The organism is Massilia sp. YIM B02443 (assembly GCF_030411955.1).
GTDB lineage: Bacteria > Pseudomonadota > Gammaproteobacteria > Burkholderiales > Burkholderiaceae_D > Telluria.
Genome location: NZ_JASNRA010000025.1, coordinates 1 through 56,792, shown reverse-complemented (window position 1 = coordinate 56,792; position 56,792 = coordinate 1). Strand labels below are relative to the sequence as shown.

Annotated in this window: 52 protein-coding genes and 2 pseudogenes (1 of these 54 running past the window's edge); 21 read left to right on the top strand and 33 right to left on the bottom strand. The window is 67.7% G+C overall.

What is annotated here, in order from left to right:
• From QPK27_RS20955 to QPK27_RS20940, 4 genes are all read left to right on the top strand, one after another.
• Positions 1-170: the 3' end of a diguanylate cyclase gene (locus QPK27_RS20955; RefSeq protein ID WP_290420120.1), read on the top strand. The gene continues 757 nt to the left of window position 1, outside the view; only the last 170 of its 927 coding nucleotides appear in the window; its start codon lies off the left edge, out of view; it ends in the stop codon at positions 168-170.
• A gap of 154 nt (positions 171-324) precedes the next feature.
• On the top strand, positions 325-738 hold the full coding sequence (locus tag QPK27_RS20950; protein ID WP_290420119.1) for a hypothetical protein: 414 nt from the start codon (positions 325-327) through the stop codon (positions 736-738).
• Between the two features lie 113 nt (positions 739-851).
• The gene (locus QPK27_RS20945; protein ID WP_290420118.1) at positions 852-4,313 is read left to right on the top strand and encodes a hybrid sensor histidine kinase/response regulator; all 3,462 of its coding nucleotides are present in this window, start codon (positions 852-854) and stop codon (positions 4,311-4,313) included.
• A complete protein-coding gene (locus QPK27_RS20940) occupies positions 4,310-5,224 on the top strand; it encodes a diguanylate cyclase (RefSeq protein ID WP_290420117.1) in 915 nt (304 codons plus the stop codon). The genes QPK27_RS20945 and QPK27_RS20940 overlap by 4 nt, the downstream gene beginning before the upstream one ends.
• Before the next feature lie 10 nt (positions 5,225-5,234).
• Here the strand turns inward: QPK27_RS20940 and QPK27_RS20935 are convergent, their stop codons facing one another.
• From QPK27_RS20935 to QPK27_RS20925, 3 genes are all read right to left on the bottom strand, one after another.
• Positions 5,235-6,341 carry a hypothetical protein gene (locus QPK27_RS20935; RefSeq protein WP_290420116.1) on the bottom strand — a complete coding sequence of 369 codons (1,107 nt, stop codon included), beginning with the start codon at positions 6,339-6,341 and terminating at the stop codon, positions 5,235-5,237.
• A 134-nt stretch (positions 6,342-6,475) separates the two neighbouring features.
• Positions 6,476-7,078, bottom strand: a complete 603-nt coding sequence (locus QPK27_RS20930) for a DedA family protein (RefSeq protein ID WP_290420115.1) — start codon at positions 7,076-7,078, stop codon at positions 6,476-6,478.
• Positions 7,079-7,111: 33 nt separating this feature from the next.
• Positions 7,112-7,564: an AraC family transcriptional regulator gene (locus QPK27_RS20925; protein ID WP_290420114.1), complete on the bottom strand. Its 453-nt coding sequence runs from the start codon at positions 7,562-7,564 to the stop codon at positions 7,112-7,114.
• Positions 7,565-7,743: 179 nt separating this feature from the next.
• Here QPK27_RS20925 and QPK27_RS20920 point away from each other — a divergent pair, with 179 nt between their 5' ends.
• Both QPK27_RS20920 and QPK27_RS20915 read left to right on the top strand, forming a co-directional pair.
• Positions 7,744-8,454, top strand: coding sequence for a YjjG family noncanonical pyrimidine nucleotidase (locus QPK27_RS20920; protein WP_290420113.1), 711 nt, complete (start codon positions 7,744-7,746; stop codon positions 8,452-8,454).
• A gap of 131 nt (positions 8,455-8,585) precedes the next feature.
• Positions 8,586-9,104 (top strand): DUF6622 family protein, encoded by a 519-nt coding sequence (locus QPK27_RS20915; protein ID WP_290420112.1) that lies wholly within the window; start codon positions 8,586-8,588, stop codon positions 9,102-9,104.
• Between the two features lie 17 nt (positions 9,105-9,121).
• On the opposite strand, the gene QPK27_RS20910 is transcribed toward QPK27_RS20915, so the two are convergent.
• From QPK27_RS20910 to QPK27_RS20880, 7 genes are all read right to left on the bottom strand, one after another.
• Complete coding sequence (locus QPK27_RS20910; protein ID WP_290420111.1) at positions 9,122-9,436, bottom strand: hypothetical protein; 315 nt, start codon at positions 9,434-9,436, stop codon at positions 9,122-9,124.
• 37 nt (positions 9,437-9,473) lie between these two features.
• Positions 9,474-10,106, bottom strand: coding sequence for a response regulator transcription factor (locus tag QPK27_RS20905; RefSeq protein WP_290420110.1), 633 nt, complete (start codon positions 10,104-10,106; stop codon positions 9,474-9,476).
• Entirely contained in the window at positions 10,103-10,714 is a 612-nt protein-coding gene (locus tag QPK27_RS20900) for a TMEM175 family protein (RefSeq protein WP_290420109.1), read from the bottom strand. The genes QPK27_RS20905 and QPK27_RS20900 overlap by 4 nt, the downstream gene beginning before the upstream one ends.
• Before the next feature lie 7 nt (positions 10,715-10,721).
• Positions 10,722-11,426, bottom strand: coding sequence for a YoaK family protein (locus QPK27_RS20895; RefSeq protein WP_290420108.1), 705 nt, complete (start codon positions 11,424-11,426; stop codon positions 10,722-10,724).
• A 2-nt stretch (positions 11,427-11,428) separates the two neighbouring features.
• A complete protein-coding gene (locus tag QPK27_RS20890; RefSeq protein ID WP_290420107.1) occupies positions 11,429-13,312 on the bottom strand; it encodes an amidohydrolase in 1,884 nt (627 codons plus the stop codon).
• Positions 13,313-13,457: 145 nt separating this feature from the next.
• On the bottom strand, positions 13,458-14,144 hold the full coding sequence (locus tag QPK27_RS20885) for a hydrolase (protein ID WP_290420106.1): 687 nt from the start codon (positions 14,142-14,144) through the stop codon (positions 13,458-13,460).
• A gap of 92 nt (positions 14,145-14,236) precedes the next feature.
• Positions 14,237-14,509, bottom strand: a complete 273-nt coding sequence (locus QPK27_RS20880) for a XapX domain-containing protein (protein WP_290420105.1) — start codon at positions 14,507-14,509, stop codon at positions 14,237-14,239.
• Between the two features lie 183 nt (positions 14,510-14,692).
• On the opposite strand from QPK27_RS20880, the gene QPK27_RS20875 reads away from it, so the two are divergent.
• Positions 14,693-15,610 (top strand): LysR family transcriptional regulator, encoded by a 918-nt coding sequence (locus QPK27_RS20875; protein ID WP_290420104.1) that lies wholly within the window; start codon positions 14,693-14,695, stop codon positions 15,608-15,610.
• A 3-nt stretch (positions 15,611-15,613) separates the two neighbouring features.
• Here the strand turns inward: QPK27_RS20875 and QPK27_RS20870 are convergent, their stop codons facing one another.
• The 10 genes and pseudogenes from QPK27_RS20870 to QPK27_RS20825 all read right to left on the bottom strand — a co-directional run bounded on the left by QPK27_RS20870 (position 15,614) and on the right by QPK27_RS20825 (position 25,224).
• Positions 15,614-15,997 (bottom strand): OsmC family protein, encoded by a 384-nt coding sequence (locus QPK27_RS20870; RefSeq protein WP_290420103.1) that lies wholly within the window; start codon positions 15,995-15,997, stop codon positions 15,614-15,616.
• Positions 15,998-16,063: 66 nt separating this feature from the next.
• On the bottom strand, positions 16,064-16,765 hold the full coding sequence (locus tag QPK27_RS20865) for a pirin family protein (protein ID WP_290420102.1): 702 nt from the start codon (positions 16,763-16,765) through the stop codon (positions 16,064-16,066).
• Between the two features lie 245 nt (positions 16,766-17,010).
• Positions 17,011-19,485: a TonB-dependent siderophore receptor gene (locus QPK27_RS20860; protein ID WP_290420101.1), complete on the bottom strand. Its 2,475-nt coding sequence runs from the start codon at positions 19,483-19,485 to the stop codon at positions 17,011-17,013.
• Positions 19,486-19,563: 78 nt separating this feature from the next.
• The gene (locus tag QPK27_RS20855; RefSeq protein WP_290420100.1) at positions 19,564-20,055 is read right to left on the bottom strand and encodes a RidA family protein; all 492 of its coding nucleotides are present in this window, start codon (positions 20,053-20,055) and stop codon (positions 19,564-19,566) included.
• A 45-nt stretch (positions 20,056-20,100) separates the two neighbouring features.
• Positions 20,101-20,505, bottom strand: a complete 405-nt coding sequence (locus QPK27_RS20850; protein WP_290420099.1) for a cytochrome c — start codon at positions 20,503-20,505, stop codon at positions 20,101-20,103.
• Positions 20,502-22,088: pseudogene (locus QPK27_RS20845) on the bottom strand (flavin monoamine oxidase family protein). The gene QPK27_RS20850 and the pseudogene QPK27_RS20845 overlap by 4 nt, the downstream one beginning before the upstream one ends.
• Positions 22,089-22,452: 364 nt before the next feature.
• Positions 22,453-23,184 carry a hypothetical protein gene (locus QPK27_RS20840; protein ID WP_290420098.1) on the bottom strand — a complete coding sequence of 244 codons (732 nt, stop codon included), beginning with the start codon at positions 23,182-23,184 and terminating at the stop codon, positions 22,453-22,455.
• Positions 23,185-23,344: 160 nt separating this feature from the next.
• On the bottom strand, positions 23,345-23,653 hold the full coding sequence (locus tag QPK27_RS20835; RefSeq protein WP_290420097.1) for a c-type cytochrome: 309 nt from the start codon (positions 23,651-23,653) through the stop codon (positions 23,345-23,347).
• Positions 23,654-23,836: 183 nt separating this feature from the next.
• On the bottom strand, positions 23,837-24,235 hold the full coding sequence (locus QPK27_RS20830; RefSeq protein ID WP_290420096.1) for a Rap1a/Tai family immunity protein: 399 nt from the start codon (positions 24,233-24,235) through the stop codon (positions 23,837-23,839).
• Between the two features lie 68 nt (positions 24,236-24,303).
• Entirely contained in the window at positions 24,304-25,224 is a 921-nt protein-coding gene (locus tag QPK27_RS20825) for a LysR family transcriptional regulator (RefSeq protein ID WP_290420095.1), read from the bottom strand.
• 106 nt (positions 25,225-25,330) lie between these two features.
• On the opposite strand from QPK27_RS20825, the gene QPK27_RS20820 reads away from it, so the two are divergent.
• From QPK27_RS20820 to QPK27_RS20810, 3 genes are all read left to right on the top strand, one after another.
• Positions 25,331-26,548, top strand: a complete 1,218-nt coding sequence (locus QPK27_RS20820; protein WP_290420094.1) for an MFS transporter — start codon at positions 25,331-25,333, stop codon at positions 26,546-26,548.
• Between the two features lie 194 nt (positions 26,549-26,742).
• On the top strand, positions 26,743-27,303 hold the full coding sequence (locus QPK27_RS20815) for an ankyrin repeat domain-containing protein (RefSeq protein WP_290420093.1): 561 nt from the start codon (positions 26,743-26,745) through the stop codon (positions 27,301-27,303).
• Positions 27,304-27,459: 156 nt separating this feature from the next.
• Complete coding sequence (locus QPK27_RS20810; RefSeq protein WP_290420092.1) at positions 27,460-28,287, top strand: EAL domain-containing protein; 828 nt, start codon at positions 27,460-27,462, stop codon at positions 28,285-28,287.
• A gap of 15 nt (positions 28,288-28,302) precedes the next feature.
• On the opposite strand, the gene QPK27_RS20805 is transcribed toward QPK27_RS20810, so the two are convergent.
• From QPK27_RS20805 to QPK27_RS20790, 4 genes are all read right to left on the bottom strand, one after another.
• Positions 28,303-28,911: a PEP-CTERM sorting domain-containing protein gene (locus QPK27_RS20805; protein ID WP_290420091.1), complete on the bottom strand. Its 609-nt coding sequence runs from the start codon at positions 28,909-28,911 to the stop codon at positions 28,303-28,305.
• 140 nt (positions 28,912-29,051) lie between these two features.
• Positions 29,052-29,348, bottom strand: a complete 297-nt coding sequence (locus QPK27_RS20800; protein ID WP_290420090.1) for a putative quinol monooxygenase — start codon at positions 29,346-29,348, stop codon at positions 29,052-29,054.
• Positions 29,349-29,367: 19 nt separating this feature from the next.
• Positions 29,368-29,856 (bottom strand): GNAT family N-acetyltransferase, encoded by a 489-nt coding sequence (locus QPK27_RS20795; RefSeq protein ID WP_290420089.1) that lies wholly within the window; start codon positions 29,854-29,856, stop codon positions 29,368-29,370.
• A gap of 165 nt (positions 29,857-30,021) precedes the next feature.
• Positions 30,022-30,531: a hypothetical protein gene (locus tag QPK27_RS20790; RefSeq protein WP_290420088.1), complete on the bottom strand. Its 510-nt coding sequence runs from the start codon at positions 30,529-30,531 to the stop codon at positions 30,022-30,024.
• 352 nt (positions 30,532-30,883) lie between these two features.
• Here QPK27_RS20790 and purU point away from each other — a divergent pair, with 352 nt between their 5' ends.
• On the top strand, positions 30,884-31,774 hold the full coding sequence (gene purU / locus QPK27_RS20785) for a formyltetrahydrofolate deformylase (protein WP_290420087.1): 891 nt from the start codon (positions 30,884-30,886) through the stop codon (positions 31,772-31,774).
• A gap of 19 nt (positions 31,775-31,793) precedes the next feature.
• Here the strand turns inward: purU and QPK27_RS20780 are convergent, their stop codons facing one another.
• Positions 31,794-33,605 (bottom strand): ABC transporter ATP-binding protein/permease, encoded by a 1,812-nt coding sequence (locus QPK27_RS20780; RefSeq protein ID WP_290420086.1) that lies wholly within the window; start codon positions 33,603-33,605, stop codon positions 31,794-31,796.
• Between the two features lie 234 nt (positions 33,606-33,839).
• On the opposite strand from QPK27_RS20780, the gene QPK27_RS20775 reads away from it, so the two are divergent.
• From QPK27_RS20775 to QPK27_RS20745, 7 genes are all read left to right on the top strand, one after another.
• Entirely contained in the window at positions 33,840-34,367 is a 528-nt protein-coding gene (locus tag QPK27_RS20775; RefSeq protein ID WP_290420085.1) for a (2Fe-2S)-binding protein, read from the top strand.
• Positions 34,364-35,404, top strand: a complete 1,041-nt coding sequence (locus tag QPK27_RS20770) for a xanthine dehydrogenase family protein subunit M (RefSeq protein WP_290420084.1) — start codon at positions 34,364-34,366, stop codon at positions 35,402-35,404. Before QPK27_RS20775 ends, QPK27_RS20770 begins: the two co-directional genes overlap by 4 nt.
• On the top strand, positions 35,401-37,728 hold the full coding sequence (locus tag QPK27_RS20765; RefSeq protein WP_290420083.1) for a xanthine dehydrogenase family protein molybdopterin-binding subunit: 2,328 nt from the start codon (positions 35,401-35,403) through the stop codon (positions 37,726-37,728). The genes QPK27_RS20770 and QPK27_RS20765 overlap by 4 nt, the downstream gene beginning before the upstream one ends.
• Positions 37,729-37,988: 260 nt before the next feature.
• A complete protein-coding gene (ilvD, locus tag QPK27_RS20760; protein ID WP_290420082.1) occupies positions 37,989-39,851 on the top strand; it encodes a dihydroxy-acid dehydratase in 1,863 nt (620 codons plus the stop codon).
• Positions 39,852-40,200: 349 nt separating this feature from the next.
• Positions 40,201-41,175 carry a tripartite tricarboxylate transporter substrate binding protein BugD gene (locus QPK27_RS20755; RefSeq protein ID WP_290420081.1) on the top strand — a complete coding sequence of 325 codons (975 nt, stop codon included), beginning with the start codon at positions 40,201-40,203 and terminating at the stop codon, positions 41,173-41,175.
• Between the two features lie 166 nt (positions 41,176-41,341).
• Positions 41,342-41,806 (top strand): tripartite tricarboxylate transporter TctB family protein, encoded by a 465-nt coding sequence (locus tag QPK27_RS20750; RefSeq protein ID WP_290420080.1) that lies wholly within the window; start codon positions 41,342-41,344, stop codon positions 41,804-41,806.
• Positions 41,807-41,811: 5 nt separating this feature from the next.
• A complete protein-coding gene (locus QPK27_RS20745) occupies positions 41,812-43,314 on the top strand; it encodes a tripartite tricarboxylate transporter permease (RefSeq protein WP_290420079.1) in 1,503 nt (500 codons plus the stop codon).
• A gap of 94 nt (positions 43,315-43,408) precedes the next feature.
• Here QPK27_RS20745 and QPK27_RS20740 read toward each other — a convergent pair whose 3' ends face one another.
• Both QPK27_RS20740 and QPK27_RS20735 read right to left on the bottom strand, forming a co-directional pair.
• Complete coding sequence (locus QPK27_RS20740) at positions 43,409-44,545, bottom strand: MFS transporter (RefSeq protein WP_290420078.1); 1,137 nt, start codon at positions 44,543-44,545, stop codon at positions 43,409-43,411.
• Entirely contained in the window at positions 44,542-45,066 is a 525-nt protein-coding gene (locus tag QPK27_RS20735) for a TetR/AcrR family transcriptional regulator (protein WP_290420077.1), read from the bottom strand. The genes QPK27_RS20740 and QPK27_RS20735 overlap by 4 nt, the downstream gene beginning before the upstream one ends.
• A gap of 298 nt (positions 45,067-45,364) precedes the next feature.
• On the opposite strand from QPK27_RS20735, the gene QPK27_RS20730 reads away from it, so the two are divergent.
• Together QPK27_RS20730 and QPK27_RS20725 are read left to right on the top strand one after the other, a co-directional pair.
• On the top strand, positions 45,365-45,874 hold the full coding sequence (locus QPK27_RS20730; RefSeq protein WP_290420076.1) for a PEP-CTERM sorting domain-containing protein: 510 nt from the start codon (positions 45,365-45,367) through the stop codon (positions 45,872-45,874).
• 89 nt (positions 45,875-45,963) lie between these two features.
• Positions 45,964-46,305 carry a hypothetical protein gene (locus QPK27_RS20725; protein ID WP_290420075.1) on the top strand — a complete coding sequence of 114 codons (342 nt, stop codon included), beginning with the start codon at positions 45,964-45,966 and terminating at the stop codon, positions 46,303-46,305.
• Positions 46,306-46,342: 37 nt separating this feature from the next.
• Here QPK27_RS20725 and QPK27_RS20720 read toward each other — a convergent pair whose 3' ends face one another.
• On the bottom strand, positions 46,343-46,633 hold the full coding sequence (locus QPK27_RS20720) for an NnrU family protein (protein WP_290420074.1): 291 nt from the start codon (positions 46,631-46,633) through the stop codon (positions 46,343-46,345).
• Positions 46,634-46,695: 62 nt separating this feature from the next.
• Positions 46,696-46,851: pseudogene (locus QPK27_RS20715) on the bottom strand (NnrU family protein); the annotation flags it as partial.
• Between the two features lie 305 nt (positions 46,852-47,156).
• Between QPK27_RS20715 and QPK27_RS20710 the strand changes: the two are divergent.
• On the top strand, positions 47,157-51,494 hold the full coding sequence (locus tag QPK27_RS20710) for a hypothetical protein (RefSeq protein WP_290420073.1): 4,338 nt from the start codon (positions 47,157-47,159) through the stop codon (positions 51,492-51,494).
• A gap of 50 nt (positions 51,495-51,544) precedes the next feature.
• Here QPK27_RS20710 and QPK27_RS20705 read toward each other — a convergent pair whose 3' ends face one another.
• From QPK27_RS20705 to QPK27_RS20690, 4 genes are all read right to left on the bottom strand, one after another.
• Positions 51,545-53,002, bottom strand: coding sequence for an MFS transporter (locus QPK27_RS20705; RefSeq protein WP_290420072.1), 1,458 nt, complete (start codon positions 53,000-53,002; stop codon positions 51,545-51,547).
• Between the two features lie 11 nt (positions 53,003-53,013).
• Positions 53,014-54,186: an efflux RND transporter periplasmic adaptor subunit gene (locus tag QPK27_RS20700; protein ID WP_290420071.1), complete on the bottom strand. Its 1,173-nt coding sequence runs from the start codon at positions 54,184-54,186 to the stop codon at positions 53,014-53,016.
• Positions 54,187-54,200: 14 nt separating this feature from the next.
• A complete protein-coding gene (locus QPK27_RS20695) occupies positions 54,201-55,667 on the bottom strand; it encodes an efflux transporter outer membrane subunit (protein WP_290420070.1) in 1,467 nt (488 codons plus the stop codon).
• Positions 55,668-55,749: 82 nt separating this feature from the next.
• Complete coding sequence (locus QPK27_RS20690; protein ID WP_290420069.1) at positions 55,750-56,709, bottom strand: LysR family transcriptional regulator; 960 nt, start codon at positions 56,707-56,709, stop codon at positions 55,750-55,752.
• Positions 56,710-56,792 lie beyond the last annotated feature (83 nt).

Here is a 56,792-nt window from a genome sequence, read left to right as displayed (position 1 = left end):
CGAACGTGGCGCCGGTGCTGACGGTGAGCGTCGGCGGCGCCACCCTGCATGGCGACAGCGGCGAACAGCAATCCGAGTTGTTCGAAGCCGCCGACGCCGAGTTGTACCGCGCCAAGCAGGCCGGCCGCAACCGTATCGCATGGCGCGAGCGCGTCACGCTGCAAACCTGAAAATTCGGCACCGAGGGCATGCCACAGCCGGCTCCGACCTGCTAGACTGATGAGATGAGCGTGCAGCGCGCAGCCGCCCCCGGGGTCCAACCCGCGGCCGGCTGCGGTGAACGGGCACGCACCGCCGTTCAATCCCGTCAAGAGGATCACGACCATGTCGTCTTCGCCGCTCGATTCCCCCCCTGCGCCGCGTCCATCCCGTCCACCGCGCATTGCGCGCATCGCGCGTTCCACGCCGGGCGTGCGGCCGGCGCGCCTGGCGCGCTTCGCCATCCTGGCCGGCGTGGCGCCGGCCCTGCTGGTGCCGCTCCTGCTTGAGCGGCGAGGCTGGCTGTCCTCCACGCGTGCCGTCGCTTCGAACTGCGCCGCGCGCCCGGCGCTGCGGCATGTGGCGGCGCCGCTGCTGCCGTACGGCGTCCTGATGGTGCATGAAGCCACCCAGGGCGTGCCGGTCGAGACCCGCGCCATCGCCCTGTTCGCGACGGGCATCCCGCTGTTCTGCGCCGGCTGCGGCCTGGCGCGCTGGCATGGCGAACGCGCCGCCGCGCCGCGCGGGGAGCCGGCATGACGGTTGGCAGTCTGTTTTACCGGTTGCGGTCCTGGTGGGCGCGCTTGCCCGGGCTGTTATTGTTGTCGATATTGTGCGGCGCCTCGCCATGGTCGGCGGCGCAGGAGCCGCTGGTGCTGGGCAAGGATGTCCAGCAGGTCGATGCCTGGCGCTTCATCACCATCCTGCGCGATCCCGGGCGCACGCTCGACGCCCAGGCAGCGCTGAAGCAGCAGGCCCGCTTCGCGCGTCCGGACACGGCCACCGCCACCCTCGGCATGCAGCCGGGGACGACCTGGGTCCGGATCCCCGTCTCGGTCCCGGCTGACGCCCCGAACGCCTGGGTGATGCAGGTCGACTTCGCCCTGCTCGACGAACTCGACGTCCACATCGCCCATCCCGACGGCTTGCAGCGGGTGGCGACGGCCGGGCGCATGCAGGCGCAGACCGGCGACGCGCTCAAGGGCCGGGTGCCGACCGTGGTGCTGCGCATGGCGCCGGGTCAGGACTACACCGTGCTGCTGCGCGTGAGCGCGGTCGGCCCCAAGATCCTGCCGCTGTCGTTCATGCAGGTCGACGAAGTGCTGCCCGATTCGCTCGGCGAGCAGATGCTGCAGGGCGTGATCCTGGGCCTGGGCATCTGCCTGTTCCTGTACAGCGTCGGCCAGTGGCTGACCTTGCGCGAACCGCTGTTCGGCAAGTACGCGATCCTGGTCGGCGGCGTGACCGTGTATTCGGCCTGCTGGTTCGGCATCGCCGGCCAGTTCCTGTGGCCCGGCAACGCCTGGTTCCTGGAGCACGGCGCCGGCATCTCGTCGATCATGGCCTCGTGCGGCGCCTACCTGTTCGTCGAACAGTCGCTGGCGCGCCCCGGCGTGGACCGCATCTTCAGTCGCCTGATGCGCGGCTTCTCGGTCGCCTGCCTGGTGACCGCGGTCGGTTTCGGCGCCGGCGTCATCAGCCACCGCTACCTGGTGGCGATCGTCGGCACGCTCGGCATCATGCCGATGCTGCTCGGCCTTCCCGGCGCGTTCCGGCGCGCCCGCGCCGGCGACGCCATCGGCACCTGGTTCCTGGTCGGCTGGGCGGTGAGCTTTTCCAGCTCGCTGATCACGGCGCAGGTGATCAACGGCCGCCTGCCGGCCAACTTCTGGACCATGCACGCGCTCGAATTCGGCGCCACCTTCGACATGCTGGTGTTCATGCGCATCCTCGGCCTGCGCACCCAGGCGATGCAGACCGCGATGCTGCGCGCCGAAGCCGGCGCGCGCATGAAGTCCGAATTCCTGGCGAACATGAGCCACGAGATCCGCACCCCGATGAACGCCATCATCGGCATGAGCCGCCTGGCCCTGATGAGCGACCCGGCGCCGCGCCTGCGCAACTACCTCGGCAAGATCCTGGGCGCGAGCGAACACCTGATGGGCATCATCAACGGCATCCTCGATTTTTCCAGGATCGAGGCAGGCAAGCTGGCGCTGGAAAAGGTGGCGTTCGACCTGGACGAGATGCTCGAACACCTGTCGACCCTGACCGGGGTGAAGACCGACGCCAAGGGCATCGAACTGATCTTCCGGGTCGGGCCCGGCGTGCCGACGCGCCTGGTCGGCGACCCGCTGCGCCTGGGCCAGGTCTTGATCAACCTGACCGGCAACGCCGTCAAGTTCACCGAGCGCGGCGAGATCGTGGTCGCGGTGGAAGCGGTCAAGGTCGAAGGCCGCTCCGCTGCCGACCCGGTGCTGCTGGCGTTTTCGGTCAGCGACACCGGCATCGGCATGACCGCCGAGCAGCTGCCGCGGCTGTTCCAGTCGTTCAGCCAGGCCGACAGCTCGACCACCCGCAAGTATGGCGGCACCGGCCTCGGCCTGTCGATCTCGCGCCAGCTGGTGGAGCTGATGGGGGGAACGATCGCGGTAGAGAGCAGCCCGGGCGCCGGCACCACCTTTACCTTCACCGTCCCGCTGGGCGTGGCCGAAGGCCATGAGACGTCCGCGGCCGCCAGCGCCGCCAACGCAACCCGCCTGGCGCTCTTGACCGACGTGCGCGCGCTGGTGGTCGACGACAGCGCCACCGCGCGCACCGCCCTGGTCGAGATGCTGACTTCGTTCGGCGTGCAGGCCGACGCCGTGGCTTCGGGCGAGGAATGCCTGGCCGCGCTGGCGCGCGCCCGGGACGCCGGCCAGCCGTACCAGATCGTGCTGATGGATTACCTGATGCCGGGGATGGACGGGATGGCGACCATCCGCCGCATCCACCAGTGCGCGCACGACGCCGCGCCGCCGTCGATCCTGATGGTCTCGAGCCTGACCCGCGAGACGGTGCTCGACGAACAGGGCAAGCTGCCGGTGGATGCCTTCCTGCACAAGCCGGTCGGCCCGGCGCTCTTGTATCACAGCCTGTTGCAGGTGCTGCATCCGCAACTGGGCGCGGCCGACGGATCCGCCGCCGGCACCCTGGCGCGCAGCAGCACCATGGCCGACATCCCGCGCCTGGACGGCGCGCGCATCCTGCTGGCCGAGGACAACGACAACAACCGCGAAGTGGCGCTCGACTTCATGGCCGCCGCGCGCATGCAGGTGGACGTTGCCTTCAACGGCGTCGAGGCGCTGCGCATGGCCAGGGAAGGCGACTATGACCTGGTGCTGATGGACATCCAGATGCCCGAGATGGACGGCCTCACCGCCACGCGCGAGATCCGCGCCGCCGCCAGAGACGCACGCCTGGCGAAACTGCCGATCGTGGCCATGACCGCGCACGCGATGGCCAGCGACCGCGCGCTGAGCCGCATGGCCGGCATGAACGACCACGTGGCCAAGCCGATCGACCCCGACCTGCTGCTCTGCACCCTGCTCAAGTGGATCGATCCGGCGCGCCTGGAGGGACGCGCCGTGCCGCCGCGGCTACAGGGGGCACGCGCGCCGGCGGCGCCGGAAGCGGCCGGCGCGCTGCCGGCGGCGCCCGGCATCGACTGGCGCCTGGCGCTGGAACACGTGGATGGCCAGCGCAGTCGCCTGGAAAAGCGCGCCGGCAGCTTCGTGCGCGAGTACGCCGGCGCGCCGCGCATCCTGCGCGAAGCGCTGGGCGCGGGCGACCACGCGCGCTTGCAGGCGCTGGCGCACAACCTCAAGTCGAGCGCGGCGTATGTCGGCGCGTTCGAACTGTCGGGCGCCGCCAGCCGCCTGGAACAGGACCTGCGCGCCGGCATGCCGGACCGGGTCGGGGTGCAGGTGCCGGCCCTGTTGAGCGCACTCGAGACGGCGCTTTCCGGCCTGGCGCGCATGGCGGCCACCGCCCTGCCGCGCGCGGCCCCCGAAGAAGCGGTGGCGGCGGTCATGGCGCGCCTGCTTGACTACCTGCGCGCCGACGATGCGCGCGCCGAAGACGCCTTGTCCGAACTCGAGACGCTGCTGGCCGGCACCGCCCATGCCCCGGCGCTGGAATCCGTGCGGCGCGCCATCGACCAGATCGAGTATGCTGCGGCGCTGGCGCCGCTCGATGCGCTGGCGGCCGGTCTGGCTGCAGGGGCGGCGACGCCGCCGGCCGGCCAGGCCGACACCGATACCGCACGCTTGCGCAGCCTTGAAGGAAGCACATGAACGCAGTAGAGACGCAAAAAGTCCTGGTGGCGGATGACGACGCCATCAACCGCGAAGTGCTGGGCGACCTGCTCAAACCCGAATACACCGTCCTGCTGGCCCGCAACGGCGCCCAGACCCTGGAACGGGCCGCGCGCCACCTGCCCGACCTGATCCTGCTCGACGTGATGATGCCCGACATGGACGGCTACGAGGTGCTGCGGCGCCTGCGCGCCGATCCGCAGACGGCGCACATCTCGGTGATCTTCATCTCGGGCCTGGACCGGCCCGAGGACGAAGCCAGCGGCCTGAAAATGGGCGCCTCGGACTACATCACCAAACCATTCAATGCGACGGTGGTGATGGCGCGCGTGGCGCTGCACCTGCAGGTGGTGCGCCAGCGCAGGATGCTCGAAAGGCTCGCGAACATCGACGGCCTGACCGAACTGGCCAACCGGCGCCGCTTCGACGAGATCTTCGCCATCGAGTGGCAGCGCGCGCGGCGCAACCACACGCCGCTGTCGCTGGCGGTGCTCGACATCGACGCCTTCAAGCAGTACAACGACCGCTACGGCCACCCGGCCGGCGACCGCGCGCTGCGCTCGGTGGCGCGCGTGGCCTACGGCGCCATGCGCCGCCCGACCGACCTGGCGGCGCGCTACGGCGGCGAAGAGCTGGTGCTGCTGATGCCGGATACCGACGCGGCCAATGCGGCCACGGTGATGGAAGAACTGCGCGCCGCGGTGGTCAACCTGCAGATCGCGCACGAGGCCTCGCCCGTGGCGCCGATGCTCAGCGCCAGCATCGGCGGCGCGACCCTGGTGCCGGACGGCGCCGAGCTGCAGTACGAGCTGTTCGAAGCGGCCGACGCCGCCCTGTACCGGGCCAAGCAGGCCGGGCGCAACCGGGTGGTGTGGCGCGGGGCCGACTAGACGTTCACGTTCAACCGCGGCAGGCCAGCCCGAACCTGGTGGCGACGCAGCCGCGCCGCACGCACTGGCTGGCGTGATAGCCGGCGGCGCGGCACTGGCGCAGGGTTTCTTCTTGCGACAGCGCCGGCGCGGCGGCCGCAGCAGCGTTGGTCCCGGCCGGCGGCTTGTCGCGCGCGGCGGTCTTGCGCGCATCGGCCCTGGCAGGTGTGGGCTTGCGCACTTCGGCCTTGCGCACGTCTTGCTTAACCGGCTTCGGCTTGCGCTCGGCTTCCTTGCGCGCTACCGGCTTGGTCGGCTTTTCAGCGACCACGCGCGGCGTTTCGGCCTTCGCTTTGGGCGCCGGCGCGGCAGCCCTGGCGGCGGCTGCCGCTGCGACCACCGGCGCGGCCTTCACCGCCCTATCGACGAACTCCTCTTCCCCGCTCTCTTCCTGCGCTTGCGCGCTGTCCTGCAGACGCACATCGAGGCGGCGCGAATCGTTCATCTCCGGCGCCGGCTCGGGCGTCGACGGCCCCGGCCTGGCCAGCACCAGCGGCGGCACGGGCTCAGGCGCCGGCGGCACATAGGGAACGATCTCGGGCGCGGGAGCGGATTCGCCGGCCATCAGCGCCAGCGCATCGGCGACCTGGCGGTCGCGGTAGGCCCAGGCGCCGGCGCCGGCGACGGCCAGCGCCAGCAATGCCACGGCGCCCCAGCCCAGCACCTTGCGGCCGTTGCGTTCGAACCAGGACGGCTGCGTTGGCGTGAAGCGCAATGCCACATCGTGGGCGGGACTGGCGAAGGACGGCACGAAGAGCGGCGCGGCCTGGGCCGGGGGTATGGGTTCGGGTTCACGCGCCGCCACCGGCGGGGGCTCGGGTACGACCGGTTCGGTTGCCACCAGCGGATCGGGCGCCGAGACTACCCCGGCTTCGCGTGCACGCCACACCGGCGGCGGACTGGCGCGGCGCGCGCGCCAGACCTTGGGACCTGGCGCCGGGGCCGCGGGAGCGGCCGGTGGCGCGGGCGCAGGAGCGCTCACCGCCTGCTCGGGCGGCGCGGCGGGCCTGGTAACGGGTGGCGGGACGGCCGGCTGTGAGCGGCTATCCCCGAAATCTTCCAGCAACTGGTTCTTCATGTGCGCGGGCCTGGCATCGGACAGGGCGATTGTAGCCGGGATTGACGCCACAGCGCGGGTTGCCGGACACACTGCGCGGCGCCGGACGTTGCGTCCGCGCCGCGTCGAACTCCGCATTTGCTGCAGACTTTACATCAAGCCTTGCGCGATTTGAAGGTCGCCACGCGGTACAGGTACCAGCCGACCAGGCCGATCAGCACGGCCTTCGATACCGGGTCGACGTAGTCGGCCACGCGCTCGTACTGGCTTTCCAGCAGGTAGCCGGCGCCGGTCAGGATGCCGGTCCAGAGCAGCGAACCGACCGTCGAATACAGCAGGAACTGCGCCAGCGGCATCTTGGCCAGGCCGGCCGGCACCGAGATCAGCGTGCGGATCGCGGGGATCAGGCGCCCCAGCAGCACGACCTTCTTGCCATGCTTCTCGAACGCGTCCATCGCATGCTCGATGTCGCCGTGGGTCACGGTCAGCCAGCGCGCATGTTTGTCGGCCAGCTTTTCCAGGCGCTCCTTGCCGTACACCTTGCCGGCGTAATACCAGGGCAAGGCGCCGGCCACGGAGCCGGCGGTGCCGGCCACCAGCACGCCCGCCACGCTCAGGTCGCCGCGCGCGGCGACGAAGCCGGCGAACGGCATGATCAGTTCCGAAGGAATCGGCGGGAAGATGTTTTCCAGCGCCATCAGGGCGAACACACCGAAATAGCCGCTGTTTTGCATGAACTCGGTAATGAAATCGAACACGGCAGAAGCTCCGTCATGGGTGGTTGACAGCCTCTACGATACCAATTTTGTCGAAATTTCATTGTTTTCTCCGGGTAACGTGTTCAGCCGCCCCTTTCGCACGCACTTTTGCAGATTGCCGCAGCGCCAGGCGTGCGGCGCGAGGCCGATCGTCTCGTGGAAGGTGCGCGTGAAATGCGACTGGTCGCAAAAGCCATGGGCATGCGCGATCGCCGTCAGCGGCGCGTCCGAGGCCAGCATCGCGGCGCAGGCCGCGGCCAGGCGGCGCCGGATCACGTACACGCGCGGCGGCACCCCGACGCTGTGCTTGAAGGCGCGCGTGAAGTGGCTCACGCTCAGGCCGACCGTGGCGGCCAGGCTGGCGGTGCGCAGGGTCGCGTCCAGGTTGGCGTCGATGTAGTCGGTGACCTGCTTGACCTGCCATCCGGGCAGCCCGCCAGGGCGCACGGGAGCGAAAAAAATCGGGTTCAGGGGCGCGATGTGCACGGGGCTCTCCATGGTGGCGAACGGGATCGTTCAGGCCACGATGGTGCAGCGCGGGACGCGCCCCGCCCAGACCGGATCAGGGCGGCCTCCACCCCCACGAAAGTGTGGGTTGAGGCATTGGCTGGCGGGCTCGTGCTAACATGGGCCTTGATCAGTTTGCCCTTGCAGCCACCGTTCGCATGAAACACCGCCTCTTCCTGTTCGACCTCGACGACACCCTGCTTGATTTCCGCGCCTCCGAACGGCTCTCGTTCACGCGCACCATCGAAGCGCTCGGCCTCGATGGCGCCGCGCTCAATCCCGACGCCCTGTTCGCCGACTACCAGACCATCAACCTGGCCCTGTGGAAGGCGTTCGAGCTGGGCACCGTGACCAAGGATTTCCTGAAGGTGGAGCGCTTTCGCAAGGCGTTCGAGCAGCACGGCATCGAGCGCGACCCGCAGGCGGCGAGCGCGCTGTACCTCGACGCCCTGGCCGACACCGTGGTGCTGATCGACGGCGCCGTCGAGCTGTGCGCGGCGCTGGCCGCACGCGGCGAGGTCGGCATCGTCACCAACGGCGTGCACCAGATCCAGAGCCGGCGCATCGCCAGTTCGGGGCTGGACCGGTGCGTGTCGTTCGTCGCCACCTCCGAAGCCTGCGGCTTCGCCAAGCCCGACGTGCGCTTCTTCGAGTATGCGACCGGCATGGCGCAGCGTTTCGTGCGCGACGAAACGGTGATCGTGGGCGACCGCCTGGACGCCGACATCCTCGGCGCCAACCGCTTCGGCATCGAGAGCTGCTGGTTCAATCCGGGCCGGGCGGAGAACAACTCGCACGCGGTGCCTGACTGCGAAGCGGCCAGCCTGCAGGAAGTGATTCCGGCGCTGCAGGGGCTGGTCGCGGCCTGAGCCCGGGTTCGGCGCGGCCAAACCACGGTTGGCGCCGTCGAATCGCGGCTTCGTCGCAACGGATCCCGTCGCTGCCGTGATGACGGCATAGTGGAGGCACCTCAACCACCACCGTCCTCCGGGAGCCGACCATGCTGCAGATCCTCGCCCACACCCCTGCCTACGTCTGGGCCATCCTCTCAGCCATGATCGTGCTCGGCGTGCTCGCCATGCGCGAGCGCGAAATGGCCGTGCGCCGCCTGCTCATCCTGCCGCTGGCGATGCTGGCGCTGTCGCTGAACGATATCTCGAACAAATTCGGGTTCGGCATGCTGTCGCTGGGCGCGTGGACGGCGGGCTGCATGGTCACTGCCGTGCTGATGGCGCGCCATGCCCGTGCGCGCGTCGCTCCTTCCGCGACACCGGGACGGGTGCGGGTCGGCGGCAGCACCGCGCCGCTGGCGCTCATGTTGGCGGTGTTCTGCACCAAGTATGCGTCGGCGGTGATGCTCGCGCTGCACCCGCAACTGGCGGGCGCCATGCAGGCGATCGTCGCCGTGTGCGCCGTATCCGGGGCATTCAACGGCCTCCTGCTCGGCCGCATGGTGCGCGACCTGGCCGACTGCCGCATGGTTGGCCAGCCGGCCAGCAGCGCACGCCTCGCCGCCTGATTCCGGTCGCGACGACGCTATACGTCGGGCGCGCCACCACCAGCGCTCTGCAACCAGTCGCGGCCACGCCCATCCAGCGCGGCCGCAATCACGTCTTCAGGCAGGCTGTAGACCGTGGCCCAGGTGGCGCGGCCGTCAACGGCATTCGACGGAAAACTGCTGGTCTCGATCGGCCAGTGGTATTTGCGCTTCAGCGCGCGCACGATGGCGGCCAGGGTGACGCGGCCGCGCAGTGGTTCGGCGCCAGCCTGCTCGGCATTCGAGAGCAGGACGGCGAGGACGGCGCCGCGCGCGGTGCGCGGCCCGGGGAAGATCGGTGACTTTTTCGGCATGCGCCCATTCTAGCGGAGCGCGGCCAGGACGCCGCCCCTACAACTCGATAAACCCGCGCTCGATCCCGATCGTGACCGCGTGCGTGCGATTGCTGGCGCCAAGCTTGTCCATGATGCTGCGCAGGTGGCCTTTCACGGTGTCTTCCGACAGCCCGAGCTCGCCGCCGATCTGCTTGTTCGCCTTGCCGCGCGCGATCAGGCCCAGCACCTGCAGCTCGCGCGCGGTGAGCGATTCCTGGCCCAGGTGATTGGCCAGTTCGGCCGCCACCTGCGGTGGAAAATAGCGGTGGCCGGCGGCCAGCGTGCGGATCGCCTCGGTCAGTTCGCGCCGCAGCGCGCTTTTCAGCAGGTAGCCCTGGGCGCCGGCCTTGATCGCCTGGGTCACGCGGGCGTCGCCGCTGTAGGTGGTCAGGATCGCCAAACAGGCGGTCGGGAATTCGGCGCGGATCGCCTGCACCGCCTCGGTGCCGTTCAGGTTCGGCATCTGCAGGTCGAGCAGCGTCACGTGCGGGCGCAGCGCGCGGTATTGCGCCAGCGCTTCCAGGCCGTCGCCGGCCTCGCCCACCACCCGCATGTCGGACTGGCTGTTGACCACCGCCGCGATCCCCTCGCGCATCAGGGGATGGTCGTCGGCCACCAGGACTTCGATCGGCAGCTGCTTGATGTTCACTCGGTCTCCTCTTGTTCGTCATTACGCGGCGCCCGCGTCGCAGCCGGCCGCACTGCAAGGTCGGCCTGGGTCTGCGGCATCAGCCACAAGGCCGCCAGTACCACGTGCAGCGCCGAACCGGCCGGCGCGTACCACAACGCCAGCGCGATCGCCGCCGCATACAAGCCCACCGACAGCCGGATCTTCCCGTTCTGCCAGGAGTGCGCATGATCGACCCCGCCGAGCGTGCCCAGGCGCCAGGACAGCAGCATGAACGAGATCGAGCACATCAGCAACACCACGCCATACAGCGCCACCGGCGCCGAGTCCATCGGATGCTCGCCGGCCCAGGCTGTGACGAAGGGGATCAGCGACATCCAGAACAGCAGGTGCAGGTTGGCCCACAATGCAGCCCAGTCCACGGTGCGCACCCGTTCCAGCATCGCGTGGTGATTGACCCAGTAGATGCCGACATAGACAAAGCTGAGCGCATAGCGCAGCCAGGACGGCACCACGGCCGCCATGTCGCGCAGCGTGCCCGACTCGGGCGGACGCAGCTCGAGCACCATGATCGTGATGATGATCGCGATCACGCCGTCGCTGAAGGCTTCGAGCCTGGTTTTGTTCATGCTTTGTTCATGCCGGCGCCGATGCCGCTTTTGCCTCGCCTCCCGCGGCCGGCAGCCACAGGTGCAGGCACAGGATCGCGATCGGCGCCAGCAGCGCGACGAAGCCGAATGCGAGGAACCCGAAGGCGGCGCCGGCGCAGCCCAGCGCGAAGCCGAACACCGGCCAGAAGAACTTGCCGCAGCGCGCCGTGGTGGCCTGGTCGCCGGCCCCGCGCAGCCAGTCGACGCCGTCGATCACGAGCTGGGTGACGTTCCCGGTCATCATCGAGGTCGGCGCCAGGTTCGACAGCAGCAGCTTGCTGGCCGCGCTGTGCGCGCCCATGGCCGCCGCGCCGAGCAGCCCGGCCGCCATCGCCAGTGCGCCCATTTGCTTCGGCACCGGTTCGGCCAGCATGCCGCACACCATGAAGCCGGTCAGCAGCACCAGCTGCAGCAGGTAGGACGGTTTGTGGGCGGATGCGGCGCGCCGTTCGCACGCCACCACCAGCAGGCGCGCCGCGGCGATCCCGAGGATAAAGGCCGGGAAGGCCAGGATCTTGAGCAGCGACGGGATCTGCTGCGGGTCGGCCAGCGAGGCGCCCAGCAGCACGAAGTTGCCGGTGACGTGGGCGGTGAACAGGCCGAACAGGGCGATGAAGCCGAGCGTGTCGACGTAGCCGGCCAGGAAGCCCATGCCGGCGCCCTGCAGCCGTTGCGATTGATAAGCTGCCATGATCAGAACGCAAAGCAGCTGCAACCCAGCGCGCCCCAGAAGCCGCTGTGGTCCGACACCGGCATGTTCGAGCGCCGTGCCCGGTCATGGCCGTGGGCGTGCACGCCGCACGGACCCGAGCACTGGTGCGCGAGCGCCGCCGCCGGCTGCGCCGCCGGTGCGCTCTTGCGCCAGTGGCCCGGCACCTTCTGCACCGGCGACCATTCCGGCAGCACCGGAATCGGCGCCGGTCCGAGCGGGGTGAACTCGGCGGCGCCGTACACCACCTTGCCGCCGACCACGGTCAGCACCGATTCGATGGCCTTGATGTCCTCGGCGTCGATGCTGAAAAAGTCGCTGGACAGCACCGCCAGGTCGGCCAGCATGCCTTCGCGGATGCGGCCTTTCTTGTCCTGCTCGTTCGAGAACCAGGCGCTGCCGGCCGTCCAGAGTTCGAGGGCGGTCTCGCGCGGCAGGTGGCCGGCGCTGCCGTACAGCGGCAGGCCGCCCACGGTGCGTCCGGTCACCAGCCAGTACAGGGCCATCCACGGATTGTAGCTGGCCACGCGGGTGGCGTCGGTGCCGGCGCCGACCGGCACGCCGGTTTCCAGCATGCGTTTCACCGGCGGCGTGGCGCGCGCCGCTTCGGCGCCATAGCGTTCGACGAAGTATTCGCCCTGGAACGCCATGCGGTGCTGGATCGCGATGCCGCCGCCCAGCGCCTGCACCCGGTCGATATTGCGCTGGGTGATGGTCTCGCAGTGGTCGAACATCCAGTGCAGGCCGTCGAACGGGATGTCGCGGTTGACCTTCTCGAACACGTCCAGCATGCGCGAAATCGACTCGTCGTAGGTGGCGTGCAGGCGGAACGGCCAGCGGTTGGCGACCAGGTGGCGCACCACGCGCTCCAGCTCGTCCTCCATGCCGGGCGCCAGGTCCGGGCGCGGCTCCAGGAAGTCTTCGAAGTCGGCGGCCGAGAACACCAGCATCTCGCCGGCGCCGTTGTGGCGGTAATAATCGCTGCCCTGCCCCGGCTTGACCATGCCGGTCCAGCGCTGGAAGTCTTCCAGCTCGGCGCCCTTGTTCTGCGTGAACAGGTTGTAGGCGATGCGGATGGTCAGCTGGCCGGCCGCCTCGAGTTCTTCGATGACGGCGTAATCCTCGGGATAGTTCTGGAAGCCGCCGCCGGCGTCGATGGCGCTGGTCAGGCCCAGGCGGTTCAGTTCGCGCATGAACTGGCGGGTCGAGTTGACCTGCAGCGCGCGCGGCAGCGTCGGGCCCTCGGCCAGCGTGGCGTACAGGATCATCGCATTGGGGCGCGCGATCAGCATGCCGGTCGGGTTGCCGGCGGCGTCGCGCACGATCTCGCCGCCCGGCGGGTTCGGAGTGTCCTTGGTATAGCCGACGGCGCGCAGCGCCGCGCGGTTGAGCAGCGCGCGGTCGTACAGGTGCAGGATGAACACCGGCGTGTCGGGTGCGGCAGCGTTGATCTCGTCCAGCGTCGGCAAGCGTTTTTCGGCGAACTGGAACTCGGTCCAGCCGCCCACCACGCGCACCCATTGCGGGTTCGGGGTGCGCAGCGCCTGTTCCTTCAGCATGCGCAGGGCGTCGGCGAGCGACGGCACGCCTTCCCAGCGCAGTTCGAGGTTGTAGTTGAGGCCACCGCGGATCAGGTGCAGGTGCGAGTCGTTCAGGCCCGGGATCGCGGTGCGGCCATTCAGGTCGATCACCTGGCTGCCTTCGCTGCGCTGGCGCATCACGTGTTCGAGGTCGCCCACGGCGACGAAGCGGCCGTCGCGAATCGCCACGGCGCTGGCCTGCGGCTGTTCGCGGTCGACCGTGTGGAAGCGGCCATTGATGAGGATCAGCGCCGGGGATGGCGCCGAAGCTGGGGATGTGGTCGGCATGCTGGTCTCCGATGGTTGCCGGTGGCCGCCGATGGCGTCGATATGCGGCAGCCACCGCCGGACGCAGCACGCCCGGCGTGTTGAAACATGGCCGGCACGGCGCGCCGTACAGCGCCTGCCGGCCGGCCGAATCAGGACGGCGCGATCAGCGCGCCGGCACCGGGTCCAGCACTTCGTGCGCACCGGCGGCGCGCGCCGGCGCCTTGTGCACCATGGTGTAGGCGTAGTCCACGCCCATGCCATAGGCGCCCGAGTGCTCGGTGACGATCTTCATCACCGCGTCGTAGGTGTCGCGGTTGGCCCAGTCGCGCTGCCACTCCAGCAGCACCTGCTGCCAGGTCACCGGCACCGAACCGGCCTGCACCATGCGCAGCATGGCCATGTCGTGCGCTTCCCTGGTGGTGCCGCCCGACGCGTCGGACACCATGTAGATCTCGTACTCGCCCTCTAACATGGCGCACAGGGCGAAGGTGGTGTTGCAGACTTCGGTCCACAGGCCGGCCACGATCACCTTCTTGCGGCCGTTGGCGGCCAGCGCGTCGCGCACCTTCTGGTCGTCCCAGGAATTCATGGAGGTGCGTTCCAGGATCTGCTGGCCCGGGAACACGTCGAGCAGCTCGGGATAGGTGTTGCCAGAGAACGACTGGGTCTCGACGGTGGTGATGGTGGTCGGGATGCCGAACACCCTGGCTGCCTTGGCCAGGCCGACCACGTTGTTCTTGAGGGTCTGACGGTCGATCGACTGCACGCCGAAGGCCATCTGCGGCTGGTGGTCGATGATGATCAGCTGCGAGTTATGCGGGGTCAGGACTTCGAGTTTTGGATTGCTCATGGTGTTCTCCTTTTTGCTTGTGGTTGAAGGCGCCGCTGCTCGCGGCCGCCCGGGTTGGTCAGGTATCGGGGGTTGCGTCTTGCCGGTTGCGCTCAGCCCTGGCGGCTGGAACCGTCGGCCTGTTCGCCGGCGGCGACGTCGCGCGCCTGGACGCCGGTAATCTTCGGCTTGCACTCGCTGGCGAACCAGCTGATGGTGAGCGGCTCGCCTTCGATCACGCGCTTGGCCATTGGCACGATCTGCTCGCCGATCAGCATGCCCAGCAGGCCGATCAGGGCAATCGCCGGCGGCGCCGGCGAGCGCACGTTGAGCAGGCCGTACAGCACGCCGGCCAGTACGCCGGCGCCGAGTGAAATCAGGTACATATCGTTCTCCTTGCCCGGCGCCGGGGATGGCGCCAGCGGTTGAAGTATCGTTTGACCGCCGGCGGCGCGATAGAATCAGATTGCTGTGCCGTCAACCATGCAAAAAAGGCATCTACAGGGCCGCGACTGGAGGCAGCTCAACAAAACGGCTACCATGGCGCATCCAGCCTATAGGGAAAGCAATTGCTCAAACTCAGTCTCGACGCCCTCCAGATCATCGACACCATCGCCCGCAAGGGCTCGTTCGCCGGCGCCGCCAAGGAACTGTTCCGGGTGCCGTCGACCATTTCGTACACGGTCTCCAAACTGGAAGAAGACCTGGGCGTGCGCCTGTTCGACCGCTTCGGCCCCAGGGTCGTGCTCACCGCCGCCGGCCAGGAACTGCTCAAGGAAGGCCGCTACCTGCTGCGCGCAGCCAGCGACCTCGAGTCGCGGGTGCGGCGCGTCGCCTCGGGCTGGGAAACGGAGATTGCCCTCTGCATGGATTCGCTGCTCTCCGCTGCCGGACTGCAGCCCGACATCGAAGCCTTTTATAACGTGGCCGACCAGACCCGGTTGCGCATCGTGCGCGAGTCGCTGTCGGGCACCTGGGACGCCCTGCTCGAGCGCCGCGTCGATCTGCTGGTCGGCGCCGCCGGCGAAGGTCCGTCCGGCGGCGGTTTTACTGCGGAGCCGATCGGCGCCAGCGCCTTCGTGTTCGCGGTCGCCCCGCATCACCCGCTGGCCGCGGCCACGCACCCGCTCGACAAGAGCGACCTGCTGCCGCACCGCGCCGTCTCGGTGTCGGACTCAGCCCGGGTGCTCGGCCGGCGCACGGTCGGCCTGCTGTTCGGGCAGGACACGCTGGCGGTGCCGGACATGAGCACCAAGTACGAATTCCAGGTGCGCGGCCTCGGCTTCGGCTTCCTGCCCGAGGCCTGGGCCCGGCCCGCCATCGAGCGCGGGCTGCTGGTCGAAAAACAGGTGGTCGAGCCGAAGGCCGACGAAACCTTCTACCTGGCCTGGCGCAGCGGCGAAGACGGCGCCGCGCTGCGCTGGTGGATCGAGCGCATGCGCGGCAACTCGCCGTTCGGGCGCATGCTGGCCGATCCCTGTGCCTGACGCCTAGACGGCGTCGGTCTGGATCCGGATCGTGCCGCTCAGCGTCTTGTGGACCGGGCACTTGTTGGCGATATCGAGCAGGCGCGCCTTGTCGTCCGCACTCAATGCGCCGACAAATTCGATGTGGCGCTGCAGTTCATAGGCGCCGTCGATCTGGCCGTGCCCGATGCGCACCCGCACATCAATCAGCGCCAGCCCCTTGCGCTTGGCATACATGGTCACGGTCAGCGCCGTGCACGCGGCCAGGGCGGCGGCCAGCAGGTCGTGCGGTTCCGGGCCGCTGTTCTCGCCGCCGAGCGCTTCGGGAGCGTCGGACAGCACCTGGTGCTTGCCGATCCGGATCGCGGTTTGCAGCGGGCCGGCGCCGCGTTGGGCTGTGACTTGCATGACATGCTCCTCGAGATGGAGGTTGAAGGGTGGCCCCGCCGCCCCGGGCGGGGCGGCGTACCGTCTTTACTGCGGCAGGTCGAACACCAGCACTTCGGCCGCTTCGGCCTGGGCCAGCGTGACCGCATCTTCCTGGGTCACCTTCAGCGCGTCGCCGCCGTTCAGCGCCACGCCGTTGACCGAGACCCGGCCGCGGATCACGTGCACGTAGGCTTGGCGGCCGGCGGCCAAGGGATGGCGCAGGGCATCGTCGCCATTCAGGATCGAGGCGTAGATCGACGCATCCTGGCGCATCGAGACCGAACCTTCGCGGCCGTCGCTCGAGGCGATCAGGCGCAGCTTGCCGGTTTTCGATGCGGTGTCGAAGTGTTTTTCTTCGTAGCCGCCCGGCTCGCCGCGGCGGTTCGGCTCGATCCAGATCTGCAGGAAGTGCACCTCTTCGGTCTTCGAATGGTTGAACTCGCTGTGCGTCACGCCGATGCCGGCGCTCATGCGCTGCACGTCGCCGTAGCGCAGCACCGAACCGTTGCCCATGCTGTCCTTGTGCTCCAGCGCGCCGGCCAGCACGTAGGAGATGATCTCCATGTCGCGGTGACCATGCGGCTCGAAACCGCGGCCCGGCGCCACGTGGTCTTCGTTGATCACGCGCAGAGGACCGAAACCCATGTGCTTCGGATCGTGGTAGTGGCCGAACGAGAAGGTGTGTTTCGAGTTCAGCCAGCCAAAGCTTGCGCCGCCGCGTTCATTGCTTTTACGTACGTTCAACATGATGAGTTCCTTGTCGTGGTTGGGACCATCGAACCGTTCGACGCTCAGGATATTGCGCTGTTGCTCCTGCCTGCTGCGCCGTGTTCGATGCGATGGAATCATTATGCTCGCGCCGTACGAGATTGAAAAACGGATAATTTATTGGCCTATCATCGAGAAATTCGAACATTGGATGCAAGCGGCCAAACGACAACGCGGCGCCGGCCCGACAGGCCAGCGCCGCGCTTGGCACAGCACGTTCAGGATCAGAACTTCAGTCCCACGCGCGCATAGTAATAACCGCCATTGATGCCGAACGGCGAGAACGACGGATAGATCGTCACCGCCGTGTTGTCGAGGTTGGCCCGCTGCTCGGCCAGCAACTGCGCATTCACCTGGTCCGGGTACTCGTTGAACAGGTTGTTCGCGCCCAGCGACAGCGTCAGCGACTTGTTGACCTGGTAGCTCAGTTCGAGGTCGGTCAGCAAGGTCGGCTTGATCTCGGTCTTATAGAACACCGCGCCGTCGGTCGATTGCTGGTCCGACGACTTGCCGAAGTAGTTCTCGCGCAGGTTGACCGTCCACGCGCCCACCTTCCACAGCGCGCCCAGGTTGACGCGCACGCGCGGCGAGGCCGTCTCCAGGTGCGAGATCGCGGTCTCGTCGAGCAGCGTCTGCGGCTGCAGCTGGAGCGGGGCCTGGTTGATCTTGACCACCTTGACCCGGTTGTAGTTGGCCGCCGCCGACCAGTCGACGCGGCCGTTGGCGCCGTAGTTGCTCGACAGGGTGGCCACCGCTTCCAGGCCGCGGCTGCGGGTATTGACGGCGTTGGTGAAGATGTTGATGCCGGTCTGCACCACGGTCGGGTCGAGCACGTTGCCGTTGGCGAGGATCGCCGCCGTCACCGCCGGAGAGTTGATCGCGCCGCCGGAGCCGTACAGCGAGCCGCTGCCGACAATGCGGTCGCGGATGCCGATCTGGTAGGCGTCCAGCGTGATCGCCAGGTTGGCGCTCGGGTTGAGCACCAGGCCGGCGCTGACGTTGGTCGAGGCCTCGGGTTTCAGGCCGTCGATGCCGACCAGGCGCGCGCCAGGCGAGTTCGGCGCCAGTTGCACGAAGGCGCTGCGCGGCGAGACGTTGGTGGCCGAGTAGTAGGATTCGGCCAGCGTCGGCGCCCGGAAGCCGTTGCTGTAGGTCGCGCGCAGCGCCACGGCCGGCGAAAAGTCGTAGCGGCTGGTGAGCTTGCCGACCCTGGCGTTGCCGAAGTCGCTGAAGTCTTCGAAGCGGCCGGCGATGTCGGCGGTCCAGCCCTGCACCGGCTGCACGGCGACGTTGACGTAGGCGGCCTTGTTGTTGCGGCTATGGCTGCCGGCGTCGGTCAGCGAAAAGCCGGGATACGATTGCGCGCCTTCCTTGTAGCGCGAGGCGGCGTCGCCGGCCACGATGGCGTAGGTGTCGCGCCGGTGCTCCAGGCCCAGGGCCAGCGTCAGGGGCGTGGCCGCGCCGACCTCGAACTCGCGGCTGATATCGAGGTTGTTGGTCCACTGGCTGGCATGGAATTCTCCGGCCGCGAACTCGAGCGGGGTGGAACCGGTGTCGGTGTACAGCGAGATGTTGGCCGAGTTGGCCACCCCGAGCTTGGCCACGTCCTTGCCGTAGGTGCTCGACAGGTCCCAGTTCCAGGCGCCGAAGACCTTGCCCTTGACGCCGAGCGTGAGCGCATAGTCTTCTTCGTCGAAGGTCTCCTGCGGGCTGAAGCCGAGCGGGTAGATCTGCGGCAGGCGGTTCGGCATGCGGTAGTTCTCGAAGGCGCGCGCCTCTTTCTTGCCGTAGGTGCCGAAGCTGTACAGCTGGTTTTCGGGGGTCAGGTCGGCGCCGAAGTTGGCGGCAAAGATGTGCTGGCGGTACTGGGCGTCGCCCTGGATCTTGTTCACGTAGGGATAGCCCGGCGCCGTCACCAGGGCCGGCATCTGGGCAATGGTGGCCGGATCGATCACGCGCGGGTCGATGCCGCCGCGCTCGGAAAAACCGTGGTACTTGGTCTCGACCGACAGGTTGAGGAAGGCGTCCGTGAACGGCGCGATGCCGATGTTGGCCATGCCGTCGCCGGTGGAGCCGCCGCCATCCTTGTAGCCGCCGCCGTTGACGTTGGCGCTGCCGCCGCGGTTGCCCGACTTGAGGATGATGTTGACCACGCCGGCGATGGCGTCGGTGCCGTATTGGGCGGCGGCGCCGTCCTGCAGCACCTCGACGTGGTCGATCGCGGCCACCGGAATGTAATTCAGGTCGGCCGCGGCGCCGCCCTGGAAGGCGCCGGCCAGCACCGCCAGGTTGGCAGTGCCGTGGCGGCGCTTGCCGTTGACCAGCACCAGCGTGTTGTTCGGACTCAGGCCACGCAGGCGCGCGGCCAGCGTCATGGCCGCCATGTCGCCGCCGAAGGCCTGGGCGTTGAGCGACGGCAGGTTCTGCGACAGCGCCTGGATCAGGTCCGGCTGGCCGGTGCGCGCCAGCGAGGCGGCGTCCAGCACCTGCACCGGCGAGGCGCTGTCCTGCACGGTAAGGCCGGCGGCGCGGGTGCCGGTGACGATCACCACGCCGCTGTTGGCGACGCCGGATGCGGCCGGCGCGTCGCCGGTGGTTTCGACGGCGTTCGCCGGCTTGTCGTCGGCGTAGGCACTGGCGCTGGCGACTATGCAGGTCAGCAGGCCGGCGACGCCGGTGTGAAGTATGGCCTTGTACATGGTTCCCCCTTGGTATGGACGTTGTCGCGGGCGGCGCTTGGCCAGCCCGTTGTTGTTAGCGTTGTTTCGGGTTGCGGCTTATTTTTTCGCTGCCACCACTTCGATCTCGACCAGCCAGCCGGGATTGCTCAGGGCCGCCACCTGCACCACCGCGCGCGCCGGCAGGTTCGGCTGGGCGCCGCCGAAGAACTGGGTGTAGCCCTCCATGAATCCGGCCACGTCGGCGCGGCCGTTCTTATTCGGGTCGCCCACCAGGAACACCTGCATCTTGACCACGTCGCCCATGCCCAGCCCCATGCCGGCCAGGATCTCCTTGATCTTCAGGAGCACGTTGGCGGTCTGGGTCCTGGTGTCGCCGAAGGCCGCGATGGAGTTCTGGTCGACCGCCTTGTTCACCGCCGGCGGCACCTGGCCGCTGATGAAGTGGATGGTGGCATTGGGCGGCAGCGTGACCGCCTGCGCGATCGGGAAATCCGAGTTCGGGATCTTGTGGCGCACGATGTCCTGGGCGCCGGCGGCGCCGGACGCGAACAGCAGCAAGGCAGCGAGGCGGGAAGCTTGAAATGTCATGTGGTGCTCTTTCATGGCTGATGGATGAAACGAAACATGCATGGATCAATGCTTGTTGCCGAAGCGGCTGCGGGTCGGCGGCGCCACGCCCAGCGCCGTGCGCCGGGCCTCGACCTCGGCGCCGGAAACCGGCGCCGCGCGATTGCCCCAGCTGGCGCGCGCATAGGTGAGCACCTCGGCGATCTCGGCGTCATCGAGGCTGCCGCTGAACGCCGGCATGCCACCGCGGCCCTTGAGCAGCACTTCGGCCGCTTCTAGCGGGGCGCCGGTAACGACCGGGCTGGCCACCAGCGCCGGGAAGGCGCCGGGGATGCCGCGGCCGTCGGCCTGATGGCAGGCGGCGCAGTTCCTGGCGAACAGGGTCTTGCCGTCGGCTTTGGGCTGGGCCAGCGCGCCGGCCTGGCAGAGGAACACCAGCGCGCCTGTCAGCAGATAAAGTCGGTGGTTCATGCGCTGGCCCTCCGGTGCAGGCGTTCGACCTGCTGCCAGCTCGACTCGATGGCGCCGGCCTGCCACCCGGTCAGATAGCTCAGGTGCTCGCCGGCCAGCAGCACGCGCCCTTCTCCTTCGAGCAGCTTCGGATAGGCGTCCTGGCGCGACGCCTCGTTCCATTCGGCCCAGCCGCCCAGGCTGTACTTGACGCGGTGCCAGGCCACCGAGAACGCGCTTTCGTAATGGCTGCGGTAGCCCGGGAAGATCTTTTCGCCGGCGTCCAGCGCGAACTCGACGCGCTCCTGCGGGGTCAATGCGCTGACCTCGATCGCGTCGAGCGAGTAGTTGTAGTAGCCGAGCAGCACGCCCTTCTGCTGCTGCCAGCCGCTCGACGGCAGCGAGATCGTGTTGATGCCTTTCAGGTCGGTCAGCACGTGGCCGCCGTAGATGTGGTCTTCTTCTTCCCAGAAGCGGCGCTTCATCTGCAGGCCGATCTTGCCCACCGGGGCGTACGGCACCGCCTTGATCGCGGCCTTCATGCCATCGGAGAAATCGGTGTCGATCATGCGCAGCACCGACAGCGGCACGGTGCACAGGCAGTAATCGGCCTACACGCTCGAGCGCTTGCCACTGGCGGCGTCGCGCACGTCGACCGTGACCTTGTCCCCATTCTGGCGGATGCGCTGCACCTCGGCGTTGTAGCGGATCGCGTTGCCGAGCCGTTTGGCAAACGCGCGCGGGATCGCGTCCATGCCGCCCACCGGCTGGAACATGGTGGCGTGCATCGGGAAGTCCTGCACCGCGCTGTACACCTTGCCGACCTTGGCCGCCAGCAGGTCGTGGAACGCGAGCGGGTCGGACGGCGTGCCGGCGCCCGGCGCCAGGCCGGCGCCCGGGTTGACCGCGTAGCCGCGGCCGTTGCGGCCCTTGTAGGCCAGATCGCCGCGTTCCAGTGCGCCCTCGCGCGTCAGGTAGTCGAGCAGCAGCATCTGGTCGTCCGCGGAGAGGCGCGCATCGAGCTGGCGCCCCTGCACGGTCTTGGCCAGCAGCTCGGCCACATGGCCGCGCATGTCGGCCTTGATCTGGGCGCCACGGAGGCGCTGCTTCGACAGCGGGCCGCCGTCTTCGAGGTAGACGAAGGCGTGGTCGTTCTCATTGACGATCACCTCCAGCGGCACGTCGAACAGGCGCGTGTAGTACAGCGTCGACTGGTGGTCGAGCGGGATGCGCCACGGGCCATGGTTGATGTAGTGGCCCTCGTCGAAGCGGCAGTGCTGGGCTTCGCCGCCCAGTTCCTGCAGGCTGAAGCCCTTGCGCGCGGTCTGGCAGCGCCCGCCGGCGAAGGAGCGCGCTTCCAGCACCTGCACCTCGTAGCCGAGTTTGCGCAGCTCGAAGGCCGCGCTCAGGCCGGCGACGCCGGCGCCGAGGATCACGACCTTCCTGCCCTTGCCGCTGCCGCTCAATGCAGGGGGCGCAGTCACCTTGGAGGCGATGCCCATGCCCCAGGCGTTCATCGTGTTCAACAACAAGGCCGAACCGCCAACCGCCGCGGCCCGGTAGAGAAAGTCGCGCCGCGAGAGCGACGCTGTCGAACGGTTCATCCACACCTCCACAAGTCAACACTGAAAAACCAAGAATTAATGGCCTTTCAGCAATACCTGTGCCAATTCGGGTCAGATAAATTCACAGTGAATATTGTGAAAATAAAGTCGTTAAGAAGGGATCGACAAGATATGGCGCCAACTTCGGGCGGCGAGAAAATATAGTCGTGCCGGCTTTATCGCCGCCCAGAATATTTACAGAAGTGTCAGGCGGCGAATTTGAGAACTATTTTTTATCGGAAGCGCACTATATTTACAGGCGCATTTTGATGAATTGGCGCCGCTAAACGACGCGCGGTGGATTGATGGCGTGACGCCCAATTTGGTGCTGCACTGCAGTGGAGCCAATACGCACTTGATTGGGTTAGCGCACCGGCTTTTGCACCGTCCGGTGGCTGTCCCGCGCAAGCCAGTAGATGAACTGGCCGTAGCTGGGAATGGCGCCGGGGTTGGCGCCGGCGAAGTGTTCGGCGAGCAGGCTGCGGTAGGCGGCGCGCCGCGAGAACTCCGCGTGAGTGGCGGCGTGGCGCGCGACGGCTGCCTGGAAAATGGCGCGCATGGCGGCGTCGACGTTTGGGCCGGCAACGGCGCGCTTGCTCGGGCGGCCGCGCTTGACGCCGCCGCTCGCTTCGCGGGCCTTGCCGGGCGCACCGGAGTTGGCGTAGTCGGGCAGCAGCGCGTCCGGGGTCTGGCCGCGCTCCCAGTAGCGGCGCAGGTAGCGCATCAGGTTGGCGCGCGACATGCCGTGCTCGGAGGCATATCCGGCAACCGCCTTTGCACGTGCGACGCGCAGGTAGACGTCCGGCCGCTGTTCGTGCAGGGCGCGCACCGCGTCCCAGGCCCTGGCCTGGAGTTGGCGGTGATGCTCGGGTGGGTCTTGCCGGGGCCGTGCCCGATACGGGTCGGTCAGCAGCAGCCGCGCACGGCGTGCCTGCAGATCGGCGGCCAGCGAAGCCAGGGCGACCGGTCGCGGCCAGGCAGTGGCGCAGCCCAGTTCAAAGGTATAAGCGAGATCACGTTGCTGGTCGATCCAGAGAATCCGGATCACACGATTCGGCGTGCCCGCATATTCGATGACATCGTTATTCAATAACATCCGCAGTTCCCGACATAATCAGATAAACCGGAATATGCAAGGAATAAGCCAGCGGATCGAATCGGATATAAAACGGGCGGCGGGCATTTCGAGAAAGGATTATCAATAAAACGATAATCCCGGTCCGAAAATGAGAAGCGGCGCATTGCGCCGCCGGACATCATTTCTGGGACAGGACCCATTTGGCCAGGGCCTTGGCCTCGGCGTCGCTCACTTGCGGATTGGCCGGCATCGGGATCGGGCCCCAGGTGCCGCTGCTGCCCTTCTGGATCTTCAGGGCCAGCTTGGCCTCGGCGCCGCCGTCTTTCGCATACTTGGCGGCGACGTCCTTGTAGGCCGGACCGACCAGCTTGTTGCCGACCGCGTGGCAAGCCATGCAGGCCTTGGCCTTGGCCAGTTCCGGGCTGGCGTGGGCGGCCGGGACAGCGGCGACGGCGAACGTCGCAGCCAGGATCAGGTGCTTCTTCATGTGTACTCCTGTATGGGCTGTGATGCGTGAAGGCGGGCCGGCAGACAGCCTCCGCCCGCTCGCGTCCGGCATGATAGCGGAATCGACATCACTTGCGGCAGTTATCGCAGAGCGTTTGGTAATCACGCTGCGTGATGGGCGCCATTGTCAATACGCTGTGCGGCCGTCCGGCTGCCCACGCAATCAACGCCTGGCCTTGCGCGGTTTCTCGCATGGGAAGCGGCGGCGCAACTCTGCCAGCACCAGCGGCGCCGCATTGCCTTTCAGCTCGGCCGGCTTGCGGCTTTCCTTCAGGCGCTGCACCACGGCCAGGTTCAGTTCCTGCGGCAGCACCGGCCGGGTCAGGCACCATGCAGTGCCGTGGGCGCCGTCCTTGATGCCGTTCAGGTAGGCCTCGACCTTTTCGCGGTTGATGTAGTCGAGCTGCGACTTAGGCTGCTTGAGGCGGCGCTCGATCACCTCCTGGCCGCTCATGCTGTTGAATGGATAGACATAAGGGATGGACGCGGGCGCCGCGCCGGACGCCATGCAGGCCCCGAGACAGGCGAACAGTCGGACTAGCGAGCGGACGGGATGCGGCATGGAGACTCCTGGGCGGCGGTCGGCCTCCCCATGGTGCCGACCGTACTGCTGGCCCCGCCTGAGGAAACTCAATCGTGCGCCAGGCGCAAGTCGGGATCGTCGTCGAAGATGGCGGCCAGCCAGGCGGCGAAGGCTTGCAGGCGCGGACTGGACATGCGGCCGCGCGGATACAGGAGCGACACCGGCATCGGGGTCGGCGTCACGCCGGGCAGCACCTCGACCAGTGTGCCCGCTGCCACGTGGGCGCGGGCCTGGTAGCGCCCCAGTTGCGCCAGGCCGAGTCCCTGCAGCGCGCACAGCAGGTTGGCCTCGGCGTCGTTGACGGCGACGCCGCCCTGCATCGGCACTTTCCCGAGCGTGCCGTCATGCTCGACTTCCCAGTCGAAGGCGCGGCCGGTGCGGCCGGAAAAGTGGACCACGGCCTCGTGCTGCGGCAACTCGTCCATCGAGGCCGGCACGCCGCGCCGCTGCAGGTAGCCTGGGGCGGCGGCGATCGTGAAGCGCATCAGGCCGATGCGGCGCGCCACCAGCGCCGAATCCTGCAGCGTGCCGACGCGCAGCGCGCAGTCGATGCCTTCGGCGGTGAGGTCGACCAGGCGGTCGCTCTGGCTGATCGTCAGTTGCAGCTCGGGGTGACGCTCACGGAACTCGGCGATGCGCGGCAACACCACGCTGCGCCCAAGCGCGCCCGGCAGGTCGATGCGCAGGCTGCCGTTCAGGCGCCGGCCCTCCTCACCGAGGAACTCGGCTTCGGCGGCGTCGATCGCGGCCAGGATCTCGCCGCACTGCTGGTAATAGCGCTCGCCCTCGGGCGTGAGCGACAGGCGGCGCGTGGTGCGCTTCAGGAGCTGGGCGCCCAGATGGCGCTCCAGCGTCTGCATGGTGGCGGTCAGCGACGCGCGCGGGAGATTGAGCGACTCGGCCGCCTTTGAGAAACTGTTGGCCTCGACGATCCGCACAAAGGTCTGCATCGCCCGTACTTTGTCCATGATTGTTCATATGATGTGAATTGTATGAGCGGATTATGCACTAATTATCTTTTGCTGAACTCTTCCTAGAATGGACTCAACCATCAAGCCAAGAAAGGATCGCGCCATGCAAGCCTCAGCACACCCCACCATCACACCCGGCATGACGGCGCTGCTCGCCGCAGCCGCCGGCATCATCGTCGCCAACCTGTATTACGCCCAGCCGCTGGTCGCCAACATCAGCGCCGCGCTCGGCATCCCGCCCGCCGCCGCCGGGCTGGTGGTGACGCTGACCCAGATCGGCTACACCCTCGGCCTGCTGTTCATCGTGCCGCTGGGCGACCTGCTCGAGAACCGGCGCCTGATCGTGGGCGGCCTGCTGGCCACCGCCGCCGCCCTGCTGCTGGCGGCCACCGCCAGTCAAGCCTGGCAATTCCTGCTGGCTGCGCTTGCCATCGGCCTGGGCGCCGTGGTGGCGCAGGTGCTGGTGCCCTTCGCCGCCCACCTGGCGCCGGAAGCGACGCGCGGGCAGACGGTCGGCAAGGTGGTCAGCGGGCTGCTGCTCGGGATCATGCTGGCGCGCCCGGTGGCCAGCGTGCTGGCGGGCGCCGGCGGCTACCACGCCGTGTTCGGCATCGCCGCGGCGCTGGTGCTGGCGCTGGCCGTGCTGCTGCACTTCAAGCTGCCGCAGCGCCGGCCCGGTCCGGCGCCGCGCTACCTGGCGCTGATCGGATCGCTGTGGTCGCTGTTCACGACGACGACTGTGCTGCGCCGCCGCGCGCTGTACCACGCCGGCCTGTTCGGCGCCTTCAGCCTGTTCTGGACCGTGGTGCCGCAGGCGCTGGGCGGCCCGCAGTTCGGGCTGAGCCAGAATGGCATCGCCGTGTTCGCCCTGGTCGGCATGGCCGGCGCCGTGGCCTCGCCGATTGCCGGACGCCTGGCCGACGCCGGCCGCACGCTCGGCGCCACTTTCTTCGCCCTCGTGCTCGGCAGCCTGAGCTTTGCACTGCCGCTGCTCGCGCCGCAGGCCAAGATGCCGGCGCTGGGCTTGCTGGCCGTGGCCGCGATCGTGCTCGACGCCGCCGTCGCCGCCAACCTGGTGCTCGGCCAGCGCGCGCTGTTCACGCTCGGCGCCGAGGTGCGCAGCCGCCTGAACGGCTTGTACTTCGCGCTGTTCTTCGCCGGCGGCGCCTTCGGTTCGGCGTTGGGCGGGTGGCTGTACGCAGAACTCGGCTGGCACGCCGCGCTGATCGCGGGCATGCTGCTGCCTGCGGTGGCGTTGCCGGTGTGGGTGATGGAAGCGGCCGAGCATACGGCAGCGCGCCGCATTGCCGAAGCGCCGTAACACCTGTGAAGCACGATGGGGTCAATCGCGACCCCGTTTCTTGCTGGCGAGATTTTGTGGTTCACTAGACTCCGTGGGTTAGTTACATTTTATAGTCGAGGTCGGACGGCGATCAGACTCGCCGGATGCCGGAACGTATCATTGGCGCAGGCCCTGCTATGCTCTCAGCGAACCTCGACATCACCGGAGTCACCATGCAGTCCAATGAATCGACCAACGAATCGTCCAACAACGCCCCCGGCGCAGCGCCCGCAGCCGCCGAACTCGACGAAGCCACCCTCGCCTGGGTGCGCCAGGTGTTCCAGCACGCCCGCGCCGGCGACGCCGAGCCGCTGGACGCCCTGCTGGCCCAGGGCCTGCCGCCCAACCTGCGCAACGAGCGCGGCGACAGCCTGCTGATGCTGGCCGCCTACCACGGCCACCTGGACGCGGTGCGCGTGCTGCTCGAGCACGGCGCCGATCCGGAACTGATGAACGACGCCGGCCAGAGCCCGCTGCACGGGGCCGCCTTCAAGGGCGACCTCGGCGTCGCCACCCTGCTGCTCGACCAGGGCGCGCGGCCGGACCACCCCGGCCCTTCCGGCAAGACCGCGCTGATGTTCGCGGCCATGTTCAACCGCACCGACATCCTGCGCCTGCTGGTCGAGCGCGGCGCCGACCCGGCGGCGCGCGACGCCGACGGCGTCAGTGCACTGGATGCGGCGCGGCGCATGGGCGCGAACGACACCGCGGCGCTGCTCGCATCGCTGGCCTGATGCACGGCGCGGGCCGGCCCCGCGCACGCCTGGGCTACGCCGTTTGCAAACGGCAGCCACATCTGGCGCAGTACTCCTGCCCGCCAGACACTCACGGGCTCTCGGCACGGCCGGGATCGTCCCGGGGCTTTCGCTCGTGGACTTGGACCGTCACGCATGGGAGCACGACGCATTCCGCCCGACGAGGTGCGGCGGCTCGCCGCCCTCCACCATGCCACCCGCCTGCCCGGCAGCGCACCCGAGGAGGCGTTCGACCGCATTACCCGCATGGCCAGCCGCGTCACCGGCGCACCGATCGCTCTGGTGTCGCTGGTCGGCAAGGACGTTCAATGGTTCAAGTCGCGCTGCGGCTTCGAGCCGCACAGTACGGCGCGCGACGTCTCGTTCTGCGGCCATGCGATTCTCAGCGACGAACCGATGGTGGTGCCGGACGCCACCCGTGACCGACGTTTCGCCGGCAATCCGATCGTGCTCGACCACGAACCGCGCACGCTCGACCAGGCCGGCCTGGAATGCCTGGGCGACCTGGCGCGGATGGTCGAGCAGCTGATCTATCACCGCCAGCTGGCGATGGCGGCGCAGTCGCTGACCGAAAGCCTGTCGATGGCCGGTCCGGCGCGTAGCGTGGTGGTGATGCGCCAGCTGCGCGAGCGCGGCGTCACGCTCAGCATCGGCGACTTCGGCACCGGCCATGCGAGCTTCGCCTACCTCACCCGGCTGCCGGTCGACAAGCTCAAGATCGACAGGTCGTTCATCGACGACATGGCGCACAGCCCGGAATCGCTGGCCATCGTGCAGGCGATGATCGCGATGGCGCACCGGTCGCGGCTGACCGTGATCGCGGAAGGCGTGGAGACGGCGGACCAGGTCGCGGCGCCGCGGCGCGCCGAGTGCGACCAGATCCAGGGGTATTACTTTTCGAAGCCGCTGCGGGCGGCCGATTGCGCGGCCTGGATCCGGGAACGGATCGAGCAGGCCGCGTGAAGGTCGGTGGATGGATCAGCGCCGGCGGCGGCGACCGAACCAGGCGGCCAGCAGGCCCAGGCCGGCGATGGCGGCGCTCGATGGCTCGGGTACCTCTGCGCGCAACTGGCCCATTTCCCCGCTGCACTCTGGAATCGTAAAGGTACATGGGCCTTCATCGCTGGCGGCCCAGTTCACCGTGAATATCGAACCAGTGCTGGCCATCCTGAAATCGCTGTTGGAATCGTTGGCGGAAATTGAGCCACTCAGCAACCCGTCCGGCAAGAATGTCAGATCGAGCGAAATCATGTCGCTGTAGTACTGCGGCCTGCTCCGGTATCCATAATCAATGTAATTGATACGCGATGGAGAAGCGCCTCCGTAATCGCGATCAAACCAGTAACGCAGGGACAGCAAGCTGTCTTGCCCATCGTAGCAACTGCCACCCTGGGCGCAGCTGGCGAAGATGTCCAGCTTAAGCTTGCCCTGCTTGACGGCCTGATCCGAGAACACCAACTCCAGATTCATGCCTGGAGGCATGGTATCGGACGCGGCAGTCTGGTGCCAGGAATACATTACACCGGCTTCCGCCGGTTGGGCCAGCAGGGCGGCCGCGAACAACATCGAAGTAATACGTAACATCATCTTGCTCCTCCAGGTAACTCAGTAAAAGAAAGGAGCAAGAAGTGCGCCAGAACTCAGCCATAACGCTACTTCCTTGATTTAAATCAGGATTTTTTCCGGCGGGTATGCTGCGTATTTACTACTGTCAAATTTCTCGACAGTCAGGCGACCTGGGAAAACTTGCGCACCTCGACCGGCCGGTCGACCAGGTCCGGCAAGTCGCGGCCCAGCGCCGCCATGTGGCTGCTGTCGTCATGCTGCTGCAGCGCCTCGGCGCTGGTCCAGTACTCGACCATGATCAGGCTGGCCGGGTCGTCGGCGGCGCGGTGCATGTCATAGCGGATGCAGCCGGCCTCCTTGCGGGTGGCTTCGATCATGATGCGCATGCGCGCTTCGAGCGCGGCTTCCTGGCCGGGACGGGCATGCAGGGTGGCGATGACGGTGACTTGCTGGGACATGGCATTCCTTCGATAGTGATTAAAGCGACAGTTGATGGAGGGCGCGCGCCATGTAGACGGCGGCGCCGGGATAGGTGGCCAGGCCGGCGTCGGCGCCGGCGGCGCGAGACGGACGGAAACCGAAGCCGGTCCAGAAACGCTCGCTGTCCTGCACCGAGACCAGCGCCGCGTGGCGCAGGCCCTGCGCGCGGCCGGTGGCCAGCAGGTGCTCGACCAGCGCGCGCGCCAGTCCGCGGCCGTGCGCGCGCGGCGCGACAGACAGGTCGTGCAGGTACAGGGTATCGGGTTGCGGCGGCGGCGCGAACGGCGCGCCGAGATCGGTGACCGCGCCCAGCCGCGACGGATAGGCGAACAGGTAGCCGCACACCCCGTCGCCATCGAAAGCGACGGCGCAGCTGCTGGCGGCAGCCAGCAGGCGCGCCCGGACCACGGCGCGCGGTTCCTGCATCGACGGTGGATAACACGCGGCCTGGACCGCCATCACGGCGTCCAGGTCGGCGAGGTGCATCGGGCGAATCCGGTGGGGCATCGAAACGTGCGCGCGCCGGGCGGCACGCGCAAAAGTTCGATGGTAGCACGGGCCGTCCGGCCTGGCTGGCGCCCGGCCGTTCGAACCGCCCTGCCCGCACTCGCGTGCAGGCCGCGCGCGGGCGTTGCGCAGGCGTGTCGTGGCTTACTTCTTCAGCAGGATGCGGCCCTTGAGCTTGATGTTGCCCTGGCCGTTGCTCATGTCTTCGCCGCCGGTCAGGTCGCCGCCGCCGGTGGCCTTGAAGTAGCGGCCGGTGCCGCCGGTGATGGTGAAGGTGGCGCCGTTGAACACGAACTTGTTGCCTTCGCCGGTCGGCACGAACTGGCCGCCGTACTTGGCGAACAGCTGCTCGCCGGTCAGCGTGGTGACCACGAAGATGCCGTCGCTGAAGGTGAACGAGGTGCCGCTCGGGGTGATGCAGTCGTTGGCCACGAAACCGACCTTGCCCAGGGTCGGGCTGGAGCCGTAGCCGAGGATGGTGCCGCCGAACTTCGACGCGCAGCGCAGCGACGGACCGACCAGTTCCTGCAGCACGCCGCTGATCTCGAGATCCTGGTAGGTCTGCTTGGCCGGCTTGGCCGCGCTGGCCGGTGCGCACAGGGCGGCGGACACCAGTGCCGAGGTGAAGGCGAGACGCAGGGTGGACTTGAACATGTAGACTCCGTGAAATGTGAAAACATCGGTTGTAAGAATTTAAAGCTTAACTTTTTGAAACGTTTTCTGGCGCACGGATGCGTTCAAAATGTGTACAAAATGACACAGCGAATCCCATGAAAATCGGGTAGCAAAATCGGCTCCGGGAGCAGCCTGGCGGTCGGCGCACGTGTTCGTGCGCACTTGACGGCGGCGCAGCCATCCGCCATTCTGATCCTTCTGACAATCTTGCCTTGCCAGCGTCGCCGACCGGGCGGCGCCCGCATGCCGAATGCGGCGCCCGTCCACCCATGGCGCGCTCGCACGGTACGGGCAGCCACTCTTCGACATCGCACACAGGACAGGACAACGCATGAGCAGCCTAGAGCCGGCTTCGGCCGGACGCATCGAATACATTCTCCACGCCAGCTGCCCGGCCGGCACCGGCATCGTTGCCGCAGTGGCCGGCTTTCTCGCCGAGCGCGACTGCTATATCTGCGCGCTGGAGCAGTTCGACGACGACTCGACCGCCTGGTTCTACATGCGCGCCGTGTTCCGCCAGCAGGACGGCTCGCCGCCGATCGAGGCGATCCGCGAACAGTTCGGCGAGCTGGTGGCGACGCGCCTCGAAATGCAGTGGAAGATCCACGATCCGCGCGAGCCGGTGCGCACCGTGATCATGGTCTCGAAGACCGACCACTGCCTGGACGACCTGTTGTACCGCCGTCGCAATGGCGAACTGAATATGACCATCACGGCGGTGGTGTCGAACCACCTCGACCTGCGCCCCATGGTCGAGCGCGAAGGGATACGCTTCATCTTCCTGCCGGTGAACAAGGACAACAAGACGCAGCAGGAAGCGCGGCTGCTGGAAGTGTTCGAGGAAACCGGCTCGGAACTGGTGATCCTGGCGCGCTACATGCAGATCCTGTCGGACGAGCTGGCGCGTCGTCTGGCCGGCAAGTGCATCAATATCCACCACTCCTTCCTGCCGGGCTTCAAGGGCGCCAAGCCCTACCAGCAGGCGTTCGACCGCGGCGTCAAACTGATCGGCGCCACCGCCCACTACGCCACGCCGGACCTGGACGAGGGCCCGATCATCGAGCAGGTGCTCACGCGCGTGGATCACAATTACCGGCCCGAGCAGCTCACGCGCGTGGGACGCGACAACGAATGCATGGCGCTGGCGGCGGCGGTCAAGTTCCACATCGAGCGCCGCGTGTTCGTGCACGGGAACAAGACCATCGTGTTCCGCGGGCCATAAGACAGCGGACAGCGCGTTGTCAGCGCAGGGGTTGCTGCTGCTGCGCGCTTTCTTTTTCGATCCGCTGCTGCAGCGACCACAGCCGTGCATAGGCGCCCGCGCGCGCCAGCAGTTCGGCGTGACTGCCCTGCTCCAGGATCTGCCCGCGGTCCATCACCACGATCTGGTGCGCGTGCACGATGGTCGACAGCCGGTGCGCCACCACCAGCGTGGTGCGGTCGCGCGCCAGCCGGTTCAGCTCCTCGGTGATGGCGTGCTCGGACACCGCGTCCAACGCCGAAGTCGCTTCGTCGAACACCAGGATGCAAGGGTCCTTGAGGATGGTGCGCGCGATCGCGATGCGCTGGCGCTCGCCGCCCGACAGCTTGGCGCCGCGCTCGCCCACCTGGGTGTCGTAGCCGTCGGGCAGCGCCGCGATCATGTCGTGCACGTGCGCGGCGCGGCAGGCGGCGATGACCTCTTCGCGCGAGCAGCCCGGGCGGCCATAGGCGATGTTGTTGCCGATGCTGTCGTTGAACAGCGCCGTTTCTTGCGGCACCACCCCGATCGCACGCCGCACGCTGCCGGCCTGGGCCCGGCCGATGTCCTGGCCGTCGACCAGGATCCGCCCGCTGCCCGGCGCGTAGTAGCGCAGCAGCAGCCGCGCCAGGGTCGACTTGCCCGAGCCGCTGCGCCCGACCACCGCCAGCGTCGTGCCCGGCGCGATGCGCAGGTCGACGTCGACCAGGGTCGGACGTCCGGCCTCGTAGGCAAACCCGACCCGCTCGAACACCACCTCGCCCGGCCCGGCGCGCAGCGGCGGCGCATCGGGCGGGTCGACCGTTTCCGGACGCTCGCGCAACAGCGCGAACAGGCGTTCGGCATTGACCCAGGCGTCGCGCGCCTCGCGGTAGACGAAGCCGAGCGCATTGAGCGGCAGGCAGACCTGCAGCGCATAGGCGTTGATCAGCACCAGGTCGCCCACGCTCATGCGTCCCCGCAGCACCGCCTGCCCCGCCAGCAGCATGATCGCCGCCACCCCCACCCCGATCAGCGCGCTCTGCCCCACGTGCAGGGCGAACAGCGCACGCTGGTTACCGGCGCCGGCGGCGCGCCATTCGTCCATGATGGCGGCGAAGCGCTGCGCCTCGAGCGCTTCGTTGGTGAAGTACTTGACCGTGTCGTAGTTGATCAGGCTGTCGGCCAGGCGGCCCTTGGCGTTGGAGTCGAGCTTGTTGACGCGGCGCTGGTAGACCACGCGCCGCGCCGTGAACACCAGCGTGAAGCCGGCATACACCAGGAAGGTGAGCAGGATGATGGCCGCGAAGCCGGCCTCGTAGGCGCGCAGCATGATGGCCAGCACCAGCCCGATCTCGACCAGGGTCGGCACGATGGTGAACAGCGCCACCCCGAGCAGGAAGGCGATGCCGCTGGTACCGCGGTCGATGTCGGGCAGCAGGCTGCCCAGACTGCGCCGGGCATGAAAGTGGGGACCCAATGCATGCAGGTGAGCGAAGGTGCGCTGGGCGTAGCCGGACACGGCATCGAGCGTCACGCGTGAGAACAGCAGGTCGCGCAACTCATTGAACAGGGTGCTGGAAAAACGCAGCACGGCGTAGCCGGCCAGCAATAGCACCGGCAAGGTCAGCGGCAAGGTATGCGGAAAATCGCCCGCCGGGCCGCCCTGGAAGGTGTCGATGATGCGCTTGAGCAGCAGCGGCACCGCCACCGTGGCCAACTTGGCCGCCAGCAGCAGCACCAGTGCCGCGCCGATGCGCAGGCGATGGCGCGCCAGCACCTGCCACAGTTCGCTGGCGATGCCTGCTTCCGCTCCGGATGCTTGCTGGTTCACGCCCGCCCACCTTCTCGTCGATCGTCACAATTGGACCGGCAAACCCGGCACGCATTGCAGCCCAACGGATGAGAAGGCGCAAGATGGATCAACGAATTGTGTCTTTACGGCGGCAGCCGGCGCCAGTTTTGCGAACAGGAAATGTTCAATCAATCTCAAGAATAGGTGCGTGATCTAACCGAATGGCGTACGCTCGTGCGGTTATGGTCGAAGCTTCTCATAGAGGGGATCACCATGGAACTTCACCAGCAGTATCCGGTCCGCCTGCGCATCAATGGCCAGGACCGTGAATTCAACGTCGAGTCGTGGGTCACCCTGCTCGACCTCCTGCGCGAACGCGCGGTCCTGACCGGCACCAAGAAAGGGTGTGACCATGGCCAGTGCGGCGCCTGCACGGTGCTGGTGGACGGCAAGCGCATCAATTCCTGCATGACGCTGGCCGTGATGCAGAACGGCCGCGAAGTCACCACCGTCGAAGGCCTGGCCGACGGCGAGAACCTGGCGCCGATCCAGCAAGCCTTCATCGACTGCGACGCCTTCCAGTGCGGCTACTGTACCCCCGGACAGCTGTGTTCGGCGGTCGGCCTGATGAATGAAGGCCAGGCCAAGACCCTGGCCGACGTGCGCGAACTGATGAGCGGCAACCTGTGCCGTTGCGGCGCCTATCCGCAGATCACCGAGGCGGTGGCCGGCGTGATGGGCATTTCCGAACCGGGCGCCGACGGCAAGACGGCGTTCACCACCGGTCCGGTGCTCGCATGAACCCGTTCGCCTTCACCCAGCCCACGGACCTCGACGGCGCCCTGGCCGCGCTCGGCGCGCAAGGCACGCGCCCGATCGCAGGCGGCACCAACCTGATCGACCTGATGAAGGAAGGCGTGATGCAGCCGCCGCACCTGGTCGACATCAATCTCGTCACTGGCCTGGACGCGGTCGAGGTCGACGCCGGCGGCCTGCGCCTGGGCGCGCTCGGCCGCAATGCCGACACCGCCTATGATCCGGTCGTGCGCGAGCGCTATCCGCTGCTGAGCGCCGCGATCCTGGCCGGCGCCTCGCCCCAGCTGCGCAATATGGCCACCAACGGCGGCAACCTGATGCAACGAACCCGCTGCGTCTATTTCTACGACGTCGGTGTGCCGTGCAACAAGCGCGAACCCGGCACCGGCTGCCCGGCCAGGGACGGTTTCAACCGCCAGCTGGCGATCCTCGGCACCAGCGAGGCCTGCATCGCCACCCACCCGTCCGACATGTGCGTGGCGCTGCGCGCGCTGGACGCCACCGTGCACGTCAAGTCGCGCCAGGGCGGCGAGCGCGCGATTCCCTTCGCCGAGTTCCACCGCCTGCCGGAAGACCGGCCCGAGATCGACAACACGCTGCAGCCGGGCGAGCTGATCACCCACATCAGCGTGCCCGAGGCCGACCGCTTCAAGGACCACTCGGCCTACATCAAGGTGCGCGACCGCCTGTCGTACTCGTTCGCACTGGTGTCGGTCGCCGCCGCGCTCGACCTCGGCGCCGACGGCAATATCAAGGAAGCACGCATCGCGCTCGGCGGCGTGGCCCACAAGCCATGGCGCGTGGAAGCGGCCGAAGCCGCGCTGGTCGGCCAGGCGCCGACCGAAGCCGCCTTCCTGGCCGCGGCCGACGCCATCCTGCAAGGCGCGCAAGGTTACGGCGACAACGACTTCAAGCTGCCGCTGGCGAAGAACGCCATCGTCCAGGCCTTGACCAGCGCCACCCGCGGCACCGACTACGCGCGCGGCCAGCAGCAAGCTGCACAACAAGGAGAACAAGCATGACCGACCTGATTCCAGAACTGCGCACCCCGACCGCGCCGGCCGGCACCGGCCGCGTGCACAGCGGGATGGCCGTCTCGCGCGTCGACGGCCGCGCCAAGGTCACCGGCCAGGCGCAGTATGCCGCCGAATACACGGCCCCCGACCTGTGCTACGGCGTGGTCGTGAGCAGCACCGTCGCCAAGGGCCGCATCACGAAAATCGACACCGTCGACGCGCTCACCGCGCACGGCGTGATCGCCGTGATGACCCACGAGAACCGCCCCAAGATGCGCGCCTTCGACATCGCCTGGAAGGACATGACGGCGCCGGCCGGCTCGCCGTTCCGCCCGCTGTTCAGCGACGAGATCTTCTACAGCGGCCAGCCGGTGGCGCTGGTGATCGCCGACACCTTCGAAGCGGCGCGCTACGCGGCTTCGCTGGTGCGCGTGCACTACGACGTCGAGGAGCACGAGACCGACATCCTGAAACTGCTGGACCAGTCGTACAAGCCGCGCCCACTGAAGGCCGGCTTCACCCCGCCCAGCTCCACAGGCGACGCCGAAAAGGCGTATGCAGCGGCGCCGGTCAGGATCGACGCCCAGTTCTACAACGGCGTCGAGCACCACAACCCGATGGAGATGTTCGCCTCGACCGTGATCTATGGCGAAGACGGCCACCTGACCGTGTACGACAAAACGCAAAGCTCGCAGAACAGCCGCTGGTTCCTGTCGCACGGCCTCGGCATCTCGAAAGACAAGCTGACGGTGCGCAATCCCTACGTGGGCGGCGCCTTCGGTTCCGGCCTGCGTCCGCAATACCAGTTGCCGCTGGCGGCGATGGCGGCGCTGCAGCTGAAGCGCTCGGTGCGCGTCGTGCTGACGCGCCAGCAGATGTTCAGCTTCGGCCATCGTCCGGAGACCTGGCAGCGGGTACGCCTGGCCGCCGATCGTGACGGCACCCTGAAGGCGATCTGGCACGAAGCCAAGCAGGAAACCTCGCGCCTGGAAGACTACGTCGAGGTGATCGTCAACTGGTCCGGCCAGCTGTACGCCTGCAACGACATCACCCTGAAGTATGAGCTGGTCGGCACCGACCGCTTCTCGCCGATCGACATGCGCGCCCCCGGCGCGGCGCACGGCGTGCACGCGATGGAAGTTGCGATGGACGAGCTGGCGTACGAACTCAAGATGGACCCGCTCGACCTGCGCCTGAAGAATTACACCACCATTGCCCCGGTCGAGGACAAGCCGTTCTCGACCAAGGAACTGATGGAATGCTACCGCCAGGGCGCGGAACGCTTCGGCTGGGCGCGCCGTCCATTGGAACCGCGTTCGATGCAGGATGGCGAGGAACTGGTCGGCTGGGGCATGGCGACCGGGATCTGGGATTCGCTGGTGATGGTGGCCCGTGTCAGCGCAGTCTTGCACAGCAACGGCCGCCTGGTGGTGAGCAGCGCTGCGTCCGACATCGGCACCGGCACCTATACGGTGATGTCGATGATCGCCGCCGAAAGCCTGGGCCTGCCGCTGGAACAGGTCACCTTCCAGCTGGGCGATTCGACGCTGCCGATGGCGCCGATCGAGGGCGGCTCGTCGCACGTGTCGACGGTCGGCTCGGGCGTGCACGGCGCCTGCGACAAGCTGAAGAAACAGCTGCTCAAGATGGCGCTGGCCATGAAGGAAACGCCGCTGGGCAAAGCGCGCACCCGCGACGTCGAGTTCGGCGATGGCTTCATCTTCCTGAAAAAGGATCCTGCGGTGCGCGTGGCATTGAGCGCAGTGCTGGCCGACGCCAGCGTCGACCGCGTCGAAGAGAAGTTCTTCATGACGCCGCAGATGCTCAAGCAGCGCAAGTACACCCGCGCGGTGCACTCGGCGGTGTTCTGCGAAGTGCGCGTCAACGAAAAGCTGGGCATGATCCGCGTCACGCGCGTGGTCAGCGCGGTTGCGGCCGGGCGCATCATCAGCGCCAAGACCGCGGCCAGCCAGGTCAGCGGCGCAGTGGTATGGGGCATCAGCCAGGCGCTGCATGAAGAAACCCACACCGACCACCGCTTCGGGCGCTTCATGAACCACAACTACGCCGAGTACCACGTGGCGGTGAACGCCGACATCCACGACATCGACGTCATCTTTGTGGAGGAAGACGACCGCATCGTCAGCAAGCAGCTCGGCGCCAAGGGCGTGGGCGAGATCGGCATCGTCGGCGTCGCCGCCGCGATCTCGAACGCCGTGTTCCATGCGACCGGCAAGCGCCTGCACACGACGCCGATGACGCCGGACAAGCTGATGGTGGGCGAACGCCAGTTGCCGGCCAGCGAGCCGATGGCGAAGATGAATACCTGATTTTCCCGGGTATCGCCATGCCCCCGCAACCGCCGGCATCCCCGGCGGTTTTTCGTAGGGTTGGCGGCTTGGCCGCCGACGCGTCCAGCCAGTGCGTGCGAAGTGGCAATGCGACCGGCGATTGAACGCGTCGGCGGCAAAGCCGCCAACCCTACTGATATATATTACGTATCACAGACCCGTCCATTGCATATTGGACAAATCACCCTCCAGCAGGCACCCTGTTGCTCCTGCTTTCGCAACAACCCAAGGAGTCTGCCATGCCCGTCTACCGTTCCCGCACCACGACCCAGGGCCGCAACATGGCCGGCGCGCGCGCCCTGTGGCGCGCCACCGGCATGAAGGACGGCGACTTCGAGAAGCCGATCGTCGCCGTGGTCAATTCGTTCACCCAGTTCGTGCCCGGCCACGTGCACCTGAAGGACCTGGGCCAGCTGGTCGCGCGCGAGATCGAGGCGCACGGCGGCGTGGCCAAGGAATTCAACACCATTGCCGTCGACGACGGCATCGCCATGGGCCACGGCGGCATGCTGTATTCGCTGCCCTCGCGCGACCTGATCGCTGACTCGGTCGAGTACATGGTCAACGCCCACTGCGCCGACGCCATGGTCTGCATCTCCAACTGCGACAAGATCACCCCCGGCATGCTGATGGCGGCGATGCGCCTGAACATCCCGACCGTGTTCGTCTCGGGCGGCCCGATGGAGGCCGGCAAGGTGGTCAAGGTGGTCAACAATGATAAAAAGATCATCAAGCTGGACCTGATCGACGCCATGATCAAGGCCGGCGACGACAAGGTGTCCGACGCCGACGTGCTCGAGATCGAGCGCTCGGCCTGTCCCACCTGCGGTTCGTGCTCGGGCATGTTCACCGCCAACTCGATGAACTGCCTGACCGAGGCGCTCGGCCTCTCGTTACCCGGCAACGGCACCATCGTCGCCACCCACAGCGACCGCAAGGAACTGTTCCTGCGCGCCGGCCGCCTGATCGTCGACCTGGCCAAGCGCCACTACGAAGGTGACGACTATACCGTGCTGCCGCGCAGTATCGCCAGCAAGGCCGCGTTCGAGAACGCGATGGCGCTCGACGTCTCGATGGGCGGCTCGACCAACACCGTGCTGCACCTGCTGGCCGCCGCCCACGAAGCGGGCGTCGCCTTCACGATGGCTGACATCGACCGCATCTCGCGCCAGGTGCCCTGCCTGTGCAAGGTCGCGCCGATGACCGACAAGTACCACATCGAGGACGTGCACCGCGCCGGCGGCATCGTCGCCATCCTGGGCGAACTGGCGCGCGCCGGCCTGCTCGACACCTCGCTGCCGACCGTGCACAGCCCGTCGATCGGCGCCGCCATCGAAAAATACGACATCCGGCGCAGCGACGATCCCGAGGTGCACCGCCTGTTCCGCGCAGCGCCGGGCGGCGTGCCGACGCAAGTGGCGTTCTCGCAGTCCGAGCGCTTCGACGCGAACGACCTCGATCGCAGCGCCGGCTGCATCCGCGACCGCGCGCACGCGTATTCGCAGGACGGCGGCCTGGCGGTCCTGTACGGGAACATCGCCGAGAAAGGCTGCATCGTCAAGACCGCCGGCGTCGACGAAAGCATTCTGAAATTCTCGGGCAAGGCGCGCGTGTTCGAGAGCCAGGACGCGGCGGTCGAAGCGATCCTGGGCGACCTGGTTGCCGCGGGCGACGTCGTGATCATCCGCTACGAAGGTCCGAAAGGCGGCCCCGGCATGCAGGAGATGTTGTACCCGACCTCGTACATCAAATCCAAAGGTCTGGGCAAGGCTTGCGCCCTGTTCACCGACGGCCGCTTCTCGGGCGGCTCGTCGGGCCTGGTGATCGGCCACGCCTCGCCCGAGGCGGCCGAAGGCGGCGCCATCGGCCTGGTGCAGGAAGGCGACGCGATCGACATCGACATCCCGGCGCGCACCATCAACCTGCGCGTGACGGCCGAAGAGCTGGCGCACCGGCGCGCCGCGATGGAAGCGCTGGGCGCGGACGCCTGGCAGCCGGTCGGACGCGAGCGCGTGGTGTCGCAGGCACTCCAGGCTTACGCGGCCCTGACGACCTCGGCCGACCGTGGCGCGGTGCGCGATTTGTCGCAATTGAAGCGCTAACTAGTAGAACGGCGCGTCGAACGGCGCGCGCGTCCAACCAGGCCGCGCGCGCCGGATTTTGCTGATTTATGCAGCGTAAATAGTCCATTCCCTCTCAGAAACGGCTGAGCAGAGCCATTTTGCTTGCCGCTTTTTCGCTCTCGTATGCACAATGCTCCGATTGTGTCTTCATACTCCGCGCGCCGCGTCACCAATCAGTACTTCTACGTAGTTGCAGAACGAAATATTTACTGGTAAAACCTCTTCTGCGTTTGACAACGTTCTGCGCACCGCAGCATCACGCAAGAAAAGGTGCGCGCTAAAAAAATCCGAAGTACAAGACTTATAACGAGAGTAAGAGGACGACACCATGAAGCTCAAGATGCTGTGCGCCGCCGCGTGCCTGACCGCCTTCGGCACCGGCCTGGCCCAGGCCCAGGCCTACCCCAACAAGACGATCACCATGATCGTGCCGTTCGCCGCCGGTGGCCCGACCGACACCGTGGCGCGCCTGATCGCGCAGTCGATGACCACCACCCTCAAGCAGCAGATCATCATCGAGAACGTCGGCGGCGCCGGCGGCACCATCGGCGCCGCGCGCGCCGCGAAAGCCGCCCCGGACGGCTACACCCTGTTCCTGCACCACATCGGCCAGTCGACCGCACCGGCCCTGTACCGCAAGCTGCCGTACGACGCCATCACCAGCTTCGAGCCGATCGGCCTGATCACCGACGTGCCGATGACCGTGGTCGCGCGCGCCAACTTCCCGGCCAAGGACATGAAGGAGCTGATCACCTACGTCAAGGCCAACAAGGACAAGGTGACCTACGCCCACGCCGGCCTGGGTTCGGCCTCGCACCTGTGCGGCATGCTGCTGCAGACCGCGATGGGCGTCGAGCTCACCACCGTGCCCTACAAAGGCACCGGTCCGGCGATGAACGACCTGCTGGGCGGCCAGGTGGACTTCATGTGCGACCAGACCACCAACACCACCAGCCAGATCAAGAGCGGCAAGATCAAGGCCTATGGCGTCACCAGCAAGACCCCGGTGCCGTCGCTGCCCAACCTGCCGGTGCTGGCGAACGCCGGCCTGCCGAACTTCGAAGTCGGCGTCTGGCACGGCCTGTACGCGCCGAAAGGCACGCCGAAGGCCACCGTCGACACCCTGGCCAACGCCCTGCGCTCGGCCCTGCGCGACCCCAACGTCGCCAAGCGCTTCGCCGACCTCGGCACCGAGCCGTCGCCGACCAACCAGGCCACGCCGGAAGCGCTGCGCTCCCACCTGAAACAGCAGATCGACCTGTGGGGTCCGATCATCAAGAAAGCCGGCGCCTTCGCCGACTGACCTGACGTCATCGACACACCGGCACGCCGCAGCCGCGGCGCGCCGGTGTTGTCGTCTGTGCGGCGCCTGCGCCGCGCAGTGCACGCAGCACCGCAGCACCGCAGTTGAACGCAGTTGAACCACCAGCATCCGCAACAACGCTTTCGCATAACAAAAGGGGACCACCGTGCCAGCATTCATACGCCATCCAAAGGATTTTTGGAGCGGCATCATCTTCATCCTGTTCGGCCTCGCGGCCGTGGTCATCGGCCAGGACTACGAAATGGGCAGCGCCGGCCGCATGGGCCCGGCTTACTTCCCGACCGCGCTCGGCATCATGCTGGCCCTGGTCGGCGCCGCGTCGACGCTGCGTTCGTTCTTCCGCAAGGGCGAGCCGATCGGCCGCCTGTACTGGAAAGAACTGATCATCGTGCTGGTCGCCGTGCTGCTGTTCGGCACCCTGGTGCGTGAAGCGGGCCTGCTGGTCTCGGCGATCCTGCTGATCTTCATCAGCTCCTACGCCAGCCGCCAGTTCAACCTGAAAAAATCAGTGCTGCTCGCGATCGGCGGTGCGGTATTCGCGATCGTCCTGTTCGTCAAGCTGCTTGGCTTGCCGATGCCGATCATCGGTCCTTGGCTTGGCGGGAATTAAACACTATGGAACTCTTCAGTAATCTCGCGCTCGGCCTGGAGACGGCGCTTTCGGTACAAAACCTGTTCTACTGCCTGGTCGGCGTGTTCGTCGGCACCGCGGTCGGGGTGCTGCCGGGCCTGGGCCCGATCGCCACCATCGCGATGCTGCTGCCGGCCACCTTCGGTCTGCCGCCGGAATCGGCCCTGATCATGCTGGCCGGTATCTATTACGGCGCCCAGTACGGCGGCTCGACCACCGCGATCCTGGTCAACCTGCCGGGCGAATCGTCCTCGGTGGTCACCGCCCTGGACGGCTACCAGATGGCGCGCAACGGCCAGGCCGGCAAGGCCCTGGCCACCGCCGCCATCGCCTCGTTCTTCGCCGGCTCGGTCGCCACCGTGCTGTTGGCCGTGGCGGCGCCGCCGCTGGCCGACATGGCGCTCGAATTCGGCCCTGCCGAATACTTCTCGCTGATGGTGCTGGGCCTGGTGGCCTCGGTGGTGCTGGCCAGCGGCTCGCTGCTCAAAGCCATCGGTATGGTGCTGCTCGGCCTGCTGCTGGGCGTGGTCGGCACCGACGTCAACTCGGGCGCCGCGCGCTACACCTTCGATCTGCCGCAGCTGGCCGACGGCATCAACTTCGTGATCGTGGCGATGGGCATGTTCGGCATCGGCGAGATCATCCGCAACCTGGAGCATGACGAGTCGCGCGACCTGGTCATGAAAAAGGTGAAGGGCCTGATGCTGTCGAAAGACGACTTCAAGCGCATCATCGCCCCGGTGCTGCGCGCCACGGGTCTCGGTTCGATCCTCGGCATCCTGCCGGGCGGGGGCGCCATGCTGGCCTCGTTCGCTTCGTACTCGCTGGAGAAGAAGGTCTCGAAGAACTCGGCCAACTTCGGCAAGGGCGCGATCGAGGGTGTGGCGGCGCCGGAAGCGGCCAACAACGCCGGCGCCCAGACCTCGTTCATCCCGATGCTGACCCTCGGCATTCCGTCGAACCCGGTGATGGCCCTGATGATCGGCGCGATGATCATCCAAGGCATCCAGCCGGGTCCGGCAGTGATGACCGAGCAGCCGGGCCTGTTCTGGGGCCTGATCGTCTCGATGTGGGTCGGCAACCTGTTCCTGGTGGTGCTGAACCTGCCGATGATCGGCATCTGGGTGCGCATGATCATGGTGCCGTACCAGCTGCTGTATCCGGCGATTCTGATGTTCTGCGCGATCGGCGTGTTCAGCCTGAACAACAGCGAATTCGACGTCTACCTGATGGCGCTGTTCGGTTTGCTGGGCTACCTGTGCGCCAAGCTGGAACTGGAACCGGCGCCGATGCTGCTCGGCTTCATCATCGGCCCGATGATGGAAGAGTATCTGCGCCGCGCCCTGCTGCTCTCGCGCAGCGACCCGATGGTGTTCATCGAACGCCCGATCAGCGGCGTGATGCTGGGCCTGGCCGTGGCGGCGATGGCGGTGGTGCTGCTGCCGTCGCTGCGCAAGAAGCGCGAAGAGGCGTTCCAGGAAGACTGATGTCCTGACGCCTGGATTCACCCGCGCCGCCCGGCGCCGGTCCTGCGGGGCTGGCGCCGGGCGGTGTCGTTTTACTCCTCCGCCGCGGCGACCATCACTTGCGGCGCACCAGCCCGGCCAGCAATGCCACCAGTGCAAAACCGAGCACCGCGCTGTTGGGCGAAGTCCGCTCCATCACCATCCCGAACACCGACGCACCCAGCGCCTGGCCGATTGCCAGCGCCAGGCAGGCGACCATCACGCCCGCAGCCGGTCGGCCCGGCAGCGCGGCGATGCCCCACACCAGATACACGCCGGTGAGCACCAGGTAGGCGGCGCCGAACACGGCGCCACCAGCGAACGTCGGCCCCGCTCCGCCATGACTGTGACCGACCGCGACCAGCGCAAGCGCCAGCGCGACGTGAAATCCCAGGTGCACGGCGTTCAGGCCGGCGCGCCCGATCAGCCAGCCACTGGCTGCGCCGACCAGGCCGGCGCAGCCCATCACGATCCACAGCACGCCGGTCTCGGACGCATCCCAGCCCAGATTATGTGCGGTCAGTTCGGCGCCGTAGGTCCAGACCACGGTGCTGGCGACGCCGGTCAGGCAGGCTGCTGCGGCAAGGCGCGCAAGGTCGGGGGAGAATGCCGGCAGCGCACCGGTGCCGGATACGTCATCGTTCGGCGCGCCGACCCGTTTGCTGGTCCCGCTCAGCGTCGCCAGTGTGGCCAGCGCCATCGCTGCGGCGGCCCCGGCGAAGCAGGCGAAGGCCACGCGCCAGCCGGCGCCCATCAGGATCGCCACCGGTCCGGATAGCGCCACGCCGGCGCTGGTGCCGGCATTGATCGCGGTATTGGTGGTGTCCTGGCGCGCGCTGTCGACCTTTGCGGCCACCGCGGCGGCCAGCGGCGGCGAGGCCAGCCCGGCGCTGGACCCGGCCACGATCACCGCGATCGCCAGCCACGTCGGCGACGCCGCAGCGGCAATGCCGGCCATGCCGAGCGCCGCGATGGCGCCGGCCGCCATCGCCACCGCCCGCGGTCCGCAGCGCTCGGTGAGCCAGGCGGCGGCCACGATGGCGAGGCAAAAGCCGCCGAAGGAGCCGGCCGAGATCACCCCGCTCAACGTCGACGACAATGCCAGGTCGGCCGAGATCTGGGGCAGGAACAGGCCAAAGGCGAAGCGCCCGAAGCCGTAGCAGACGGCGATCAGGCCGAAGCCCGACGCCCCGACCAGCAGTGCGGTCTTCATGGCGCGCCCTCCTCGATCAGCCGGCGCGCAGCGGCGGCCGCCGTGCGCACCGCGTCCTGGCCCTGGTAGGCGCTGGCCGCGACCGCCCCTTCGAACAGCAGCACGATGCGCGCGGCCAGCAGGGCGTCTGCGCGGCCGGTTTCGGCGCGCACCATGTCCGCCACGCAAAGGCGCAATTTATCCTTGTGCCGCAGCACGGCTGCTGCGATGGCCGGCTGCGCGCCGCCGGTTTCGCCAAGCACGCGCAGGAACAGGCAGCCGCGCGCGCCCTCTTCGTCGATCCAGCGCGCCAGCGCGTCGAACAGCGCCTGCACCTCGACCCGGTCGACCTGCTCGAAGAAACGGCGGTCGCGCGCGTCCAGCACGGCGACGATCAGGTCGGTCTTGCTGCCGGCGTGCTTGTACAGGGTGCGGCTCGACATGCCGGCGGCGCGCGCCAGCGCATCCATGCCGGTGGCCATGAAGCCATGTTCGTAGAACTGCCGCTCGGAGCTGGCGATGAGATTGGTTCGGGTATCCATGGGCGGACTGTAAAACGATCGTTTTACAGATGCAAGCGGCGATTCGCCTGAGGTCGCGGCGATGATGCGACCACTCCTTCGCTTCAATGCGTAACGATATCAATTAGTCATTGACTAAAAGTAAAGACGTCAATATAGTCTTTCTTTTTTTTTAATTATAAAAATGAAATTTCTTCTTGCTCTGGCACTCAGTCTCTGCACCCTCACGGCGAATGCCGGAATTGTTACGTATTCTTTCGCGGGCGTTTTCGAGGAACCATCCCGCTTCTCGCGGAACGAGAGCAACGACGAGCCGCTGATGCTGGGCCTGATCCAGGCGGGCGACCGCTTCTCGGGCCGCTTCACGTTCGATACCACGTCCGCGCCGGACGGATATGGCTTGGGACCGTGGGCTATCTATCCCCTGCTCGGTTTCGAGATGCACGTATCCGAGCGTTTCGACAGCGTCGCGAGCGCCTGGCAACTCCACTCGATCTCGGTCACCGACGACAAGGAGCGTGGATATGGCGAGCTCGTTGTGAACGCCGGCCTGCGCCTGGACCCTGCACACACGCTCGGCGTCGTACTGCGCATCGAGGCGTCTGAGAGCACCGCGTTCGACGGATTCCGGGTGCCGGACGGCTACGACGATTTCTATGGCGCAGGGCTGTTCATGTCCTTGTATCACTATGACCATCCGATGATCGACCAGGTCGCAGCCTCGGCCCAGGTCGCCCTCGATCGCGCACCGAGTGCGATCCCGGAGCCTGCCACCGGTCTGTTGCTGCTGGCTGGCCTGGCCGGCCTGGCCTGCCTGCGCCGCCGCTGACCGGGCTGCGGGAGTGCCCGCCGGTCGGACTCGACCGCCCACTTGCCAGCCGGACGCCGTCGTGGCGGCAGCTCCGGTATGGTAGTCGCATGAGCAACCCGCAAAAATATCCTGCCACGCCGGACGGACGCTACTTCGTTGTCAGGGAGCGCCTGTGGCGCACCAGCAATCCAGCGCTGCCGGACGACGAGCGGCAACGGCTGGTCGACCGGCTGATGCAGGCGCGCCGCGAAGTCGGATCGGCGCTGAAGGCACGCGATCTTGCGGCGGAACGCACTGCCCGCGCGGCAGTCGATGCAGCCAAGCGCGACTTGGGTGAACGCGGCCCGGTGTGGTGGACCGACGGCGCGCCGGACTATAACCGGCGCATGGTGAGCAACACGCCCTACGCTGCGTGGTACGCGGCGTTGCCGGAAGAACGGAAATCGTGATCGTGCAGTGGCTGCGCTGCGCCGGATAGCACGGCCATCAGGCCAGCCAGCGCCAGATCCCGGCCGGCCATCCCGCCAGCGGCCCATGGACCCACGAGGCAAGCAGCCACACCGCCACTCCTCCCGCCAGTGCATGCGTGCCGAAGTTGCCGAAGCGCGCCCTGCGCTGCATGATCGCCACGAACGGCAGATTGCTGGTGCGGCTCTGCCACGCAGGCCAGCCGGCCGCGTCGCCGCCGGACTTCTTGCGGTCCTGCAGCACGGCGCCGACCAGCGCCAGCACGACGATCGCGCCGGAGAGGATGACGTAATTGGTAATGGGATGCACCTGGTAAAGGCCCACAGGCCGGGACCAACCTGCCACCATGGCGCGGTGACCGGCGCCTGGCGGTAGGCATGGATCGCGCCGCCGAGCGTGGCGAACGCGACCAGGGAATACAGCAGCAGGAAACCCTTTTCGCCGACGGCCGTCACCAGCGGCCGGCGCAAGGGGTGGGACAACGCAAAATGGATGCCGACGAAGGCAAGCGAGCCTGCCAGCACCATATCCAGAGCATCCATCGAACACCTTTCAGTCGGTCTGCCCGCCAAACGCGGCGGACGAAATGACGTCCCTACCCACGGCTACCGGTGTGCGCAGCGAACTTTAACAGGAAAAGATGCTGCTTTCCCGGCAGCGGATGACGATGATGCGCGACGTATCGAAGCACGCGATGCGCGCGCGGTGCGGGCAGCATTTTGCGGCGGATCCAGGCACATTTGATCCGCCGCATCCCACTGCCGCATCGTCGTTCTAGCTTTGCAGAAGCACGATTTCACGAACACGGCGCGATGCCGATCCGGCCGGTCGCATGCATATGGAAAACAGAGGCTTCAACAACTGGCTCAGTACAGTCCAGGGGTCCGTCAATCTGGTCGGTACGGCGCTTCCCGTGCTCGCGGTAGTGTCGACGGCGCTGGGCGGCTGGCTCAACGGCGTTTTCGAATTCTTCGACATCCCCGCCAAAGCTGGCGCCGCCCTGTTGTCCGCAGCGGTGACTGTCGCGGCGGCCCTGCTGGTGTGGCGCAGCTACCGGCACTTCGCACAAGCCAGCCGGCTCGAGCGCCGCGATGCGTTCACACTGCGTCCCACCTCGCCCGAGACACTGATCGGCCGCACGGATGACGTCAAGCGGCTGACGACGTCGGTGAAACAGTCGCGCATCGTGCTGCTTGACGGCGAATCCGGCTGCGGCAAGTCTGCCCTGATCAGTGCCGGCTTGACCCCGGCGTTGCGTGCCGAGGACGGACTGCTTCCGGTGCTGGTGCGCGAATGGGGCGAGGACTGGATCCGCGGCCCGGTTGCGGTTGCACTCGACGGCCTGTACCGCGTCTTGTCCGCAGGCCAGCGCGAACGTCTGGCGTGGGAGTCGGCGCCCGACCTGGCGGCCGCGACACCATTGCTGCTCGCCGAATTCGACACGCGCCTGGCCGCTATCGTGCGCACATTGAACCGCCGCCCGCTCCTTATCGCAGACCAGTTCGACGACTATCAGGCCCAGCACCGCGGACGCTTTGTGGACGCTGACGGAAGCTGGCTGACGCCGGCCGCCCTTGCCGCCGCCAATCCATTCTGGAATCTGATCCGGACGGGACTGGAGGCAGGTACGCTGCACCTGCTTGTCGTCGCGCGCTCGGACACTGCCGCCGGCCTGTCGTCGGTACGCTTCCTGGACCAGGATCGCACCGCGGCGCGCACGCTCAAGCGTGTCAACACCGATTACCTGCATCCCTTGCTTGTCGGCCTCACGGCAGCCGTCCCCCCGGCCGGGGCCGGCACTGCGATCGTCATGCATCCCGAAGGTGGCTGGCTGAAGTTGCGCGAGCGGCTCGAGCGCGACCTGACAGCGGAAGGCGCAATCCTGATGCAACAGGTGCGCACTGTGCTCATGGGCCTGCGCGAGTTGCCGCTGCTGACCCCCAAGCACTACGAAGCCGCCGGTGGCTTGCGCGGTGTCGAGACATTGGTGATCGCGCGCGCGCTCAAGACGGCCGGCCTGGCTGCGGGTGGCGGTCCCGATGGCGCCCGGGTCGCCGCAGCCGTGCTGCGTGCGTTTGTGCTCGAGGGTGGTCCGGAGCAGCGGCCGAAAGCGCAACGCGCGCCATTCACGCAGCTGAAGACGATCGTCGGCAACGCTTCGAAAACCAGGGCCGTCCTCGATGCACTGGAGCATGAGGAGGTCGTGCGGCCAGCCGATTCCGCCGGCAGCGAGCGCGCCTGGCAGCTCGACCACGACTACCTGGCGCGCGCCGTGCTGGCGCATGAGCGGCGCGCTGCACGGTGGTCGGCAACATTGGCCGAATGCAAGCAGCGCTTCGATGCCGCAACCGGCAGCTGGCGCAAACGCTATGCGGCGCTGCTGCCGTTTTCCACATTGATGCGGCTGCTGTGGGAGCGCGTGCGCAACCGCTTGCGCTTCGCGTCGGCCAGAGAATATATCCTGTTGAGCACCCTCAGGCCGGGCATGGTCCTGCTATGCATCTGCCTCGTGGCGGGCGGCGCAACCAGCTGGAACCGGGACCGGCTGCTGACCGCCAGTGCCTACCCGATCATCAACGATTTCGGCGCCGAGGATTGGCCTGCAGGCACGCTCGCGGCATGGCGCGCCCCACAAGCGCTGCGTGCCCGCATATTCGACCTGCTGCGTACCGACCCCGGTCAGCTGCAGGTGGCGCTGCGCGCCCGGTGGCACTTGGCGCATGCCGGGGCCGACCCGGCCCAGGCCGCCGAAGTGGCCGCATTACTGGGTCGACTGTTCCTGCACGCCCGTACCGACCGCGCAGTGCGCGAAGTTGCGCGAGCGCACGAGGAGCTTCTCGGGCGCCTGGACGATGCGGCGCGCGTGTCTTCGGTGGAGGGTCCGCTGCGCACGCGTATCATGCGCGAGGCCGACGACGACATCCTGGACGAGCTGGCCGAGGCCTACCAGGGCCTGCTCATGAACATGACCGACGCCGATGCCCTGGCCGCTGCCGGAGCAGCCCTGCGTCGGGGCCTGGTGTCTCGTGCCAATCACGACAGCGCGTCGCGGCTGGCCGCGGCCTATGCCACGGTGGTTCAACGCCTCACCGATCCCGCAGTCGTCAAGGCCGAGTTGGACGCGCTGCGCCAACAGCTCGCGCTCCCACCGCAGGAATCATCCGCAGCCATGATCGACGACGCCTACGCGGCAGCAGCGGCGCGCTATGCCAAGCTGGCTGACGCCAACGTCAACGCCGAAGCCAGCGCCATACGCACGCTGCTGTCGAGGCATTCCGATCCAGCAGTGGTGGGCAGGCTCGCGCATGCCTACGCGCGCCTCGCGCCACGCGTCGACAAGCCTGCGGAAATCGATGCCGGCAGCGCGGCATTTCATGCGCTGCTGGAGCGCGATCCGGATCATCGTGCCCGCGCGCAGATCGCTGGCGCCTATGCCGCCATCGCAGCGCGCCTGAGCGATGGCGCCAGAGTGACGCAGGCGCTGGTCTTCCTGCGCGCGCTGCTGGAACGCGAGCACGCACGCGCTCCGGCAGCCGCCACCGACAGCACACTGGCGAACCCACTCGACGAACGGATGGGCATCCAACACGGCGCCGCCACATTGCAGGCTCTGGCAACTGCGTACGGCGCTCTGGCAAGCCGGCTGGACGACGCGGCAGCCGCCAGGATCGAAGCCGCGGCGCTGCGCCGCCTGGTCGGGCAAGCGCACGACAGCGAAGCGGAAGATGCGCTCGGGTCGGCCTATGTCGTGGTGGTGCTGCACTTGACCGATCCGGACGAGCTGAGAAAGGAGGCCGCATTCCTGGCTTCGCGCCTGGCCCCGGATCGGAACTTTCGCCCCGGTACCCGTGGTGGCTTGACTCTTGCCGCCCAAGCCTACACGGCAGTGGTCGGACATCTGAGCGAGGTGGCAGACGTCGAGCCTGAAGTGGCCATGCTGCGCTCCCGGCTCGAGCGTGCGGGCGACCCCGCCCTGGCCAGCACGCTCGCCGGTGCTTACGAGGAGATCGCCATTCTTCACTTGAGCAACGAAAAGAGCGTCGCCGACGAAGCGCGGGCGCTACGCCTGTACCTGACGCAGCGCCCGCGCGACGACATCGCAGGAATCGTCGAAAAACCGTACCTCGCACTGATCGCAGCCATCCGTGGCGCTACGGAACTACGCGCCGAAATCGCCGCCTTGCGAACACTGCTGGCCCAGCCGGCGTTCGGTGACCGTCAGGTCGTCGCCAGCGCCTACGCCGCGCTGACCAAGCGCCTGAGCGTCCCCGCCGACCTCGAGACCGAAGTGCTGGCCCTGGAACGATTGCTGAGGAGCGAATGGCGCGGCGGCACCGTCCATGCCGTCAGGGAAGCCTACGCCGCGCTGGTAGCGCGCCTGGACGATGACCGGCGTACCCGGGCTGCCATCGCGTCGTTCGAAGCCTGGCTCGATGAGCCCGACCATGACAGCCAGGCGATCACCTTGGCAGATTACTACGCGGTCATGGTAAGGCGATTCAACGACCCCGACCAGCTCTGGCGCGCAGCCGATGTCCTTGAACGCCGGATCGGAAGCGGCCCGGGTCGCGCCGCGGCGATGGCGTTTGCTTACGCCACCGTCGCGTCGGGCTTGCCCGATCCAGAACGACGCGGGTCGGCCGCCGTGCTCCTGCGCACCCTGCTGCTGCGCTATCCGGACGATATCTCCGGCGGCGCCTACGCCATGGTTGCGGAGGGAATGCGAGATGCCGGCTTCCTGAAGCGCGAGGCGGCGGCGATACGCGCCGCCCTGGAGAAAGAAGTCAACACTGATCTGGCGCAGGCATACCTTGCCGTCGCGCCGCGGCTGCGGTCCGATGCCGACCTGCGGGCGGAGGCCGACGCCCTGCGCCCGCTGCTCGAACGCGCCGGCAACAGGGACGACGCCACGACACTGGCCAAGGCCTACGCCGCGCTGGCGGCGGCCCGCATCGCGCGCGCCGCACCGACGGCCCATGCGCAACTGGTGGCGGACGTCCTGACCCAGGCCAGCCATCCATTCCTGGCCGACCCCAAGGAGTTGCTCGAGGTACTCGCGGTCCTGTCGCGCAGCGATTTCGGGAACAAGCTGAGCCATGCAGTACGCTGGGCCGCCGACGAGTACGGGATCCGGCCGTCGCGCCTGAGGCCGTCAGGGGCAACTGCCTGAATAGCCGGGTTCTCAGCCCGCGCGCGAGCGGCCCGGCAGCCGGGCGGACGTCAATCGAACCTGCGCTGCAGCGTCAGCATCACGCCGCCCACCACGCCGATCCACATCACGATCCAGAACAGATCCTGCCCCGCCAGCAACGCCGCCTGGCGCGCCAGCTCGGCGCCGATGTCGAGTGCAGAATCACGCGCCTTTTCGCCCAGGCGCGACAGGTGCAGCGCGGTTCGTTCCTGCAGCCCGATATTGGTCATGCCCACGCCCAGCGCCAGGCCGGCCTGGCCCAGCATGTTCTTCAGTTGCTGGGCGTGCGAGAACACCACGTTGTCCATCTGCAGATCCTTGAACGAGTGGATCGCGGTGGTCGCCATGCCCAGCGTGACGAAGCCGCCGAACAGCCCGAACCACGCCAGCAGCGTATCCCAGGCATACGCGCGCGGGTCGAGCGTTGCGAAGCGCCAGCCGAGCAGCGCCAGCATCGCGAAGCCGGTCACGTAGAAGCGGGTCGGATGCGGATTCTTCTTGACCAGCTCCAGCATCACGACGAACACCACCACCGTCGACAGCAGGCCGATGCCCTGCAGTTCGCCGGCCTGCTGCAGGCCGACGCCCAGCCCTTTTTGCACCAGCTGCGGCAGCAGCGTGTTCACCATCCCCAGCACCGCGTAGCAGACCGCGAAGATCAGCAGGCCCAGGCGATAACGGGCGCTGCGCAGGATGTGCAGGTGCAGGAACGGCTGGCTGCGGCGCCAGTGCAGCACGCAGAACGCCGCCAGCAAGGCCAGGCCGAGCAGCAGGTGACCCACCAGCGGCGCGCGTTCGCCGTGCCAGTCGTAAGTCATGTGCTGCAGCGCGTACAGGGTGATGGCGGCGCCCAGTCCCAGCAGCACGGCATCGAACAGGTGCATGCGGGTCGGCGTGCCGTCCAGCGTCACCGCGTCCTGCGGCATCCAGCGCGCGGCCAGCGCGGCGCCCAGCGCGGCCAGCAGCGCCAGCACCAGGAACATGCCGCCCCAGGCTTCGTGGCCGACCATCTTGGCCGCCAGCCACGGCCCAAGCGCGAAGCCGCCTGAGAGCGCCGCGCCAAACGCCGCGATGCCCTGCAGGCGCTGCGGCGACGGCGGAATCAGGTTGACCATCATGCGCGACACCGTCATGAATACGCCGCCGCCCATCGCCATCAGCAGCCGTCCGCCGGCGAACTGCGCCACGGTGCCGCTGGTGGCGCACAGCCAGGCGCCGAGCAGGTAGACCAGCACCGTCGCCAGCAGGAAGTTACGCCAGCCGAGGCGCTGCAGCAGCACCGTCATCTGCGAGATCGACAGCACCGCTACCGCCGCGTACATGGCCGAGGTGGTGGCGTATTCCTCGGGCGAGGCGCCAATGTGGCCCATGATCGCCGACGCCGCCAGCACCGTCATCCCGGTGGTCAGGAACTCGATGAAGTTGAAGACGAAGATCGTGGCCAGCAGCGCCGGACGTGGGATCGCCAGATTGCTTGCGGTGCTCATGGCAGCCCCATTCAGCGCGCCGCCACCGCGCCCGGCTGGCCGAGCGCGCGGCGGATCGCTTCATCGGCGCCGTGCGCCTCGGTCTCGAACACCACGGTGTGGTATTGCTGGCGCACTGCGCCGGCCTGCATCAGCGTGGGACCTTCACGCTTGCTGGTGTCGATCGCCACCTTCATCGACAGGCCGAGGCGCAGCGGATGTTGAGCCAGTTCCTTCGGATCGAGCGCAATGCGCACCGGCACGCGCTGCACCACCTTGATCCAGTTGCCGGTCGCATTCTGCGCCGGCACCGCGGCGAAGGCGCTGCCGGTGCCCGCTTCCTGGCCCACCACGCGGCCATGGAACACGACGTCGCCGCCATACACGTCGGCGGTCACCGCCACCGGCTGGCCGATGCGCACGTCCTTCAATTGCGTCTCTTTCAGATTGGCCGTGACCCACATCTGGTCCAGCGGCACGATCGCCATCAGCGGCGAACCTTGCCCCACGCGCTGGCCGATCTGGACGTTGCGACGGGCGACGATGCCGCCCACCGGCGCGGCGAGCGTGGTGCGCGCCAGCTGCAGCGAGGCGTCGCGCAGCTGGGCGATGGCGGCCGCCACGTCGGGATGGTTCTCGACCGTGGTGCCGTCCACCAGCGCATTGGCCGAACCCACCTGCTGGCGCGCGGCGGTCAAGGCGGCGCGCGCGGCGGCGACTGCGTCCTCGGCGTGGCGGATGTCTTCGCCCGAGACGGCGCCGGTGTCGGCCAGCTTGCGCCGGCGTTCGAGGTCGCTGGCAGCCTTGCCCAGGTCCGCTTCGCGCTGCAGCACGGTGGCGCGCAGCTGATCCACGCCGGCGAACTGGGCGCGCACCTGGCGCGCGGACTTGGCCAGCGCCGCTTCGGCGCGGTCCAGCGCCAGGCGGGCGTCGACTTCGTTCAGCTGCACCAGCGTCTCGCCGGGGCGCACGAAGTCGGTGTTGTCGGCGGCGATGCGGGTCACGGTGCCGGCCACCTGCGGCGTGACCTGCACAAGATTGCCCTCGACGTAGGCGTCTTCGGTGTGCTGGCTGTTCCAGCCCAGGCCCAGCACCTCGGGCGAGGACCAGGCGATGCCGCCCACAGCGGCGGCGATGGCGGCCAGCAGGCCGATGGCGAGCTTGCGGCGGCTCTGTGCCACCGTGGTCGTATTCTTGTTGTCCATGTCGTTCCTTGAATTTACTTTGCAAGTTGCGCGGAGGCGGTCACGTCATAGCCGCCACCCAGCGCCCGCACCAGGTTCAGGTCGAGCTCATTGGCGCGTGCTCTAAGCTCGGCCTGGCCGCGGCGCTGGGCCACCACCTGGGTCTCGGCGATCAGGACCTGCACGAAGTTGCCCAGGCCGGCGCGGTAGCGCTGCTCGGCCAGGTCGTAGGCCTGTTCGGCCGCCTCTAACGCCTGATCCTGCTCGACCACCCGCGCGCCGAGCCAGCGCAGCGACGTCAGTTGCGCGGTCACGTCGCGCAGCGCCTCCAGCACCGCGCCGTTGTACTGCTCCACCGCCAGGTCGTAGTCGGCGTTGCGCACGGCCAGATTGCTGCGCAGGCGGCCGCCGTCGAGCAGCGGCAGTGTGACCAGGGGGCCGGCGGCAAAGGTCCGGCTGCCGCTGTGCACCAGGGCGTCGAAGCCGAGGGTGGACAGGCCGGCGGACAGGCTCAGGTTCACGGTCGGGTAGAACTGGGCCCGGGCGACGTCGATGTCGCCGCTGGCCGCTTCCACCTGCCAGCGCAACGCCACCAGTTCCGGACGGCGGCCGAGCAGCGCGGCCGGCAGGTCGGCCGGCACCCCGGGCGCGCGCTGCAGGCGCAATTGCGGCCGCGCGACGCCGTTGGCGGCATCCTGTCCCTGGCCGGTCAGCGCCGCGATCTGGCCGCGCGTCAGCGCGATCGACTCATCCAGCGCCGCGATCTGGCCGCGCGCGGCAGGCACGCCGATCTCGGCCTGGCGCAGTTCGGCGCGGCTGTCGAGCTGGGCCGACACGCGCTGCTGCACCAGTTCCAGGATGCGGCTGCGCTGGCGCAGCTCCTGCTCGGCCAGGTCGCGCAGCGCGAACAGGTGGTCCAGGCGCAGATAGGCCTGGGTGACGGCGACCGACACCGCCAGCGTCGCCGCCTGCGCTTCGGCCTGGCGTGCGTTGACGCGGCCGGCGGCGGCGGCGACAGCCGAGGCGTTCTTGCCCCAGAAGTCGACCTCATAACCCAGCCCGACGCTGGCGTCGTTGGCCCACTGCCAGCTGCCGGCCAGGGGTTTGGGCACGTTGCTGTTTTCGCTGTAGCGCTGGCGCGAAGTGCGCAGCGACGCGTTGGCCTGCGGACCCAGCGCGGAAGCGGCAAGTCCTTCCAGCGCAGCGGCCTGGCGCACACGCGCCTGGGCCGCGGCCACGGTCGGGCTGCCGGCGCGGCTTTGTTCGACCAGCCGGTCGAGCTGCGGGTCGCCGTAAGCGCGCCACCAGTCCTGGGCCGGCCAGGCGGCGACCTCAGTCGTCAACGAACCAATCGCGCGCGAGGAATTCGCGGCGGCGGCGGCGTCGTGCACGCCGGCGCGCTCGCCCTGCGGTCCCATCGACACGCAGCCGGCCAGCACCAGAAAGACAGAACCGAGAGCCAGGCGGGCGGATGGCCGGCCTGGACAGGTAATTGGAAGCATCGTTTGCCTCGGCAGAAAAATCGGAATAGCCGAAGCATAGTTGCTCTACGTCATTGAGGCCATGCCGCCGGAGCCATGGCGATCATGCAGATTCTGCATAGTGCGGCGTGGCCGGCATCGACTCTTCTTCCGCCAGCGTCGAGCGCACGAACTCGCGCAGCCAGACATTGGCCGGATCGCGGTGGCTGCGCTCGTGCCAGTACAGTGCCAGCTGCAGCGGCGGCAGCTGCATCGGCAGGTCGGGCGGCAGGTCGGCCAGCACCAGCCCGAGGTCGCGCGCCAGCGGCCGCGCCAGGCGGCGCGGGATCGTGGCAATGGCGTCGGTATGCAGCGCAATGTGGGCGGCACTGGTAAAACTCGGCACGTGGCACAGGATGCGCGACGGCGCCAGCAGCGTTTCCAGCTTGCGCGTGACGGCGGCGTTGTGGTGGCTGGTGTGCTCCATCTCGATCAGCACATGGCGATGGGTGAGATAGGCATCGCCATCGAGCCTCCCGGCGCAGGCGTGGCCGGGGCGCATCACGCAGGCGTATTCGTCCTGCCACAGCTTGCGCTGGCGGATATTGTTGACCAGGTGCGGAAAGCGCCCGATGGCCAGGTCGACGTGGCCGCGCTCCATCTGCTGTTCGATCGAGCCGGGGTCGATGTGCACGCTGCGCAGCTGCACGCCTGGCGCCCCACCAGCGGGCCGGGCCAACGCATCGAGCAAGCGCGGCAGGATGTTGACCACGGCGCCGTCGACCATGTACAGGCCGAACGAACGGATGGCGCTGGCGGGATCGAAGTCGGCCGGACCGCCTTCCAGCTGGCGCGCGGCGTCCAGCACGGCGGCGATCGGAGCGGCCAGTTCGAGGGCGCGCGCGGTCGGCTGCATGCGCTGGCCAGTGCGCACCAGCAGCGGGTCGCCGAAATGGCGGCGCAGCCGCGCCAGCGAGCGGCTGACGGTGGGCTGGGTCATGCCGAGCAGTTCGGCGGTGCGGGTCAGGCTGCCCTCGCGCAGCAGGCTGTCGAGGATGCGGAGTTGGGACAGGTCGGGAATCACGGGCGCATCATAACATTCAGATACGTGCGCCGTGGTTCCCTCTCCGTTCTTCCAAACTTATGCAAATCTAACCGGAATTAGCT

Coding starts and splice junctions, on each gene's coding strand:
- QPK27_RS20950 (WP_290420119.1), top strand. CDS start 325: ATGTCGTCTTCGCCGCTCGATTCCCCCCCTGCGCCGCGTCCATCCCGT.
- QPK27_RS20940 (WP_290420117.1), top strand. CDS start 4,310: ATGAACGCAGTAGAGACGCAAAAAGTCCTGGTGGCGGATGACGACGCC.
- QPK27_RS20935 (WP_290420116.1), bottom strand. CDS start 6,341: ATGAAGAACCAGTTGCTGGAAGATTTCGGGGATAGCCGCTCACAGCCG.
- QPK27_RS20920 (WP_290420113.1), top strand. CDS start 7,744: ATGAAACACCGCCTCTTCCTGTTCGACCTCGACGACACCCTGCTTGAT.
- QPK27_RS20915 (WP_290420112.1), top strand. CDS start 8,586: ATGCTGCAGATCCTCGCCCACACCCCTGCCTACGTCTGGGCCATCCTC.
- QPK27_RS20910 (WP_290420111.1), bottom strand. CDS start 9,436: ATGCCGAAAAAGTCACCGATCTTCCCCGGGCCGCGCACCGCGCGCGGC.
- QPK27_RS20900 (WP_290420109.1), bottom strand. CDS start 10,714: ATGAACAAAACCAGGCTCGAAGCCTTCAGCGACGGCGTGATCGCGATC.
- QPK27_RS20895 (WP_290420108.1), bottom strand. CDS start 11,426: ATGGCAGCTTATCAATCGCAACGGCTGCAGGGCGCCGGCATGGGCTTC.
- QPK27_RS20890 (WP_290420107.1), bottom strand. CDS start 13,312: ATGCCGACCACATCCCCAGCTTCGGCGCCATCCCCGGCGCTGATCCTC.
- QPK27_RS20885 (WP_290420106.1), bottom strand. CDS start 14,144: ATGAGCAATCCAAAACTCGAAGTCCTGACCCCGCATAACTCGCAGCTG.
- QPK27_RS20880 (WP_290420105.1), bottom strand. CDS start 14,509: ATGTACCTGATTTCACTCGGCGCCGGCGTACTGGCCGGCGTGCTGTAC.
- QPK27_RS20870 (WP_290420103.1), bottom strand. CDS start 15,997: ATGCAAGTCACAGCCCAACGCGGCGCCGGCCCGCTGCAAACCGCGATC.
- QPK27_RS20865 (WP_290420102.1), bottom strand. CDS start 16,765: ATGTTGAACGTACGTAAAAGCAATGAACGCGGCGGCGCAAGCTTTGGC.
- QPK27_RS20860 (WP_290420101.1), bottom strand. CDS start 19,485: ATGTACAAGGCCATACTTCACACCGGCGTCGCCGGCCTGCTGACCTGC.
- QPK27_RS20855 (WP_290420100.1), bottom strand. CDS start 20,055: ATGACATTTCAAGCTTCCCGCCTCGCTGCCTTGCTGCTGTTCGCGTCC.
- QPK27_RS20850 (WP_290420099.1), bottom strand. CDS start 20,505: ATGAACCACCGACTTTATCTGCTGACAGGCGCGCTGGTGTTCCTCTGC.
- QPK27_RS20840 (WP_290420098.1), bottom strand. CDS start 23,184: ATGTTATTGAATAACGATGTCATCGAATATGCGGGCACGCCGAATCGT.
- QPK27_RS20835 (WP_290420097.1), bottom strand. CDS start 23,653: ATGAAGAAGCACCTGATCCTGGCTGCGACGTTCGCCGTCGCCGCTGTC.
- QPK27_RS20830 (WP_290420096.1), bottom strand. CDS start 24,235: ATGCCGCATCCCGTCCGCTCGCTAGTCCGACTGTTCGCCTGTCTCGGG.
- QPK27_RS20825 (WP_290420095.1), bottom strand. CDS start 25,224: ATGGACAAAGTACGGGCGATGCAGACCTTTGTGCGGATCGTCGAGGCC.
- QPK27_RS20820 (WP_290420094.1), top strand. CDS start 25,331: ATGCAAGCCTCAGCACACCCCACCATCACACCCGGCATGACGGCGCTG.
- QPK27_RS20815 (WP_290420093.1), top strand. CDS start 26,743: ATGCAGTCCAATGAATCGACCAACGAATCGTCCAACAACGCCCCCGGC.
- QPK27_RS20810 (WP_290420092.1), top strand. CDS start 27,460: ATGGGAGCACGACGCATTCCGCCCGACGAGGTGCGGCGGCTCGCCGCC.
- QPK27_RS20805 (WP_290420091.1), bottom strand. CDS start 28,911: ATGATGTTACGTATTACTTCGATGTTGTTCGCGGCCGCCCTGCTGGCC.
- QPK27_RS20800 (WP_290420090.1), bottom strand. CDS start 29,348: ATGTCCCAGCAAGTCACCGTCATCGCCACCCTGCATGCCCGTCCCGGC.
- QPK27_RS20795 (WP_290420089.1), bottom strand. CDS start 29,856: ATGCACCTCGCCGACCTGGACGCCGTGATGGCGGTCCAGGCCGCGTGT.
- QPK27_RS20790 (WP_290420088.1), bottom strand. CDS start 30,531: ATGTTCAAGTCCACCCTGCGTCTCGCCTTCACCTCGGCACTGGTGTCC.
- purU (WP_290420087.1), top strand. CDS start 30,884: ATGAGCAGCCTAGAGCCGGCTTCGGCCGGACGCATCGAATACATTCTC.
- QPK27_RS20775 (WP_290420085.1), top strand. CDS start 33,840: ATGGAACTTCACCAGCAGTATCCGGTCCGCCTGCGCATCAATGGCCAG.
- QPK27_RS20770 (WP_290420084.1), top strand. CDS start 34,364: ATGAACCCGTTCGCCTTCACCCAGCCCACGGACCTCGACGGCGCCCTG.
- QPK27_RS20765 (WP_290420083.1), top strand. CDS start 35,401: ATGACCGACCTGATTCCAGAACTGCGCACCCCGACCGCGCCGGCCGGC.
- ilvD (WP_290420082.1), top strand. CDS start 37,989: ATGCCCGTCTACCGTTCCCGCACCACGACCCAGGGCCGCAACATGGCC.
- QPK27_RS20755 (WP_290420081.1), top strand. CDS start 40,201: ATGAAGCTCAAGATGCTGTGCGCCGCCGCGTGCCTGACCGCCTTCGGC.
- QPK27_RS20745 (WP_290420079.1), top strand. CDS start 41,812: ATGGAACTCTTCAGTAATCTCGCGCTCGGCCTGGAGACGGCGCTTTCG.
- QPK27_RS20740 (WP_290420078.1), bottom strand. CDS start 44,545: ATGAAGACCGCACTGCTGGTCGGGGCGTCGGGCTTCGGCCTGATCGCC.
- QPK27_RS20735 (WP_290420077.1), bottom strand. CDS start 45,066: ATGGATACCCGAACCAATCTCATCGCCAGCTCCGAGCGGCAGTTCTAC.
- QPK27_RS20730 (WP_290420076.1), top strand. CDS start 45,365: ATGCTGGGCCTGATCCAGGCGGGCGACCGCTTCTCGGGCCGCTTCACG.
- QPK27_RS20725 (WP_290420075.1), top strand. CDS start 45,964: ATGAGCAACCCGCAAAAATATCCTGCCACGCCGGACGGACGCTACTTC.
- QPK27_RS20710 (WP_290420073.1), top strand. CDS start 47,157: ATGCATATGGAAAACAGAGGCTTCAACAACTGGCTCAGTACAGTCCAG.
- QPK27_RS20705 (WP_290420072.1), bottom strand. CDS start 53,002: ATGAGCACCGCAAGCAATCTGGCGATCCCACGTCCGGCGCTGCTGGCC.
- QPK27_RS20700 (WP_290420071.1), bottom strand. CDS start 54,186: ATGGACAACAAGAATACGACCACGGTGGCACAGAGCCGCCGCAAGCTC.
- QPK27_RS20695 (WP_290420070.1), bottom strand. CDS start 55,667: ATGCTTCCAATTACCTGTCCAGGCCGGCCATCCGCCCGCCTGGCTCTC.